The sequence below is a fragment of the Algoriphagus sp. AGSA1 genome, from assembly GCF_021390545.1.
In the GTDB taxonomy this organism is placed as follows: domain Bacteria; phylum Bacteroidota; class Bacteroidia; order Cytophagales; family Cyclobacteriaceae; genus Algoriphagus.
Genome location: NZ_JAJUWR010000025.1, coordinates 1 through 57,671, shown reverse-complemented (window position 1 = coordinate 57,671; position 57,671 = coordinate 1). Strand labels below are relative to the sequence as shown.

Genomic DNA, 57,671 nt, shown 5'->3' with positions numbered 1-57,671 from the left:
GTCCACCTTCAATTTTGCCATGTGGATGGCTTGGGCTCCTATGAATGCCTTATTCTTAGGGAAAATAGCAGTGGGCAGGACGGTAAGGGAATTTATGATCGTAAACTGGTTTTTTCCCGCACTGTTTTGTCTCTTGTGGATGGGGATTTTTGGGGGAACGACTTTGGATTTGGCCATGCTCAATCCTGGAAAATACAGTGGTCTATTTCTTAATTCAGGGCCAGAATCCATCATATATCAAGTGTTTGGAGACTTGGGGTATTTCAAGGTGTTTGGACAGTTTTATATTCTGGGAATATTTGTTTCTTATGTGACTGCGGCTGATTCGAGTACAGATGCCCTCGCAAGTATCAGCATGAAGAAACTGGATGTTGATCCCTTTCATACGGACAATAATCTCAAGGTTACCTGGGGTGTGCTTATTGGGTTTTTGTCCTGGATAATGATAACCTATTCTGGTGTAGATGGGGTACGGATATTGTCAGTGATCGGCGGGCTTCCTGCCTTGTTTTTCTTGCTTCTTGTATCTATTAGCCTTGTTATGATCTTTGTAGCGCCAAAAAGATATTTAAAAGCTTAATAGCCCCGATATTTCATTTTCCCTAAAACATACAGGTAAAGGACTTTGGAATACCGAAGCATTAGGGGCAACAAAATCACATTGGCAAGACCTACTGTAGTAAGGTACATCCACAATGCTGGCTTTTCCAGCAGCACATTCAAAGCAACCATACTGGTAATCACCAATGCAACTGAAAAGGCATAACTCACATACATTGCCCCATAGAAAAAGTCAGGCTCCGTATAAAAATTTGATCCGCATACGGAGCATAATTTATTGACATCTGTTAGTTTCCGGAAACTATAAACAGGTACAGGAAACAGGTTTCCTTCACGACAATGAGGGCATTTTGCACCTAGGACGGCTTGGAGCCCACTTTTCTTACTCATAGTAATCTCTATATAAAATACAGTCCGTCCGGTGAAGGGAACCTGAATGGATTATTCAAAAATCTCATCAATGTCATAGTCTTTACCTATTCCCCATTGAAGTAGTTCTTCTATAGTATAGAACTCTAGCGTATTCAGGTCTTTCACTTTAAAATTGGTTCCCCGTAATCGGGCGACAATTTCTACTTGTCTCACCTCGCCCATGTTGACCAATTTATACTTTCTCCCTACTCTCAGGTTATCCAATGCTATCGGCATGTTACGCTTTATCTTGGATCACCACGCCCACTGCTTCAAAAGTAATCTCCCGCTTGGGCTCAATGATTTTTTCCACCTCTTCTTTACTCTTGCCTTCGTCTTCGGCATAGTGACGTAATGTTTCTACGTCTGTTTCTGTCAATACAGCTATTCCTTCCAGAATTACCGGATATCCTTTTGAGGTAGTCGGTACAAAAAAGCCGTAATCCTTGAAGGTAACCCGCATGGTTTCTCCATTTGGAAGATCCATGGTGATCCAGCATCCCTTTTTGGTACACACTTCTTTGATTTCTCCTGTGATTTTGCCCTCAAAATCCCCTTCTTTTTCCACAACCATCAGCATCTCAGCAGGAGATACAATTCCAGTCTGCTCTAGACTAGCACCATAGTTTCCAGGGATGCTATCTGCAACAATTGGATCAGTCGTAATACTGTCCACTGATTGGGAGTTTTTCTGATTTTGGCAGGCCGAGCAAAGCACAATGCCCAACGCGAAAACTAGATGTATTGGTTTCATAGCGTGTAATGATTTATTCCCAAAAATACACCGAAGAATCGGAGAGAAAAAGCAATGTAGATATCTTTGGTATTCTGCTGTTAATTCGAAATACCTGTTTAATTCACTTGATTATTGCAAAAAAATCGATTGCGAAAAAGATTTGAAACAATTCTTTCAATAAAACTTCGATTTTTTTAACAATCCTGTAATTTTGCACTCAAATAAACCTATTGACCCTCTCCTATGCCTCATTCTACAAAGTTCATCATAGATTTTGACAGCACGTTTACACAGGTGGAAGCCTTGGATATCCTTGGCGAAATCAGTCTCCTCAATGACCCTGAAAAGGAAGTAAAACTAAAGGCTATCAAAGATATCACCGACAAAGGAATGGAAGGCAATGTTACTTTCCGTGACAGTTTGATCCAGCGAATTGATATCCTGAAGGCCAATAAATCCCAGATTGATGACTTGATCGCCGCATTGAAAAAGAAGGTCTCCAAATCCTTTGAGCGGAATAAGGAATTCCTTCAGGACAATGCGGCTAATATTTACATAGTATCCAATGGTTTCAAGGATTTCATCATTCCTATAGTAGCGGACTATGGGATTCTAGCGGCCAATGTTTTTGCCAACGAATTCGTCTATGATGATGCGGATAATATCATAGATTTCAACAGGGACAATCCGCTTTCGAAAAACAACGGAAAGGCTGAAACCATCAAGAAAATCAACTTAGAAGGTGAAATCTATGTGATCGGCGATGGTTATACAGATTATGAGATCAAGAAATCGGGTCTGGCCAATAAGTTTTATGCATTTACCGAAAATGTAAACCGTCCTAAAGTAACCAAAGAGGCAGATCATATAGCGCCTAGTTTGGATGAAATCCTATACGTCAACAACTTGAACACAAAATTCTCTTACCCAAAAAGCAGGATCAAAGTTTTGCTCCTTGAAAACGTCCACCAGATAGGTGTCGATTTGCTCAAAGAAGAAGGTTACGATGTAGAAGTCGTAGGCTCTGCCATGTCCGAAGAGGAACTCTGCGAAAGGATCAAGAACGTCTCCATCATTGGTATCCGTTCCAAAACCAACATTACTCGGAAAGTCTTGGAAAACGCAAACCGACTGATTGCCGTGGGGGCATTTTGCATCGGCACAAACCAGATTGATCTGGAGGCTTGCCAGGAGAAAGGAATTGCGGTGTTCAATGCACCATTCAGCAATACCCGTTCTGTAGTGGAGATGGCCATAGCTGAGATCATCTTTCTGATGAGGAACTTTGCCGGCAAGACATCCTCCATGCATGAAAGTAAATGGGATAAATCGGCCAGCGGAAGCTTCGAAATCAGGGGTAAAAAACTGGGGATTATCGGTTATGGAAATATAGGTGCCCAGCTCTCAGTGTTAGCTGAAAATATGGGAATGAATGTTTTCTACTATGATGTTATCGAGAAACTGGCATTGGGAAATGCAACCAAAGTAGATTCTCTGGACGAGCTACTGAGCACCTGTGATGTGATCACTCTACATGTGGACGGCAGAAAGGAAAACCATAACATTCTGAGCAGGGAAAAGATCGAATTGATGAAGCCAGGAGCCTACCTGCTCAATCTCAGCCGTGGACATGTGGTGGAAATCCCAGCATTGCGGGACGCAATTCTTTCTGGTCGAATCGCGGGCTGTGCGGTGGATGTATTTCCTGAAGAGCCAAAAAACAATACAGAGCCATTTGTCTCTGAATTGATCGGTTTGCCTAATACCATTTTGACCCCACATATCGGAGGCAGCACCCTGGAAGCGCAGGAGAACATTGCCCGATTTGTGCCTGGTAAAATCATGGAATACATCAACACGGGCAATACGTATAACTCGGTTAACTTCCCGAATATCCAGTTGCCATTCCTGCAAAATGCGCATAGGCTGATTCATATACACATGAATGAGCCTGGCGTACTGGCCAAAATCAATCAGATCCTGGCAAACTTCGAGATCAATATAGTAGGGCAGTACCTAAAGACCAATGAGAAAATCGGATATGTGATTACCGATATCGACAAGGCATACTCTAGCGAAGCCATCGATGCGTTGAAGCTTATTCCGGGGACTATCCGGTTTAGGGTTCTTTACTAGGATTTAAACATTTCTATAACAAAAAAAAGTCCCGTTGATGCGGGACTTTTTTGGTTTAAGGACGTGGTATAAATCTACTTCACTTGAATCTGAGCATCTACAAACCTGAGTTCGATTTGAAAACCGTCACTGAGAGGCTTAACATTTAAAAAATGCATAAATCGAGATGACAGAAATTGCTCTTAGAACCGTGATTGTGGTCACCTTGAGCACTTGAGAGACGAGAGTCTCGAAATCGAAAGGTCCTCGACTCCTGTCGCACTGAGGCTACACTTTCCTGTCCTGATCAATTTTTAAACAGTCCTTTATCATAAGTTAACAGTGAGTTTTGGGTGATAAAAACCTAAAGGAAAAATTTAAGAATATGGCTACTTCCTCTGTAGAAAAAACAATATTTCCCGCTTAGAGCAAGGAAAGGTGGTTTTCAAAAAAGAAAACTAAATTTCAATCAATAGGAATATTCCGATTAACCTTACTATGAACTAAGACTATCTAACAAAATTCTTATTTCACGCGATGCCGGTCTTGGGGCATTTTGGTGAATCAATTTGCCTTCTGGATCAAACAAAAGATAACGCGGAATCAAATCAATATTAAGTGTTTTGAGGTACTCTGACTCATCAATATTCATTACGATATAAGATCTTTCAGGAAACGATATTTCGTATTTCAGAATGACGTTTTCCCAGAATTTATGATTTTTATCGACAGAGAGATACACTACTTCAAATCCTTTGCTTTGATAATCCTCATTGAGCAATCTGGATTCCGGAAATGAACGGATACAAGGCAAACACCAAGCTGCCCACAAATCCACATAAAGGAATTTCCCTCTCTTTATTGCCAATAAGTCATCAAAAGTCAAATGTTTTTGACCAAGCCCTTGTATTTCAATATCTGGCTCCTGATTTAGCAACTTTTCAATCGAGGCACGCAATGTACTTTCCCATTCATTTGGCAACTTGGATCTGTTTTTTGTTAATAATTCATCAACTTCCGCAAAAGAAAGCTCTTGAACCTGTCTTTCTAAGTGCTTGTATAACATTAATTGCGAAAAATAGCTGTGTGTGGTTCCACCTATAATTTTGTCCATTTTATCAGGATGCTGAGCTATCAATTGGCCTAACAGGAAGTCAGAAAATTCATCTAGATAAATACGATCTTTTACCGCACTATTTTCACCTGAAAATGTCTGCATTGCGGCAATTGCATCAAACGTTCCTTTTTCAATTTCAAAAAGCTCGATTTTACTCCTCTCAAATCGATTTCTTTCAACCAACAATTCAGAATAAGAATTAGTAAGCAGCCCCTTTTCAACTAGAGAATCCAAGCAGGCTTTTTCTCTATCCAGGCCTTCTTTTGCTGATATTTTGGCCATTAGGAGTTCGCTTTCCATATTTACCGGAACCAAGGAATTATAAGAGGAATTCCAGAGAAAGTAAAAATCTTCTAGGCTTGTAGGCTTTCGTTTAATTAAATCCCGGTTCCGTATGGCTTCCCAGTTGATATCATATTCTTTTGAAGTTCGGTTGACCACCTCCATCCAAGGCTGTCTTTCTCTGATTCTTAGCAAGACACTATCTCCTTTTTGAAAAATATAGCTGTATATTGATTGATTGTTTTCTTTATATACCAACTCTGACCAATCATTATTAACTACCACCCTCAGTTGGGTGAACGCAGTATCTGAAAGAAATTCAATTTTCTCGGGTAGTGAGTTTTCCCCCAGGAAATGTAGAGATGCTTTCTTTTGACTTAGAAAATCGGAAACACTTGAGTCTTCCAATACTAGGACGACATGGTGTTGATCTTTAAGCTCAGGCTGACAGCGAAAGAAACTAATCACCAAAATCCCAAGGCAGATAATCCAACTTAGAGCATTTTTTGATACCGGATTATTTTTTACCATTGATCTTAAATTGTTCCTGTAAGCTTCTATACCGTTCCAAGCTTCGGATTATGGCAGAATCAAGGGGGTGTGTTTTTAGAAATTCACTATTGATCCAAATATCTTGATTGTATTCATATACTTTAGAACCTATATTTTCATCTGCTTTTTCTTCATCTTTAAACCGAATTTTTTTAAACTTTCCGGTTTTAACTTCATCAAACCAATAGGTATGGATATCCATAGCATGCCCTCCTATATCCCGGGAGATAAAACGCATTTTCTTCTGGACAAATTTCTCCGGATAGTATTTCCCTTCAACTTTTCCGTATTTCACGAACATTTCAATATAATCAGTTCGATCTGCATTGGTAAAAATTTTCTGTTGAAACTCCAAAATAGCAAAGTCTCTGCTGTTTACTTTCATATAGGAAGTACCTAGCGGGGGGTCTGTGCTTCCAAAAGCTATTTGATAAACTGTGTCATTCCCTACTAATTCAAACCCTACTACCTCATGGTAAACAGGCATTTCAGGAATTCCTATTAAGGTCATTCGCAAACCCTTTTCAGTAAAAAGGGCATCCTCATGATAAGCTCCACGTGCAGGATTTTGCCTGTATAAATCAACAAGATCATTTGAGATGGGCTTAATACCTGTTTCGTCAACTACTCTCGCTTTCACCTTCTCATAATAATCCAAATACACAGAATCCACTTCCGCCAATTCATCTCCTTTCCTAAAAGAGTTTATCTGGATTTTTGAATTTGAAATACTTTTTGAATACCCGACATCCTGTATTGTCACGGCAGCTTCGACAAGGCCTGTAAATTCGTTATAGTCAGTTGAAATTTTCCTATAAAGACCTGATAATTGATGGCTTTGATTAGGATAGTTTATTTCTATATTCTTTAAAATATCATGTATTAAATTTTCTAATTGAAGTGCTTCCGGCCTAACAACTATCTCATCCAAAGAGATCATCAATCTATCCAGTTCTATTTTCACACCGGGCGCATTAAATGAAAGTAAGGGGACTTCTTTACTTTTATATCCTAAAAAAGATACTACGAGCGTGTCACTTTTTATAGATTCTGGGAATCTTATAGAAAAAGCACCTTCATCACTAGAGATCCAGCTGAACTCGGGATAATTTTTAATAAATAAGTAAGAATTAACGAGTGGCACTTTACTCTCTTCATCTAAGACTGTCCCTGAAAGGGACTCTTTCGTTTGGCTATTTACTAGATACTTAAAATAAACAGGCCATAATTTGGATTTATGGCCTTTTTTTGAGATTATTATATCTAGTTAATGGACTAGATATGGGATATCCAACCAAAGTACAACTCATCAAAAGAGCAAAAAGCGAACAGTGGTATGTCAATTTTCCTGCTGCCGTTGCCCAGGCCATCGAATTTCATCAAGGAGAAGTAGTGGAGTGGATCATCGACGACCACCAGAGACTGGTTCTGCAGCGCAGTGACCAGTCCGTAGCGGACCTTAAAAAAAAACTCCCGGAGAAGATCTGAAGGGGGTACTGGAAGGGATTTTCTTGGAATGCCAATCCTGCTTCAAGCAGTTTCGCACCTGGCAAAGAGCCGCAAGGCTGGTCAACGGAGTGCTTTCCTGTATGGGGCGTTCCACCATTACAGGTTGGCTGACCGCAAGTGGTGATCAGTTTAAGGACTGGTCGGCCACCTATCGCCTTTTCAAAGGGGACAGGATGGATATTGCCGGGATTTTCGGTGTCATCCGAAGGAAAGTTGTCACATTGGCCGATCCGGTACAGCGGTATGTTTTTGCCCACATGGATGACACCTTGTTACGAAAAAAAGGAAGAAACGTGTTTGGTGCCCGTTGGCTCAGGGATGCGCTTGGCCCACCTTTCCAGACCAATCTGGTTTGGGGGCAGCGGTTCATCCAGCTTTCATTATCCTGTTTTTCAAAAATGGGCCCGGTACAGGCCCGGGCCATCCCCGTTGATCTACATCATTGCCCCAGTGTAAAAAAGCCCGGTAAAGCGGCAGGGGAACAGGATTGGCAACTGTTCCGTGAAACCCAGAAAAAAGCCAAGCTCAGCGTCATCGGTGCCCAACGGATCAGGCTCTTGCGTGAAAATCTCGATCAGGATGGCTTTACCGACAAGGAACTGGTGGTCAGCGTGGACGGAAGCTATACCAACGAAGCGGTTCTGAAAAAACTCCCCGCCAATACCACCCTGATCGGCAGAATCCGGAAAGACTGTAGCCTCTACCTGCCTCCAGAGCCCCCCACATCCGGTAAGGGACGAAAAAAAGTCTATGGGGAACGGCTCCCGACTCCCGAACAGATCCGGCAGTCCGATGACTATTCCTGGGTAAAGGCCCAGGCCTGGGCAGCTGGAAAAGTCCACGGGTTCCAGCTTAAAGTCATCCCGACGGTCCGCTGGAGAAAGGCCGGGAACAAAGATCTCAAACTGGTCATCATCCGTCCGGTCTCCTACCGCAAGACCCTCAAGTCACGCCTGCTCTACCGGGATCCGGCCTATCTGGTCTGTACCGAACCGGAGCTGGACCTGGGCACACTGCTGCAAGCCTATCTCTGGAGATGGGGCATAGAGGTCAACTTCAAAGACGAGAAAACTATTTTGGGATGCGGGGAAGCCCAGGTCAGAACCGAGCAGGCCTGTGAAAAAGTCCCCGCATTCCTCACCGCCGTCTATTCCATGCTTCTTCTGGCCTCAGAAACTGCAAAAACGCAAGTCCTCCCCCGTCCAAAGTGGTATAAATCAGAAAAATCGATCCGTACAACAACAGGTGACATCCTCAACCAATTCAGGGCAATAAACTGGGCACACACTTCAAAAATCAATTTCTCCGACTTCGTAAACATCCAGAAAAAAATGCAAACCCTCAAAAAATCAGATAATCCTATCCTCTCCGCATTGTTTCATGCTAGAAATTAGCCAAACTTGAGTCCTTGCCAAAGGCAAGGCCTGTAAATGCCCATAATGCAATTCTGGATTAATGAAGCTGATATGTCCTCAGAGTGCCAACGGCACGATCAGTAATGTAAAGACATTTGTGATCAGCCCAGTAAAATGTGTCGGCCATAAAGCGTGTAGGACCAGTGTCCAAGGAGCAGAATCACATCTTAATGGATCCAGTTCGAATATAGTATTTCTTAAATCTGAGCTCTGAGCAATTCCAAAAACTTCCTGTCCAATTTCTCTCCATACCAGTCTTCGTACTCCACGTCTTTTCTCCCTGAATTCAATACTCCAAAACTCCCTGAAAATTCCCAGATTCCAAAGCCGATTCCATTTTCTTTCAACACTGCCAGCACATCTCCAAACCAGCTGAGAAAAACATCGTGTGGGGTTTCGTTGTAACCACCGCATTCTCCGCAATGTACGCCTACTCCCTGATCTACCAGTGCTTTCCATGGTCCATAATATTCACGGATATCGTCTATATCCAATACCTTTTCTCCCTGAGCCAAAGGCCAGGTAACGGGTGGGACGGTAGAAGGATCCTTATATACCCATCCCGCTTTATAATGGGAAATCGGAAAAGGGTGATATCCACGGCAACTCTGCGCCAGATCCAGATCAGCCAGCTCCGGCATTGCGGTTCCTCCTCCCCCATTTCCGTCTGCAATCACCAACCGGGATTTCTTCACCGATTTGATGGTATCTAAAGCAGCTTTGCCCACACGCCGATAATCCTGCATATCCACTGGGCCACCAGGACTATGCTGATCATTGGGATCGGCACGCTGATAGGGCTCGTTGACCAGGTCAAAGCTCAATTTCTTCTTAGAAATCCCTTTGTACCGATTTGCCCACATCTCCCAGTGGGCGCAGAATGCTTCTTGCGCTTCCTGATCTTTCCAGAGGTTATATGGCTCTACAAATCCTGCATTGATGCAAAATCCAGGCGCACGATGTAAATTCAAACTCACATGGAGCCCATGGGCGATGCAGCGTTCGACAAGCTCATCGATTTTCTCCAAGCGGCTTTCGTCAAAGTTCAACACTTCATCTGGGCGAATCGGTCTGCTTCGGTCTATTTCCAGATAGCTGGGATAAGAAATAGGAATCCTTGCAAAATCAAATCCCCAGTCTGCGATCCATTGGATATATTCCGGTTTTGTAGGTCTTCCGGCATTGGGATCATGGGAGAAAAAATCCAAGAGGTTGAAGCCCTTCCAATCGGGCAACTTATTTTTGGATTTGACTGTCCCAGCAAAAGCCTGAAGTGAAGTACTGGCTGCGAGGCTAAGTCCTGTGCCGATTAAGGCCGATTTCTTAAGAAAATCCCTTCGGGAATCTGAGGTATTCATAGGTTAATTTTAGGTTTGAGTGGTTAAGATACTAAAGCCAGACCAATGGGCAGGCAAATCAAGGATTTTACTTATACACTCATATCAAGAAATCAGCTAAACAAATGGGTATAGGTCTCCCGTATGTTATACAAATTCCCAAGCATGCGAAAACCTATTTTACTCATTCTTTTGTTTATTTCATCTACTCCTCTTTTCGCACAGTTTTTTATTGCAGGCGGGCATATCAATGGTGGACTCCCCGTATTAAGGCTTGAAAAGGAAGTTGGCAAACTATTTTTCCCTACTTTATCAGGAATAGCTCTATACGAATTCCAAGCCCAACCCATACAGATTGGTCTTGAGTTGAGCTATGGAGTCTATGGCACCAAATTAGAGGTGCGGGACGATCTTTACCCTGGATTCTCAGAAAATTATAGGATCAGGCGCAACAATAATTATACTTCTGGAATGGCAGTCTTCCGGTACTTACCATCCATGAGCAGCAAGGTTACTCCTTTTATTGAAATTCAGGCGGGAGCCAACTACTTATATTCAAGATTCAAAATACGCCCTTCCTTTTTTGAGGAAGCAGTAGAAGCTGGTATTGATATGGGGGATTGGGCATTTGGCTACAAACTCGGCGGAGGGATCCAACTTCCATTACCTTTCATAGATGGAGGAAAACTGGAACTCAGACTTAACTATCAGGATGGAGGCTCCATTCGTTTCCTCACCAAAGGGGACACCCACTTTTTACCGGACAAGGGTGATGGAGAGTTTGAGTATAATCCTCGTCAAAGCCCGCTTCAGTTGATTACCGCGTCGATGGGGATAGTGGTTTATGATGCGTTTAGGTAATAATTAAAGTATCGGCTGTCTTATAAGGAACAAAAACCTAGTAAGTCAACTAAGAGCACCAAGATCCGTTATCCTAAAACAACACTACTCGGCCCCCATTATCCTCATCCTATAAAAGAAAAAAAATCCTCGTCGGGTTGATTTTTTGCTTTTCAGCAAGCACTATAAAATCATCACTTTACAACCTTACCACTTTCACACTTTTCAACTCACTCCTCCACCAACCTCACCTTATAAAACAGATTGTAATCCCGCTCCACTTCTCCATCTGCAGCTTTGACGATCAGGGTTCCGTCCGAAAGTCCCAAATTCACATTGCCTTCTACCGGAAGCTTGTTTAAGATCCCGATTTGCTGATCTCCTTTGACGATAATGTAGCGCGGTTTTCTATGCTTTGCCTGAGCTTTTCTCCACTCGGGATCTTGGTGGTAATTCTCTCCCTTAGACCTGAATTCAGCGAAAATATCTTCGGGAATTGCTGTATAGAATATTGCCAACTGATATTCCCCAAAATTCTTCACATCACTAAATGATGGGTAAAGAAGGTTTTCGCGTGAGACATCGGGGATCTCCTCATTTCGATCTGGGTGAGTCAGTGTAATAGCTTTTTCATTGATCAATGAATTCCCATCCCAATCATACAAGAAAAGCTGATTCCCTATGGGTGGAAGCACAGCAGCCTTTTTTCGCCGATTATCAAATGCCAGATACGGAAAACTCTGCCCTATCCAACGGTTAGCTCTTCGGGGTTCCCAAGATGTTGGATACAAGCTTAGTCGTGTGACCGAATCCTGAGTGGTATCATAAAAAAATCCAGTATTCACCCGACTATAAAAATCCGCTCCAATTTTATCAGGATCCACCTCCCCAGGATTATATGAATTCACCTCTTCCCCGAGAATAAAAAGTTTGCCATCTTCACTCCAAGAAGTAAAGGTTTGTCTGAAAAACGAAATAAAAATAGCGTTTAACCCTACAGCAGAACCATTTATCATTTCTGTTTTGCGAAAGTCCGAATCAAAAACATGGTAATCCATACTTGTGGACATTTCTTTAAAAATAAAACGATCTTTGTCCAAAAACCTTCCCTCCAGCGCAAACTGAATTTGATTTGGCCCTTCACCAATCAACTCTACTTCTCTGATCAATTTCCCTTGTCCATCTACCAGCAAGACATTATTTCCTCTTCGTTCTTTTAAGAGGTATTGATCCAGTTCATCCTGATAATCCAATAGCACAACTTCTTCCAGCACCTCCACCATAAGAGAATCATATACTTCAAACTGAAGTTCTTGAAGCGGGCTAGATGGAGTTGAAGCGGATTCTTTTTCGGAGCAGGAAAAATTTAATGTGGCAAAAAGTGCGGTAAGTGCTAGCGAAGAGAATTTATTCATAGTATAAAGTTAAGGTTTTAACCATAGTCGGAAAAGCGGGGATTTATAGGACAACAAGTCCAAGAAAAACAGAATCATCCCTGCAAATCTAAAAATAAATTTTAGATTTGCAGGGATGATTAATAGAGCTATAGAAAAACCATTCTTAAAATCAATATCGCAATTCCCCGTGACTGGTATTGTTGGGCCTAGACAAGTAGGTAAGACTACCTTAGCAAAACAGCTATTGCTAGATACTAAGGTTATTTATCTCGATTTGGAAAAAAACTCGGATCTAAATAAACTGAATGATCCCGAATTATTCTTTTCCCAAAATCAAGACAAAACAATCATCCTTGATGAAATCCAACATCAGCCTGCAATTTTTCCTTTGGTGAGAGCTGTAATCGACGAAAACAGAAAACCAGGAAGATTTATAATCCTTGGTTCTGCCTCCCCTTCTTTGCTTCGGCAAAGTTCAGAAAGTTTGGCAGGAAGGATCAACTACCTGGAAATGACTCCGCTTTCTATTTTGGAAACTTCTGGAAAAATAACAAACCAAGATCTCTGGATTTATGGAGGTTTTCCTGAGCCTGCATTGTCACAGGATCCAAACTTTGTCCAAGATTGGTATCGAAGCTTCACCACGAGCTACATTCAGCGAGATCTACCTCAGTATGGACTACCCGCAGATCCTAGAGTGACCAGGCAATTCTTAATGATGATCGCATCTGTACATGGAGGAGTTCTCAGCTATGCGACTTTTGCCAAATCACTGGGATTGACCGCACCCACCATCAAAACGTATCTTAGTTTTCTCCTAGACGCATTTCTTTTGAGGGAATTACCCGCCTGGTCAGTCAATATAAAAAAACGGCTTGTCAAATCTCCTAAACTATATTTCCGCGATTCAGGCATGCTACATTACATGCTTGGAATAAAGAATATGGAAAGCATCTTTGGCAATATCGTTTTGGGAAGTTCATGGGAAGCCTTTGTCATCAACCAAACTGCGGCGGTAATAAAATCTGATGATGAAATGTATTTTTACCGCACACAAGATGGTTCAGAAATCGACCTCCTTATTCGACGCAATAATACATGGCTTGCAGCAGCAGAGATCAAATTCAGTCTCAGTCCTAAGCTCACCAAAGGCACCTATCTAGCAATGGAGGATTTGGGAATAGAAAAATTACACGTGGTAATTCCTCGGGAAGAAAATTATCCCATGGCAAAAAATATTCAGGTGGTGGGAATCAATCGATTTATTGAGGCTATTTCTGGTTAAACACCTTATTTCCTTTACAACATCACTGGAGACTTACCCCCAATTTCATTATTCGAAATTTATCATTCGACATTCACTATTTCAGAACTTTCAGCGAGTGAGCACACTCCCCTGGGTAGAATTTTAAATGATTTTTCCAAATTACAAACCGTATGAAATGGATTCAGGATTGCAAATCCTGAACAGCTAAAATTGAACAGGAATGTGGTTTTAACGCACTCCTTAATTCCACAGAGAATTGACTCCCTCAGTAGGGTTTATTACTTCCGCTTCTCAAAAATGATGAATTAGTTTTTCTTCAGGTGTCTCCAATTCCTTAGGATTTGTTAAATACAATAAGGCACCTACACCTAGAAGCAGAATAATGATAATACTACCCCGGTATTTTCGCATAAAGAATAACAGGATTGGAATCCTCAGTCACTGTCGCCAGCGAAGCTTTTGCTTTATCGCTGAGGTTGAGTTTTTCACTATTTCTCACCAAATAAGGCGCATAGGCAATAAACACCAGTTGATCCCCTTCCAACCCAATAAGTGAATTGAAATATCCCAGCTCGCCGTCAATTTCCATTATAAATTCTTTATCCGTCTTTTTATTCCATACATACAGCGTTTTCTTAATGTCCCGTTCTTTCTGAAAATTAACATAGGCTACGAAATATTGTTCGTTCTCTTCCAAGAAAGCAATATTCGAAAACCCTTGCTTGTTGATCATTTCAAATCCCGCAAAGGCATCCATCTCCCAGAATTTTTCAGGTACCGCAGTTGGGCCAAAATCAAAGGTGTAAACTTCCTTTAAGGAATCTTCCTCACTCAGTTGATATACGTTGCCCTTAAATGACTCTCTAAATAGGACCGCTTCATTCCCCTCAAAGAAGGACTGCTCATCCATCGGCAGCATTTTCTCATTGAAATCATTTGACAAGAGTTCTTTCCTAATCGCCCCGGATCCGTCTGCAACAAACAACCGATGATCTCCCGCTACACTATTGTAGCTACTGTAATACCATACCTCATCCTGATTTAACGGGTAAAAGGCAAAGGCATTTATTGGATAGGGGGTGCTTTTCAGGAGTTTCCCCGATTTGGAGAATGTATGTAGCTCCAAGGAATTACCCATACCGGAATTCACCAGTACTTCCTCTTCGAGAACCCTGAAGTTGCGAATCTCCGGAACTTGTCCCGGTGCCTCTCCGATTTCAGCAATAATTCCCAAATGTTTGCCTTCATTGGAAAAATGATGTATTCCTTTACCACGAAAGTTGTTCATTGCATAGTAGCCATCTTTATCATACATGACCCAGAGGTATTCACCCAACAATTCAGTAGAATCAGATGCAAGAGGAATTGCTTTTTCGATCAATAAATCAGCCGAGACCTTTTCAAGAGCATCAAAATCAATAGTTTTAACAGATTCAACGCGACTCTCCCCACAGCCGATGACAGATAATAATGCGAATGCTATAATTTTTCTCATTGTGTTTCTTTTATAAATTAAACATCGGTTATGTTGAATTTTGATAAGTTACTCCGATTAGGAATTTCTCTTCATGGTTCAGAGAAAAAAGAAGAAGCTCAAAGGATATATTGAATTTTTCACATACAAAGAACCTTGAGAAGATTATTGCCCATTTCCTCCCTATTGCAACACCTCAGGCATTATTCAATTCTGTAGCACCACGTCGCTTCCAAAAGAACCATCTTCTTTTGCGCTTCACCACCTTTTCTGGAGTCTTCTTTTCCGTACGAGTTTTCTTCCAAAGCAGTACCGGCAATATCCAAAACACACCAAACATACTGAATATCAACCCTCCAATGGTGCCTATCGCCAGCGAGAACCAGAAAACCTCATTCTGACCCTCAATGATAAATGGGATCAAACCAAAGCAGGTGGACATAATGGTAAGTAAAATAGGAACGGCCTTGCCTGCGACTGACTTGAGTACATTACGGTTATAAAGCCCCTGTGCTCGATTGTTAAGATCATTTACAATAAAGATCCCGGCATTCACAGCTAATCCTCCAAGCATCACAAAGGCCGCATATCCACCCTGATCGAAATAAAAATCAAAGAGAGAGAAGATCAAAAACAGACCTATAAAACTGATTGGGATGATAGCGATAATATATACGGGTTGTTTTAGGTTCTCGAACAACACTGAGCAGATCATAAACACTCCAATAATCAATAATCCTAACAGGGAATACTGACGTTTTTGCTGCCCATAATTCCAATAATAAGAATCCCTGTTTGCCTCATACCCGATAGGCATTATTTGCTTCATTTCTTCTAGCACCTCCTCCAGGTACTCTGAACCAAACTTCGCCGACCCCATGTATTCAAAAGCCACTATCCTGATGTATTGTCTGTCTTCTTTATTCAGGGAATTGGTAGTTGTCTCTTTGATCAATGTACCGTAATCTGAGACTTTGAACACCTTGTTTTCACCACCTATCAGTCCTTTCTGCTCCAGGTCAAACTTGCTGAAACCACCGGATTCACGCTCTCGAATCACCATACCATAATTCTGGTTTTCCAGCGTAAGCATCGTAGAAGGATTGGTAGGCTTGGACATATCCTGCAAAGCGGTGATCACCTCCAACTGATTTGTTTGTCCCAGTGCCAATTTGTTCTGATCCAGACGAAGCACATATTCCTCTGTCTTCTGCTCTCCCCAGTTTCTTTCGTTGGTATTTACCTCCTGAATACGCTTATGTGCCAAAAGCTTCTCTGCCAACACATCCGCCTGACGCTCTAGCTCATCAAAATTATAGCCCTTCATCTTAACTCGATAGCTAGGGATCTGATCACTGGACCCACCGGTATAAAACCCCTGCCCCACCCCCGACACAGTCCATTGCGCACCGCTCCAGTCGGTGGATTTCACAGAAAGTTTCCCCTTCAGCTGGTAAGGCAAAGCCCCTCTTTCGTACTCTTCTTTGAAAGTGATTTCAATTCTTGCACTTTGCCCATTATAAACCGATGTCACGAATTGATCTATTCCTTCTACATCCTTCAGATAGAGTTCAAACTCACGCATGATGAAGTCCATCTGCTCGAGGGTATTGCCAAACGGCAGCCTGCAGGTAACATAAAGCCTTGTTTTTGCCACTTCCCTATAGCCTCCTTTTTCATATACGCCACGGGCAAACATACGCATGGAACCTCCAAGAGCTTTATCCACGTAAGGCCGGATTTCCTCCTGATAAAAAGTATTTCCTATCGTCTTATTGTACCATTCATGATCTTCCCATTTGGCAGGGAGGTAAAATATAGGAAGTCCAAAAAGCAGGATTAAAAACGTGATAAATGTCTTACGGTACCTTGCTGTCCATGCGATCCCCCGTTCATAGCTTCGCAAAGCTTTTACCCGCGTACGCAACTTAGGCAGCGTCAACTTTCTTCCTTGCTTAATGGATTCTTTGAACATTACCTGGTAAAAAGCCGGGGTAAACACCAAAGCGATCAAAAGGGAAATCCCCAGCATAATCGATACTACCAGAGAAAATTCAGTCAGATTTTTACGTTCTTCTTCAGGCAATAGAAAAACGATCATCAATGCGGCAATGGTCGTCAGGGAGGCTGCCAAAAGAGCCAGGAATACACGGCGGTTTCTGTGCTTATGTAAGTGATCGATCATGATGATCGCATTGTCCACAATAAGCCCAAAACTAATCGTCAACCCTGCCAGGGAATACATGTGTATATCTACCTTGAGAAAATACAGCACAATGGCACATAGGCTTAGGTTAGCCAGGATCCCCAAGAAAAGTATGCTCAGGTACTTGATATTTCTATTGATCAAAAAGATAAAAACAACCAGAATCAAAATGGAAAGGCCTGATCTCTTGTATATTTTATCCAGCTCTTTTTCCAGAAACTCAGTATCATCTTTTTCCAGCCTGGCCTGAAAGCCTGCAGGAAGTAACTCTCCTGCCTCTTGGATTGCTTGCTTGAGCTTTTGCGCCAGCAGTACTTTATTGACCCCATCCCTATTGTACACCGCAAGTGTGACAGAGTTATTGCCATTGATCCTAAAGTAACTAATAGGCTCAGCTTCCTCCAAGGTCAGACTAGCCACATCCCTGAGACGGACTTCCTTTCCGCCCAACTCGCTTACCACCAGATTCTCAAGCTGCGCTTTATCTTTCAGTTTACGATCCACTTGCACAAAGAGTGTTTTTCCTTCTTTGTTCAATACCGCTCCTGGGAAACTCAATCCAAATGCACGTCCGATACTCCCTTCCAATTGGCTTCTGGTCACTCCAACAGCCTGCATCTTTTGAATATCATAGGTCACAAAGAGCTGCAGATCATTAGCTCCCTGCACCGTGACTTCCTCCACCTCCTCGTATCGGGTGAGCGCAGGTTTTAGTATATCCTCCGTGATTTTCTTGATCTCAAAAGAGGCAAATGGCCCATTTACACTGTAGATCAGAATAGGATCTTTCGCATCTTGGCGGGCTTCATTAGCCTGTGCTACGGTAGGATATCTCACCTTAGGATCCAACTGGGGATAAATCTGCCGGATAATAGAAGAAATCTCGAACTTCTTCATTTCCATATCCGCTTTTTTGTCAAAAGTAAGCCGGATTGACCCCTGATTGTAATTTGAGTTAGATGTGATCTGCTTCAGTTCAGATAGCCTGGAAAAAGCCCCCTCCAGGGGAGAGGTGGCAAGCTTTTCTACTATTTCCGGGGATGCATTATTGATACCAAACCCTACGGAAAGGATCGGGGATTTTTCCTTCGGGTTCAGATCCAGAGAGAGCAAAGGGATGGCTGCCAATCCAAGGATTGAAACGACGACGAATACTATCAGAATTCTGAAAGGAGTCATATCAGGTCGTCTTCAGTGATTTCTTTGAAACCGTAAACCAATACGCCAATGGCACGAAATATAATGAAGTGACTGTACCTATCGTCAGTCCACCAATCACCGCAAACACCAACGGACGCTGTAGATCTGCCCCCAACCCGCTGCTAAATACAATCGGAATCAATGCCAAAATCGTCGTAATAGATGTCATCAAGATTGGCTTGAGACGTATCTGCCCTGCTCTATGCAGCGCCATTTCGAGTGCTTCGGCAGCAGAAGTAGAATCAGACTCCACATAGCTTGATCGCAGGCGGTTAATCGTATCTATTTTCAAAATCGCATCATTCACCATGATTCCCAGCATCACTACAAGACCAATGGCAGACATCACGTTCAAAGTAGCTCCGCATAGTAACAGCACTAAAAATGCCCCTCCGATTCCTAAAGGAAGCGTAAACACTACTATTAAAGGCTGGATAAAACTCTCAAATTGCGCAGCCAGGATAAAGTAAAGAAGCAACACCGAGATCAACAGTATCCCGATCAATTGACGGACATTTTCCCGATCTTTAAAATACTGTCCTACGGCCGTCACTCCTAGATTCTTGTCCTGCCCCCACCGCACATAATCCCGTAATCCCTCATCAGGATTATCGGCGGTGACGAATAGAGACTGATAAATCCCGCCCTTATCGGCTGTCACATATTTGTAATGATCTTCGTATTGATAGTCTATAAATTCTCCCAAAATGTAAGAAGTAGTATCAGAAGCAAATAACCTTGTATTGCGCAGTAAACTTTCAAACCGAGCATTAGTCTCCTTCAGCCGGATGGGAGTAATCACACCAAACCTCCTGATATCTGTGATAGTATAGCTTCCGAAGAGTTTGGAAATCTGCGTCTGTACAGCATCCACGGGGATCTGATAGGTAGCCATTTTGTCCGCCCGAAGCGTGAATACCACGGAGGCCTCTTTCTGCAATCCCGGACCCCGCTCCCACTCTCTGGTTGGGAATTGACTGAGCCATGGATCCATTTTTTCTTCCGGTATCGGTTCTTTTGCTTCCAGATCCTTCCATCTCACTTCATAATAGGGCATACTGGAATTGAACAACTGATCAAATGCATTAGGCGCATCGCCCAAGATGAATGATGCTTCAGGGTAATTCTTTTTCAAATAATCCTGCAACTGGTTGATTGCGGCCTGCTTTTCTTCCACAGATGGAAAAAGAAAATAAAGCAAGGATTGTTGGATGGAATTTTCACCGTCAAAAAGCAAAAACTGCTTTACTCCCACATCTGCTTCAGCTTGTGTATAATTCCCATCCAAAGTTTTCAGAAGAGCCAACACCCTATGCTTGTTTTCTGTAGCCGAAATGGGCTCACTCCAATCCACATCCAGTGTCGCGTCCAGTTTTTCGATTTCGGGCAAGCCGGTAGTATCGAGGATCAAGCTGATGCCAAGACCTAGCGGGATCAACAACAAAAAACCCAGCATAGCCAATTTCCTATTGCTGATCACCTTGTGATACAGATAATCATAACCAGCCAGTACTTTACTGAAAAACAATCCCTCACCTTCATCATAAGGTTTTTTGCTCCGGGAGAACATAATCAAATAGAGCATGGGCAGAAGAATAAATGCCACAGCCAAGGAAACTGACAAAATAGCGGTCACCGCTACTGCCTGATCAAAAAACAAAGCTCCTGAAATCCCGCTCAGAAAAACCAAAGGTACAAATACCGCCAGGGTAGTAAGCACTGAACTGATCAATGCTCCCATCACTTCGTTCACACCTTCTACACAAGCTTCGAAAAGAGGCAAACCACTCTCACGTTTTCTGGTAATATTATCCAAAACAATGATGGCGTTATCGATCAGCATCCCGATCCCCAGTGCCAGACCTGACAGGGAAATGATGTTGATGGACAAATCGAAAAAGTAAAAAACAAGGAAACTGATCAATAAGGAAGAAGGCAAACTTACGCCGATTATCAGTGGAAGTCTGTAATCTTTCATAAAAAGGAAAAGCACCGCAAAGGCAAACACACCTCCAAATAGCAGGGAAGTCTCCAGGTTAGAAATAGCCGCATTGAGAAGATTGGACTGATCTTGGGTCAACTCGAATTCTACCTGAGGATAATCTTCTTTAAAATATCCCAGCGACTTTTTCAGCTCAGGGATCAGTTCATTCATTTTGGCCGAGGCCTGCTTGTGAACTGTAATGACCAAGCCTTCATCTGTTCCGAAAAGATGATATCCCAACGTCTCCTGTGTCTCATAGCTGACTTCGGCCAGTTTGCCCAACGGGATAATCACTCCTGAGGAAGCTGCCACAGGCAGACTCTCAATATCCTTGGGCGTATCCACCCGGGTAGCCAGACGTAAATAATAACGGAACTGACCATCTTTGACAGAGATCCCCGGAAGATCCTGATTCCCTGATTTTATGGCAGAGATCACGTTTTCCTGCGTCATTCCTAGTGCGGACAGTGCCTCTTCCCTTGGTTTTACGGTGATTATCCTATCTTTTTTACCATTGATATCCACCAGTGAGACCCCAGGTAATTGCTCTATCCTTTTTTTAAGGACATTCTCTGCCAACAAGCTGACCTCTATTTCATCTATTCCTTCCTTGGGCACCACTTGAACTCGGACCACGGGTATATCGGAGGTATTGATCCGGATCACCTCTGGACGTGACAGATCCTCCGGAAGCGAATTGGTCAGCCTGTCTATTTTTTCGTTGACATCTATATAGGCAAGCTCCATCTTGGTACTATAATCGAATGTGAGCCAAATTGTCCCTACTTCCGACCCTGCCTTGGAATCCATCTCTTCCAAGCCATTCAAGGTAATCAACCCCTCTCTGATCCGGCTCAACACATTTTGTTCGATAGCTTCAGGAGAGGCGTTGGGATAATTGACCTTCACCACAATCTGCGGCACGTCGATGGGAGGCAAAAGAGAAATAGGGAGTGTTCGCAGTACGATGAAGGAAAATACCATCAACGCCATAAAAGTCATAAAAACTGCAATCGGCCGGGCCAGTAAAAATCTAACCATGGCTTATTCTTTTATGATTTGAACTGGTGCCTGGTGTGCAAGCTGGAGGTTGTTCGAGGTGATGACCGTGCTATTTTCCTCAATACCATCAAGAATCTCAACTTCCTTCCCATTATCCTTGCCCACTTCTACGTAGTTCCATTTAGACTCCTTGTTTTCTATGGTGAACACCACAGCTCTGCCCGACCTATACACGAGCGCATCTTTAGGTACCACCAAGGAGTTGTTTTGTGGAGAGCGAATGATAGCCCTGGCATTCATCCCAGGGAGCAAATCCTTATTGGCAGCCAGTGTAATGGACACCTGCACCAGACCACTTTCATCTACTTTAGGATTGATGCCCGTTACTTTGCCAGTAAGAGCGGTTTGTGTATTTGATATGGGATAAACCTCTGCTTTTTGATTGATGGAAATAAGGTTGATGTCCGACTCCAAGACTTTCACCTTAAGTATGAACTCATTTGTAGAGAGTATCTCACATAATTCTGTATTAGCGCCTACCAAAGCCCCCGCTCTATGTTTAAGATCTGCTACTTTCCCGGATATCGGAGCCTTGACCACCGTCCGTTCAAAAGCCAACTGAGCTTCTTTGAGTTCCACTTCACTCATAAAAACCCCATTCTTAGCTTTAAGCTGTTCTTCTACGATGCCTTGCTGTTCCACACTATCCGAGGCAAATAATTCCGGAAAGCCAAACTTGGCGGACTCATAAAGCGCATTTGCGTTTCTCAGCGAAATCTTGGCCTTTTCCAGTCTCAGTTCAGGCTCTGCAGGATCCAGGACTGCTATCACATCTCCTTTTTGCACATATTGACCTTCCTGGACATTTACTTCTTGAAGATAACCTGCCTGTTCTATTACAGTCATCACTTCCGCACCTGCCTCGAGTTTACCGGTGGCATCGATCAGATAATCAAAGCTTTTTCGCTCTGCCTTTGCCGTATTCACCTCAGTGGCGGCAACTTCATTTCGAAATGATTCTTTGGGAGCTTCTTCGACCTTTTCCTTATCTTCCTGGCAGGAGGAAAATAGAGCAATCAAAAAACCGAAAAGTAAGAGAGTAGAGTTTTTCATTGAAATAGTAGTTTCAAGTCTTAAGAAACTAACTAATTATTCAATGTCAAAATATTTAGTATGTAAACGATGTTAATGATTCTAAAAAAATGAGATTGACGTGTCAATTCTCGGTGTTGGCGGGCTAATGGCCTCTTCCACTGGCCTTAACCTCAGGGATGCAGGCGGGTCTTCCCCGAAATACTCAATTAGGCGGTTAATCTCTGAGGGAGTTTCTACCTCTATACTCACGATGGTTATCCCATCGTGAAGAATCCCCAGCTGAGTTCCTGCTTTGCGGGAAAGATCTATAATCCTTTTGGAATTTCTCGGGAGCCTATCGTTGATCCGTACCCACACCGATTCTCCGGTATCAATACGAGTCACCTTTACCTTGGTATTAAATGGCAGTGTCTTGTGCGCAGCAGTTAAACTATCCATATGGAAAATCTCACCGTTGGAAGTTCGCTTCAGATGGAATCTCCTGCCATAAAAGCTAGCCGTTCCTTCCTGTATCAACAATGCATCAGGTGGCAGGGGTGGCCGCTCAGCGTCAGCGGACATCGCTGCTATCAATATCAGAAACCAATTCCACATAAAATCTCACGGATTATTGTCTGGCTTTTCAATAAAGATGCCAATTAATGTCATTTATAGGAAATGACTTACGGTTAGGCTATAAGGCAGATTACTTGATTTGAAAAAATCATTAAAATTAAATCAGTAACTGATTGCTTTTTTGAAAATTATTGAATATTCAAAATCAAAAATCGGAATGCAAAGAATATTTAACAACTGTAGAGTTTTCGTATAATAAAAATAAACTTCCTCCAAAGACTGTTATTTCATTTGATCCCTGACCATCTTCCAAGTTGGGGACTAAAAAAGAATATTGGTATTTCCCATTACTTGCCGAATATACATCTATTGGCCTTTCTCCGCCATAAGAAGGCTCTAAAACATTGGAAAGAACGTAAACTTTCCCATTACTAATTGCTCTACTAAAATTACCTCTCAAATCAGGACTAACTTCATGAACCAAATAACCAGGACTAATTTCCTTCTTAACAAAACTCGGTATAGGAAGTTTATCTATGGTTTGAAACGCATTTACAAACCCTCCAGTCTTGTCAAAAACAAATGCATAACCCGCCTTATTGCACGTATATACCACATAATTTCCGGAACCTGCTGAAAAATACCCCTCAAAAATCAAGTTCTTGTCGTATGGTATAGATTGCAATTCTCGATCAGAAAGGAAAGAGTCCAAAAGATCTACTATTTGGTATTCTCTAATTACAGAGTCCCGAACAAAATTTTTGACTAAAAACCTATATTGATCATCGGACGCCTCAGCAAATAAATAGGTATCGACAGTAAGCTGAACCATATCATTCACCCAATTATCTCCATCAAATTTATTGAATAACAAAAGTGAATCAGAAGAATCAAATTTTCTGAATAGCTGCTGAGAGAAGTCAAAAGTAGAATATTCATTGTTTGACTCAAAAAACACTCTTTTCAATCCAACATGTTCATTTGGACCTTCTCCTTTATTTATGAAATCATTAAGGAATGATAAAGTGGAATCAAGAACTATTACCTTGTTTAGGTAATTATCGACCAACCATATAGAATCCTTACTTGCAGATATCAAAAATGCTTTACCATCATAAGCAAAATCTCCAATCCGTGTGATTATATTTTCGTGAAAAACCCTATTTTTAATTTCCTCTCCTAAATTTTGTATAATCCGATCTGTTTCATTCCTTTTATCTCCACTGCAAGAGAAAAGCAAACTGACAAAAAAGGCAATTATATGTACATTAATTTTGTTCATCTCAAAACAAAGACCATCAAATCAAAATGGATTTGATGGTCAGGTTAAAATTATAATGAAATAACAATAGCAGAGCTATCTTTTCCTTTGACAAAAGAAACTGGGATTCCGTTTACCCAAACTCTACATCGTTCACCTCTGCCTTCACATAGAACGTAATCTTCTGTGGCAACTGACTTAGATGGCGCAAGTACTGAGATACCTAAAATAAATGAGACAATCACAATTTTACTCCCAGTACTCCAATAATATTTTAGACTTTTCATATATCTAATCTTATGGAGCTATTACAACAATAGTTCCACTACCTTTTGTTTTGAATGAAGAAACTTTCACATCCTTACCTTCAAATGTGATAGTCGCTTCGCATGACTCTCCACTACCTGGGCATACATGAAGTTCTTCTCCAGCATACGTCGAACTTGTAAAATTAATCCCAATCAGCATCAGCCCAACCGCACTAATTCGCAAAAACATCTTTTTCATTTTTTTGTCGTTTGTGCCCCAAGCAAAAAACAAAGAGCAAGTTAAAATTAATTGATTTTGAAAAATTCAAGAACTTGGCACCAATCTTAATCTTTCGTTTTAAATTTTAAAAAAAACATAAGGAAAAAAATGATTGGTTTGAAAATTTACAAATAAAATGCAGCCATTTGATTATCAATATGTAAAATTTTTACCGTTTATTGAAGTAAAAAACTTAAATCACTCAAGTTTCACCATGTAGTAATCTACACTTCGCACCACTAACCCCAAACCAGCCTACATCAGGTAAGAGGAAGTGACTATTCATTGATTCACATCTGAAACTGTGTCCCCATCTCACCATCAAAATGTAAATAACGACTATTCTTGTTCTCATTAGTATTCCCATGAGCACCTCCTTTTGGTACTGCTAAAGTTGGAATACATCATCATAAAAATTGGCTCTCCCCTCTTGGGTAAGTCAGACATCCGGAGGCAATTCAGGCTGAGCCTACTCCGACATCAGCGACGCGACTAAAAGTAAGAAACCAATTCCACATAAAATCTCACGGATTATTGTCTGGCTTTTCAATAAAGATGCCAATTAATGTCATTTGCGTCAAATGACTTGCAGCAAGTCATTCGTTAGAGTAATTTAGTTTTTCATACGTTTTTAGACCACACATGATCAAAATTCTCCATACAGCAGATTGGCATCTGGGAAAAAGACTTCAGGAATATTCCAGACTGCAAGAGCAAAAGCTGGTTTTGGAAGAAATCAGAGAAATAGCCGACCGGGAAGAGGTCGATCTGATTATCTTGGCTGGTGATATTTTTGACACCTTCAATCCAAGCCATGAAGCTGTAGAGTTGCTCTATAAGTCGCTTCGCAGGCTCACCAACGGAGGTAAGCGGCCGATTGTAGCGATATCAGGAAATCATGACAGTACACAATTTGTAGAAGCTCCGGATCCCCTGGCCAGGGAAATGGGCATATTTTTCTATGGGAAATACGATACTGTCATCCCAGTAGGAAAGCTGGATAACGGAATAGAAATCACACAGGCTACTACAGGCTTTGTGGAGATGAAACTACCTCACATTGGTTTTCCAATCCGGATTATTTTGGCTCCATACGCCAATGAAGTTTCTATGAAAACCTACTTAGGCGAAGGGGATCGGGAACAGGAATTCCGCACGCTGATGGAAGATAACTGGAGGAAAATCGCGGATCAGTATTGTGATGTGCAGGGAGTAAATCTCTTTGCAGGACACTTTTTCTTTATGAAGGAAGGGGAAAAACCTGAGGCGGAACCAGAATCCGAGCGACCTATTCTGCATGTAGGTGGAACCCAGGCGCTTTTCACAAGAAATATCCCTTCCCAGGTTCAATATGCGGCTCTGGGTCACCTACATCGTTACCATTCGGTAGGACATGAGCATTGTCCTGTTGTCTATTCCAGTTCACCACTAGCCTACTCTTTCAGTGAAGCGGATCAGGAAAAGCGAATAGTCATCATCGAAGCAGAGCCAGGGAAAGCTGTGAATTATAATCCAATCGGACTGAAAGAAGGCAGACCGCTTAACCGCAAGACCTTTGACAATCTCCCAGACACCCTAGCTTGGCTTGAAGAGAATCGGTATTGCTTTGTAGAGCTGACTTATATCACCGAAACCTCTATTGAGGCAGCAACCCGAAAAGCCATCATGAAAGCTCACGATGGCATAGTCAATTTGATCCCTCAGATCAAAAACCCTATAGGGCGTGAAAATCAAAGTTTACAGGTAGAAGACCTGGGCAAGGACATGGAAAGTCTCTTCAAGCTGTTCTATAAAAGTGACAAAGGCCAAGAACCAAATGAGGAATTACTCACGGTTTTCAAAGAAGTCATCAGCCAAAACGACGAAACATGATTCCTATCAAACTTGGCATTCAGGGATTGTACTCCTACAAAGAAAAGCAGACAATAGAATTTGATAAGCTCACAGCAGCGGGACTGTTCGGGATTTTTGGAGCTGTGGGAAGCGGAAAGTCATCGATTTTGGAAGGGATTCTCCTGGCGCTCTATGGAAGTACCGAGCGGCTTTCAGATCGAGGGGAAAAGAACAGTATGCTGAATCTCCAAAGTGATCAGTTGCTGTTGAACTTCGAATTCAGCTCTGGAAAGAATAATGCAAAGTCATATCTGGCCCGGTATTGTGCCAAAAGAAACACCAAGAATTTTGACGACATCAGACCTGCGGAGCATACTTTCTATGAAAAAATGGATGGTAAATGGGAACCTATAAAGGCTCGTGCTGAAGAGATCGTGGGCATGCGAAAGGAGCACTTCAAGCAAACCGTGATTATCCCACAAGGTAAATTCCGGGAGTTTATTGATCAAAAACCGCTTGATCAGGCCAAAATGATGAAGGAGTTATTTGGTTTGGAACGATTTGATCTTTCCTTCAAGACAGGTACTTTGCTCAAAGCAGTGAAGGAGCATAAAATCCGTCTGGAAACTCAGTTGCAGGGCTTGGAAGAATACTCGGAAGAAATTTTGAAAGAAAAGCAGAACCAATTTTCCGGGATAAAATCCCAGGCAACAGAAGCCTCCCTCAAGCTTAAAAAAGCAGAAATAGAACTTAAAGAACAGGAGAATATCCGCGAGAAAAACCAGCAACTACAGAAATTCAAAGTCGAGCGTGGAAACCTGAATATGCAGCGTCCTGAGGTAGAAAAGCAGCGGCAGCTACATGCAGAATTTATCACAGCCAAGAGCTATCTCCGCCCTATATGGGAACAAATCCGGGACACAAAAGCGGATGCTGAAAAATATAAAATAAGTGTGATTGATTGTGAGCGTTTCAAAATTGAGTTTGCCAAAGAGATCGCTGACCTGGAAAAAGAAGAAGAAGATCTTAAAAAGAAAAACCAAGAAAGACCACAGCGGGAAGCGAAAATCCGGGATTTAAAGAAAGTGATAGAAATCCAAAAACTTGAGTTCCAGAGAGCAGAGGCGACTTCAATTTTAAACAGTTATCAACCGTCTATTCTAGCTAAAAAACAATCACAGAAGGAGCTGGAAGAAAAAATCACTGAACTGGAAAACAAAGCTGAGAAGATCAGTGCTACCGATAGCTCACACCTAGCTAATCTCCTGAGTTGGGCCAAAGAATGGAAGCAGCTGGAAAACCAACTGAGCAAAACTCTATTGGAAGAAAAGGAAATAGCACAGGTAATAAAACATGTAAAAGAGCAAATTCAGGAGCTGACGAAAAGCATTCCAGCGAATACAAACTCATTTGAATCCTGGATAGAGTCCCAGAAAGAAACTGTCCTTGAATTAGAGCAACAGCGCGATGCTTTGATGCAGAAGCAGGGACTATCGGCTCATGCACACTTGCTTCTTCATGGCGAACCCTGCCCGCTCTGTGGATCCATGGAGCATCCAATTCCGCTGGTAAGCGATGGTGGGGGCGAATTGGAGGAAAAAACCAGCCAATTACGGAAAGCCAAACTACTTCTAGAGCAAATTCAAGCCTCTAAATCAACTCAGAATGAACTGGCTTTTCAATTGGATAATCATGAAAAAAACCTTCATGCAATTACCCTTGAAATTCGGGATAACAAACAAAATACTGCGGCTATACAAGCCGGTCTAGAGCAGTATGAAATCGTTTCTAAGGAAGATTTATTTTCCAAAATCCAGCAATTAGAACATAGCAGCCAGATCAAAGAAAAACTCCTTCAAGAAATAAAGTCTCTTCGCAAAAGCTGGGAAGCAAACCGAATAGATATCGAACAAGTGGAAAAAGAGCTACAGCAGGCCCAATTGAAGCTTCAGTCTGTACAGTCCACTATTTCCTCCAAAAAGGAGGAAATCCGGGATATGGTTTTCTGTAAGCAATTTTTCTCCAAAGAATCAGAGTTTATCCAGTCTGCCATCGACAAGGTGGAACGTAATATAGAAGAAGCGCTTCAACTGCTAGAAGGGAAGCAAAAACATCTACGTGAAAAACGCAGCTTGGCAGACAAGAATTCAGCTGATCTGATCAACTTCATTCAGCTTCGGGACCAAAGTTCAGAGAAACTCCAGAAGTTAAATACAGAATTTGAATCGTTGAAAAGTCAGTATGGATTTATGGATGAGGAGCGGCTGCTTCATTTATTCCAGCATTCGATTGATGCGGAAAAAGTAGCCCGGGAAATAGCCCAATTTGATCAGAAACTTGCTATTGCTGAAAACCGGATTGAGGAGTTAGAAAAAGAAACAGGAGTTATTGAATTTCAAGAGCAAGCATTTCAAGAGCTTGCCTCCATAGTTGCAGAGTTGAAAATCAACGCTGAGTCTTTTCAAAACCAGCTAGTGTTGCTTGACAAGGAAATACTGGAGACCACTACCAGAATTGCAGAAAAGAAGAAACTACAGACTGAATTCAACAAGCTGGAAATCCGGGAAAGCTATCTGAAAGAACTTGACAATATGTTTAGGGGCAGTGGTTTTGTGAAATTTGTAAGTTCAATATATCTCAAAGAACTCTGCAATACTGCAAATCTGCGCTTTATGAAGCTGTGCAAAAACCAGCTCAGCCTTGACATTGACGACAATAATACATTCTGGGTAATTGATTATCTGAATGGTGGCAAAAAGAGACTTTTGAAAACCCTTTCAGGAGGCCAGACTTTTCAGGCATCACTATGCCTTGCACTTGCTCTGGCAGAAAAGGTGAAAGCCCTAAATCAAGCAGATCAGAGCTTTTTCTTTATGGATGAAGGCTTTGGTGCTCTGGACAAAAATGCGCTTCGGGTTGTCTTTGAAACACTTAAGTCACTCCGTCATGAGAACAGGATTGTCGGGATTATCAGCCATGTAGAGGATCTGCAGCAGGAAATAGGTGTCTTTGCGAATGTAGAGCTTGATCCTGAACTCGGCTCTCAGGTGAGCTATTCATTTTAATAAAAACCCTAATTACTGTATAAAAAACTTCGGCTTCACCCAACCAGAGGATAAAATCAAACAAAAAAATCCTCTGGCAAATACCAGAGGATTTTTTGAATTAAGAAAACCTATTTATACTATATTCCCATTCACCCAGTCAATTTCTTCCTTGCGGATAGTGTGATTGGAATCCTTGAAAATCAACAATTTCACTTTTGCACCCATCCTGCTCAGTAGGGTTTCTGAATCTTTTATTCTGGATAGTGGTACATGCATATCTTTTTCACTGCTTCCTATGAAGATTGGGCTACCGGCAAAATCCCCGGAATATTTACTTTGTTGAATCTCTTCACCGATCAATCCACCGGTAAAAGCAATCACCCCTCTTAGTTTACGGGCATTTTGCGCGGCAAACTCAAGGCTCAAACAAGCTCCTTGGGAAAAGCCGACGAGCAATACATTCTCTGAAGAAATTCCCGCTTCGGAAATCTGATCCCAAGTCGCCTTTATAGCCGCTAAGGATGAGGTCAATGCGGATTGGTTGGCTTCGTCAGATGCCATAAAACTATACGGATACCAAGTACCTCCGGCTGCTTCTGGTGCCAATAAGGCATAGTCATCCAAGTTGAGATGTTGTGCAAGGGAAAGGATACTAGCCGCACTTGCCCCTCTTCCATGAATGAGTATTGCTGCTTTTTTTGCTTTGGACAAAGGAAGACCAGCTGTTTTTAGCTTAAGCATAAGACTCTATATTTAGTTTCACAGGTATCAAACTCTCCACCAGCTTTTCACGGTTAGGTTCAGCCCATTCCGGTAATTTGATCAACTCTCCCAAATGAGCTTCATCCTCGTCAATTGCAAACCCCGGCTCATCAGTTGCCACCTCAAACAACACTCCCCCTGGTTCGCGGAAATAGATAGAGGTAAAGTAATTCCGGTCTTTTACCTCAGTCACCTGATAGCCATTTCTCATTAATATCTCTTGGACTTCAAGCTGGGAAGCCGCATTTTCTGTACGGAAGGCGATGTGATGGACTGTCCCGGCGCTTTGCATGCCTCGACTACCCGCTTCGTCAATAACAATATCTACGATATCACCTGGCTTTCCTGCTGTCCCATATCTAAACCTTCCTTTTTCCTTTCCTATGAAATGATAATCCATGTGCTGGGTCAGTAGTTTTTCAGTCAAATCTTTTTCTCTTAGATTTAACGTCGCCCCATAGAATCCTTTGATGGAATGCTCAATGGGGACTTGACCATACGACCAACCGATTCTATCATCCTGATCATTTGCAATGAGTTCTATTCCCATGCTGTCATGATCTTCAAAACGGATCAGTCGATCACCAAATCGGGTCAGGATATCTGAAACGGCTATTCCATATTTTTTCAATCGCTCTATCCAGTAATCCAATGAGTCCTTAGCCACTGAAAATGCTGTGTAGGTAACTTCTCCAGCTCCTTTAGTCCCCTTTCGCGCCCCTGTAAAAGGGAACGTGGTAAACACCGTCCCTGGTCTGCCCAGTTCATCTCCAAAATAGAAATGATAAACACCAGGAGCATCAAAGTTTATGGTCTTCTTCACCAGTCTCAAGCCTAGGATTCCTGTGTAGAAATCGATATTTGCCTGAGGATTGCCTGCTATCGCAGTGATATGGTGGATTCCTGTGATCAATGGTTTCATAATCGGTGTGGAAAAGGGTGGAATAGAATGTATTCTATATGAGATCTAAATCTATAAACTAATCTGATCAGATAAACCATTGAGGCCTTTCAGACCTCAATGGTCGTGGGATTTAAGCTTGTTTTACAAGTTGTACGCTCAAGATCAAGCGTACCTGATCGCTCACCACTACGCTACCTGCCTCTGTCACAGCAGACCAAGAAAGACCGAAATCTTTTCTGTTGATCTTACCTTCGATTTCAAAACCAGCTTTAGTCTGCCCATAAGGGTCTGCTGCCACACCGCCAAAATCGACGCTCAGTTCGGTTTTTTTGGTGGTATCTCTCAAGGTCAAGTCACCGATTAATTTATAATCTCCTCCCTCATTGACGATTTTCCCATCAAAAGACAATTTAGGATGGTTCGCTGCATCGAAGAAATCCGCAGACTTCAAGTGGGTATCCCTATCAGATTGGTTGGTATCTATGCTGTCAATATCAGCAGTAAATGAAACACTGGCTCCGTCAAAATCATCGGAATCACTTTCAGCACTGCCTTCAAATTTCCTGAAATAACCAGTTACCGTAGAAATCACCAAGTGTTTTACTTTGAATGATACTTCAGAATGCGTAGGGTCGATAATCCATTTTGTAGTACTCATAATTGTTGTTTTTATTGGTTGAAATTGAATTGTATCACTATTTAATGTATAGACATTTATTTGTTTAAATTTTTTTATCCCCTTAGTTTATCTAGCAACTCGTTCATTCTATCCACTTCCTGCTCATTGAGGTTGAGTAATTGCTTGTTCGCCATTTCTATCCTTACCTGCAAATCTTCCAATAGATCAAGACCCTTGTCTGTGATTAATATATCGACTTGACGGCGATCGCTGGAACATTCTCTCCTTTCCACTAGCAGTTTGGCTTTTAACTTATCGACCAACCTACTCGCATTGGACATTTTATTCAGCATCCGATCCTGGATAGAAGAAACGGTAGTGGGTATGCCATTTTGCCCCCTCAATATCCTGAGCACATTATACTGCTCTGGAGAAAGATCAAAAGGCTTTAACAAACTATTCTGGGCTGAAACCAGATAGCTGTGGGTGTAAAGAAGATTTACGACCAGCTTATTATAAGGATCTTTAAACTCTTTTTGTTTGATAGCTTCTTCTAGGCTTCCCATATCTCTGCTTTCGTATTTAATGTATATACATGTAAATGTATCAAAAAGTTTCATTTTTGAGAAAATACTTTTAAAAAGAGGTTTTCTTTAAAAATCCTCCTCTAAAAAATCAACTCTTCTCAATCAACCAATCTCCTAAAAGACGGTTTATTTCCTTGGGCTTTTCTATGCAGCTACTATGTCCGGCTCCAGGAATCAGATGTAATTTTGATCTGGGGATACCCATTTGGATGAATTTCGCCTTAACCGGAGTTGTGGCAATATCCTCATCTCCTACTACAATCATGGTAGGACAAGTTATCCTCCCTATTTCATTTTCTATACCCTTCCTATAAATGACCCCCTCCACTGCCTTGGATATGCTTTTTTTGTTTGCTTTTAATTCCGCTTTCCAAAATTCTATTTTCTCAGCGTTGAGAGGATCGTTAAGCCAACTTTCGGCAAACATGATTTTCATTACTTTCCCTACCACTGGCGGCACTATACCGAACCACCTTACTATACCATTGAGTGTTTTATATTTTGGGAGGTTTTCTACGGGCTCAGCGTTTGCCGAAGTCTCTAACAACACAAGACTTTTAATCTTCTCAGGAAATCTAGAAGCCAATCTCATCCCAATAAACCCACCCATAGAAAGACCTGCAAAATGAACAGGGCCATCACACAATTGACTGATTAATTCCATTGCATCGTCTGTCAGCGTGTCCATGTCAAAAGGGTCTGCCACTTCGCTTTGCCCCTGCCCTCTGTGGTCATAGGCAATTACCCGAAAACGGGATTGAAGAAATTCGATCTGATCCCCAAACATTTTATGACTCCATAGCAGGCCATGGGAAAAGACAATAGTTTCCTCACCCTTTCCTTGATCTATGTAGAAAATATCAACTCCATTTACAGTGATTCGGGGCATAGTTTACATGCTAATGAGCAGTTCGCCTATAAAGTGAGGGAGAATATGCTCCAGTTTAAATCCAATTTATTTAGATAAGGTTAATAAGAAATGAAAATCCTGGTACAGATTCACTTTAGACCTAACATTTCTGTATATGTCCTATGGGGAAATACCTCATAAACCATACCTGCTTTGGAACCTGCACCTGATTATTTCAATTATCCTCAGACAATAAATCATCAAGGCCCAAAAAGTAACTATTCGGAGCTCGTTGAAAAAGTCCCAGGCATTCCAGACCCCAAGACCGACAGGTGAAGATGTCTGTGTATATCTCAAATAAGGCCAGCGTAGAAGACAGTAAGATTGAGGCTAGCCTGAAAATCCCGGTTTCGGAATTTTCTGACGTATGGATTAAGACCTGTTGTGGCAAATAAGCTTGCACTTGCTGAAAAACCACTCGCATGAAAAATAGACTAATCATCCAAAATGACAGCTTTTGGTCTATTATTGGCGTTTTTCAAGACGCCCTAATTTAGACAGAGGAGTTATATGCAAAAAAAACCCTGGTTTTCTCCCAGGGCTATATTTTCAAATCATGGCAATTATAGATCCTTGAACTTCTCCATGATATCTTCTGAAATCCCAGTGAAAGAATAACCTCCATCATGGAATAAATTCTGCATGGTGACTAGTCTGGTATAGTCTGAAAACATAGTCACAATATACTCAGCACAAGCTTCCGCAGAAGCATTGCCCAGTGGGGAAAGAGCCTCGGCAAAATTGTAAAATGAATCAAACCCTCCGATTCCTGTCCCCGCGGTGGTTTTGGTAGGTGATTGGGAAATTGTATTTACCCTTACTTTTTTGAGTTTGCCAAATCTATATCCATAGCCGCGCGCTATGCTCTCAAGCAGCGCTTTGGCATCGGCCATATCCGTATAAAAAGGAAACACTTTTTGCGCAGCAATATAAGAAAGTCCTACAATCGACCCCCACTCATTCATGACATCCTGCTTCTCGGCCACTTGCATCATTTTGTGGAAAGAGATGGCAGAGACATCATAGGATTTCATGGCCCAATCATAGTTTAGATCCCCATACGATCTACCTTTTCTGATGTTCGGAGACATGCCGATAGAGTGTAGAAGAAAATCAAAGTTCCCTCCCAAATACTCTTTAGCTTCTGTATAAAGTTTTTCTATATCTTCTGTATTGGTGGCATCCGCAGGAATCACAATGGTATCACATGCTTTTGCAAGCTCATTGATAGCACCCATCCTCATCGCAATAGGCGCATTGGTCAATACAAACCTCGCTCCTTGTTCTTTCGCCTTAAGCGCTGTTTTCCAAGCAATTGAATTCTCATCTAATGCACCGGTAATGATTCCCAGTTTTCCTTTAAGCAAATTTTCTGGCATATAGCTAGGGGGTTATTTTCAAAAATTATTGTTCAAAAATAGAAAAAAAATAATCATTCACCCCCCTAAATTACTGTATTGCAATATTAGAGCCTTAGCAACTCCCTCGCACTTTCTATGGCAGAAGCCGAAGGAGTTGCTCCTGAGATCATTTTAGCCAGTTCGAGCACCCGCTCCTCCTGATCTAGCAATCTGATTTTACTCACAGTTTTCTCGGAGGAATTATCCTTGTAAACATAATAGTGTAGATCTCCCTGACCTGCCACCTGTGGCAAATGTGTGATACATATCACCTGATGCTTCTTTGAAATATCCTTCATCATGGCGACCATCTTCAAAGCCACCTCTCCGGAAACTCCGGTATCAATCTCATCAAAAATCAAGGTAGGCATTGCCATTTTATCAGCCATTAAATATTTGATGGCAAATAGTAACCTAGAGAATTCCCCTCCTGAAGCAACCCGTTTTAAAGGCTGCGGAGACGAACCTTTGTTTGCAGAAAACATCAATTCTATTTCGTCTATTCCGTTTATTGATAATTCGACAGAATTATGCTCCAGTACAACCTTAGAATTCTCTATACCCAACCCTGCCAATAGCCCCTCCAACGACTTCTGAAAGTCAGTAAAACTAGCCAATCTTTTGCTTCTAAGAGCTTTTGCTGAATCATATGCTTTGGATCTACTATTTTCTAAGTCATTTTTTGCTTTTGCTAGAATTTCATCGAGGTTTTGAACTTGGAATACCTTGTCTGCCAATTCCTTTTCCAGAACCATCAATTCCTCCACCGAGGACGCCCCATGCTTCTTTTGAAGCTGGTATATTTTACTCAACCTATCCCTGATCTCTTCCAGTCTCCCAAAATCCACTTCCACTTTACCCTCCTCATCAGCAAGTGTCTCCTCTATATCTTTCAGTTCTATGTTTACCACTTGAAAACGCTCCTTTAAGGAAGAATACACGTGAGCGAATCGCTCGAGGGACTGCATACCCTGCTGAACTTGTGACATTCCCTGACTGATCCCAAACTGCTCGTTCTGAAAAAGATTCAGCATCTCATTGATCTTCATCTTTATCTCCTCAGCATTTTGCAAAATTTCCTGGGTGGATTCCAGTTCAGCCTGCTCCCCTTCTCTCAATCCCAACACGCTCAATTCTTCCAATTGAAACTGGTTGAAATCTGCTTCCTTTTGGAGCTCTAGAGCTTTTTTACTTAACGAATTGAAGTCCTTCTGGGCATTTTGAAAAGTCTTGAAATCAGCCTTATACTGTATAAGTTCTTCCTGAGTCTGGGCAAAAGCATCGATCAATTTTAATTGAAAACTTCCCTCTGCGAGCTGAAGTGTATCATGCTGGGAATGTACATCCATAAGAAAACTCCCCAGAGTCTTCAAGGCGTCCAAAAGCACAGGAGTGTCATTTACGAATGACCTGGATTTTCCCGCAGTGCTGATTTCTCTCCGAATAATACAGGTAGGTTCATAATCCAGTTCTTCCTGGTCAAAAAACTCTCTGAGACCGTAAGTACCGATATCAAAAACGCCTTCGATCACGCATTTTCTATCAGTATGTAGCAAAACCTTCGTGTCGGATCTGTTTCCCAGAAGTAAACCCACTGCCCCTAGCATAATAGATTTTCCGGCTCCGGTTTCGCCGGTAATCATACTAAGCGCTGGGCTAGGCTGCATGTGTAGCTGGTCTATCAGGGCATAGTTAGAAATACTTAATGATTTGAGCATGGATCAACAAGTTCGTTTTGGCAAAACTAAAAAATCGAGCTTAGCTTTTCAGCAGCTCATTGTACTTTCTCGCATTATTGGGATCCACTTCCAGGAGCAATTCGACAATTTCCGTCCGGATCTCTATGGGGGCATTTTTCATTATGGCGGTGATTTCATCACTTTTCGCATCCATAAATGAAATGACTAATATCCCATTAGGTTGGGTTTTATTGGCCTCCGCCAAAATCCTAACAGCTTCCAGCATGTTAGCATACGCCTCATCCGGATTCACCTGAAGAATATCCAGCCCTTGACGGTGATATAAATAATAAGCATCCCGAATCACTGAAAACACAGAGGATATATAGATATCATTGTTCAAGGCATACCTGTTTCTTCGATCAGAATTGTTTTGTCCCCAGCCTGCACGTCCAGATTGCTGGGCATTGTTTACAATATCGTTTGCCGCGGCAAAGAATTCTTCTCCACCCCGGTTTGCGAATGAGTCATAATCCAGACCTAGAGCTATCTGGGCATAAAATGCCAGCAAAGAACTAATATTGTTCAAATAGGTAAACCGGTTAAACTCCAATGGCTGGGACTCTATGTAATCAAAGTTCCAGTTTCTGTCCGCAAAGTTGAAGATCAGACTTTCATAATTAGTACCATATACTGGCCTTACGGTTTGAATCTGTACCGTAGCATTGAACGTACCCACTTGAGGCACATCATTTATAGTGATCAGCAAATTTCCCTTAATTCTCTCCTCTGGGCGAAATTCATCGGTAGTCCAGGACCGACCATTCAGAAACTGCTCGAACGCCGATTTCATCTGGGCAAAAATGTCAGTATTCTGAATTCTCGCACGATCACTATTGATGATCACTGTAAAGTTCAACTCTTGAGGAAATCCATAGAGCGATTGGCAGATAAGAATAAGTAGAAAGATCCCTTTTTTCATAATCCTAAAAATAAGGAAATATCTACGCTCAAACCCACACGGGAATATTTTTGATTTGGTCTAAAATAAGATTGGCAATTTGATTTTTGGGAGCGACCTTTGACTCGACCATTAATCCTGAAGCATGGAAAACCCGCACTTTGTTGGTATCTAGCTGAAACCCTGCCCCAGACTCCTTCATGGAATTCAGGACAATTATATCAAAATTCTTTTTGGCAAGTTTTTTCTTAGCGTTATCCACCTCATTCTCTGTTTCCAAGGCAAATCCCACGTGAATTTGATCTGCTCTTTTTTTCTCTCCCAGACTAGCGGCAATATCCACATTCTTCACCAAGTTGATCACTAATGAAGTTTCATTTTTTTTGATTTTCTCGGGAGCAACCTCCGCTGGCCCATAGTCTGCTACGGCTGCGGCAAAAACACATATATCCATTTCCCGATGGATAGAAAGTGATTTTTCATACATTTCCTTGGCTGACTTCACATCTTGCCAGTGAAAATCACACCTGTTTACCGTAAGGGATATAGGTCCGGAGACAATGTACACCTCTGCGCCCCGACCTTTAAAAGCATGAGCCAAAGCCAGTCCCATTTTACCACTGGAATGGTTGCTGATATACCTTACAGGATCCAAGGCTTCTTGGGTTGGCCCCATGGTAATCAAGACTTTTTTGCCCTGAAAATCACTCTTGCCCGAGAAAAATTCCTGAATTCTAGCTAAAATATTCTCCGGTTCCATCATACGTCCCTGACCTGAAAGTCCACTGGCAAGTTCACCGGATTCCGCATCCAAAAGGATGTTACCGAAGGATTCTAGCTTGTGTATATTGGCTAATACCGAAGGGTGCTGGTACATATCCAGATCCATAGCAGGAGCTATCATCACCGGACATCTAGCAGACAGGTAAGTAGCTGTGAGTAAATTATCGCAAAGTCCATTTGCAAACTTTGCCAGCGTATTGGCACTGATAGGCGCCACTAAAAACAAATCAGCCCACAAGCCGAGCTCCACGTGATTGTTCCACACACCTGTGTCGTCCTTTTGAAACTGGCTTAGCACAGGTCTTTTGGAAAGGGTGGCCAGCGTAAGCGGGGTAATAAAATCAAAAGCAGAAGCGCTCATGATGATTTGCACTTCTGCCCCTGCTTTTACTAATATCCGGGTAAGTAAGGCTGACTTGTAAGCAGCTATGCTTCCAGTCACTCCCAAAATGATTTTCTTACCCTTTAGGCTCATAGAATTATTCCCCTACAGCTTCGTCCGGAAGTCTGCTATATACTTTACCCTCCAGAAATTCCTCCATTGCCATGGTGCTCGGCTTTGGCATTCTTTCATAAAACTTGGAAATTTCAATTTGCTCCTTGTTTTCAAAAACCTCTTCCAAATTATCAACTGTAGATGCAAACTCTGAAAGCTTAGTGTTCAACTCTTCTTTCAAGGTGTTGGAGATCTGCTTTGCTCTCTGCCCTACTACATGAAGAGACTCATAGATATTACCTGTCTTGTCAGCGATTTTATCAAGATCTCTTGTGATGATGGATGGATTAACTGCCATATATGTATTGATTATTGTTCTAATTGATTTCTACTTTTTCCAAAGGCTTATTTTCCTCTGCATTCGCTTTTTGTTCTGCTAAGCGTTCTGTGTATTCTTTTTGAAGTTTGGCATGGGACTCCAACTCCTTTTTAGCTTTAGCTTCATAAGTATTGACCTTACCGGTATAGGCACTATTTGGGTATTTACGGTAAAAGGCGGATGCAAATCCTATAGCATCTTTTAATCGTTCTTCCTTCTTGAAGAAGGTACTGTTCTCTGCATATCCTGTACTTACTTCTACCAACTTATAGGCAAGTTCTTCATTATGTTTACTTTCCGGATAATCCTTAGCGAAGTTCTGGAAGTTGATGATGCAGGCACGGTAAAAGTCTCCTGGATATAGCCCGTCTTTCAACCTGTAGTACATGGAAGATTCCATGTAGGCTTTTTGCTCAAACCTACCCTGTAGATCAACTAACATCTCCATCGCCCGCTCATAACTGGCTGAAGAGGGAAATTTGGTGACAAACTGCTGAATGGCGGCTACCGCTTCTTGGGAACTCTGTTGGTCTAGATTGGCGTCAGGTGCATCCAGGTACAAAGAGTAGGCGTTCATAAACAACGCTTCTTCTGCCAAAGGACTCCTGTTGTAGGTTCTATAGAAATTGCTGAAATAACCCGCAGCTTCTATATATCTCTTGGTCTTAAAATGACAATTGGCATAATTGTAATCTGCCAATTCAGCTTTTTCGCTGCCGCGGATCACAGGAAGCACCTTATCAAATAGGATAATTGCCTTATTGTATTCCCCTTCCTGATAATATTTGTTGGCCCCCGCATATAGCTCCTCCCAGTTCGTGCTCTTCTCAAGCTTGCTGAATGGGCCACATGCCCCTGTCGATAGGATAATAACCAGTAATAAAATGGATTGTATGCGCATTTTCATTTTCAAGACCACAAATATACGGGATAAATATTCGAATTCAAATGGATGGTTGTTGCGAAGTCAAGTCTTACTTCTTGACAACGAGCTTCTTGGTCACAATATTCTTATTGTCCAAGAAAAGTGTGTAGAAATATATACCAGGATTCAAATCTGACACATTTATCGGCAATGTATTTCTTCCTGGGTCGAGTTCATAATTCGCCACTGGGTTGCCGATAAAACTATTAATAGAAATTCTAGCCTTCACTGACTGGTTTTTGATTGTATAGTCAAATTGTGCGGTACGTACACTGGGGTTGGGATAGACATCACTAAGTACAATGTCATCGTAGTCAAACTTATCCACTTTTATGGATGGGTCTTCCACCTCGTACCTAGCTTCAACGACGAACACATCCCTCAGATTGTTTTCATTCACAAAAGACAAGTCGAAAGAACCCCTGGTCGCTGCTATCCCCATTTCAAAGTTCAGATATAAATCCGTCAACAGTTCACCGGGAGCCAAGGTCAGTTTAATTTTGGCGAGTTCTTTTTTAGGATCGAAACATTGTTCGCCAATGCAGATTTTCACCTTCTGGGAGGAACCTATGTTTCCCCTAAGGCTTTTGAGCAGGTAAGTCTTCGTCTGGGAGGTTTCATTCTGAATGAAAACAGTCTTACGCTGCACAGAACCCAAATCACCACGGAACTCTACCCCGTCACTCAACACACGAACCTGCTGTGCCCGTACCACTAGAGGTGCCAATAGCCATAGCCATGTAAAAAAAATGAGTAATCGTTTCATGTAGAGTTTTAATCGATACGCCTTTTGTATTGTAATTCTATTCAATATACGCACAAAACTACGTCGATGGCTATGTATTATCAGAAAAAAGCGGTTAAAAACTGTTAACCTTTACAAAATTTTTCGCTCTTAATTGCGTTGCCTTATCCACCAAGAGGTCAAAAAACTCATGGAATCTCTTTTTCTGGGCTCCAGCCACGCTTTTGTAGGGATTTCAAGATTTCGTCTTCCGTAGGCATAACCAGTTCCACCTCTGGCAAATTGAACAAATTCTCTGCGTCAGGATCGATTTCTTCTATTGCTCTCCAAGCATGGATATCCTCTATGGTCGGGCGTTCTTCAAACCTCCAATTAAACCCTTCCAACCTGGAATTCTGTTCATCTACAAGTTGAAACGGGGTAAATTTCCCATCAGGTTTCACCCCGTAAGTCACACGCTGGATCACCCCTTCTTTGAATCTGAGTTTGATACTGGCACTGAGTGTTTTATTGATCCCCTGAGAAACCGTATCTGCCTGTAAGGCAAAATACAATGACTCTCCGTTACCGTCAATATCAATCCTGTCCATCTGCCCCTCCTCGAAATAACCTACCATAGTCCTCCCCTTCATTTGGTTGAAGTTTTTGATGGTGTCTTGGGTGATCACAAACACCTTGTCTTTCATAAACACGCGGTCCAGCTCTTCATTCGCAATATAAAACACCATGCTGTCAGCGGTGATTTGGCTCTTTTGATTCCACATAACCGGATCCTTGAACAGTTGGATAGATGAATCAGAATAATTATACACCAAGGAATCCGCCACGCCTGACATAGCAGATTTCACCAATCGCACCTTTCTGAATGCCAAAAGATATTTTAAGGAATCCGCTTCTCCATCCTGCGAGATCAATGAATCAGAGGCCATGTATAGTGTGTCACTTTCAAAATATCTCCTGACCAGGGCATTTCCATGAACCAAACTATACTTTCGCTCATCCCAATACTCACCCTTGTCCCCAAACACCTCCACTTGCCTCTCCTTGTTGAGGACACGGACATTTTCTTTTCCTTCATAGTAGGCATCCAGTTCGCTGTAGTAGAGTTCTTTTGCTTTTATCCTACTCGTTTCGGTCTCTACCACTCCATCGTAAAATCTGAATTTCTTTGCTTGGGTATCATAAAAACTCCCATCCTGGGCATCAAGCGTATTTCCGTCTTTTGAAATCAGGTTAGTCAATCCTTGCGTCTCGGCGGTTTTGGGAATGGTCAGATAGATCAAATCATTTGTTTTCATAGTGTAATCAGGATTGACCAACACTACATTATTCTGAAATGTGATTTTTTCAATGGAAACTTCATACCTCCCTTTTTCACTCGTCAGTACATTGACCGAGTCAACTACTTTCCCCTTATTATAATAATAGGCGATATTACCTGCACGGTCATAATCCAAGTATTCGGTAGTGAGCGTGGTTTTTTGATTGGTGAAAACCACGTTATTCCTGAGTTTAGCCAACTTGGTGTTTCCATCGTATTCAGCATATCTACTAGTGGTCTGCACAGGGTCTTCCGTATCCACTATTCTCACATTCCCAAAAAGGCGCGCTTTGTTTTCTTGTCGAAAAAAATGGGCTGAATCACAATAAATCAAAGATTTCTGATGCTTCATCTCAACATCCCCTATAAGCCGTTCATAGTTCTGTACTTTTCTCAACTCTTCTGCTCTGGTAATCTCCAGATAGGACTTTTCCTGTGCCTGGGATGAAAATGATATGACCCAAAAAGCCAGTAGAAAGAAAGAAATACGAAATAAGGATGAAGTCATAGCTGTAGGAATGTGGGCAAAATTAGTAGAAATTGGTATTTTTGATCAATGGTTGACACTTTTATCCGGCATGTCCGGAACAAATCACTACTGGATCCTGGCAAAACTTACCTACTGGCAAGCAGTGGCGGCATAGACAGCATGTGCCTGGACAGCCTCCTTACTACAGCAGGGATCAACTTTGAAATCGCCCATGTAAATTTCCGGCTAAGGGGTGAAGACAGTGAACAAGACGAGGAGTTTCTGAGAAAATGGGCAGGGGATTCAAATAAAACCTTTCACGTCCATCATGCCGAAACCCACACCTATGCGTCGGAACGAAATATCTCTACGCAAATGGCAGCCCGGGAGATACGTTACACATGGTTTGAAAAGATAAGATCAGAGCAAAATCTGGCGGGGATAATCTTAGCCCATCATGAGGATGACCAGATCGAAACTGTTTTCCTGAACCTACTCAGAGGGACGGGTATAGAAGGCATATATGGTATGGCTGAGCAACGAGGCTGGCTGATCCGCCCCCTGCTCCCCTTTAGCCGCAAAATGATCCGTGACTATGTGCTTGAGCATCATATCCCCTGGAGGGAAGACAGCTCCAACGAAAAAACCGACTACAAAAGAAATAAACTCCGCCACGTCAGCTTGCCTGCTCTGTATTCTGTAGCTGATGATGCCAGGCTCAATCTTCTTAGCAGCTTTGCTAGGCTGAAGGACACGGGAAAAGCGTTCTCGGCGCTCTTCGAAACCTGGAAGAAAGATAAAATCAAAGAGCACGACGGCTTATATACTTTATCCTTAGCTGATATTGTAAAGACCAGCGGAGCGTCTAGCTTGCTATACTTTTGGCTTCGCCCATTCGGTTTCAATTCCGATCAGGCACAGGACATCCTGGAAAGTTGTCACTCTGGAGAATCTGGAAAAGTTTTTCAAAGCTCCTCCCATTTGCTCAACCTCGACAGAAACCAGCTTATTCTGGCGGCTATACCGGAAATATTCGATCCCATCACCTTATCGGAAAACGATATTGAATGTATATTGCCCGAGGGAAGGTACGATATCATCAAATTAGATGGAAATGAAAATCTGGACAAAACCCATCAAAATGCCATGATGGATTTGGAAAGGCTCACCTTTCCTCTCGAGGTTCGCTCTTGGAAAGAAGGCGATCGCTTTATACCGCTAGGGATGCAAAACACCAAAAAAATTTCGGACTTTTTGATAGATTTGAAAGTGCCCTTGGTTAAAAAACATGAGGTAAAAGTAGTAGTTTCGGACGGAGAGATAGCCTGGGTAATAGGCTACAGGATTGCCGACTGGGCAAAAACCACAGCAGCCACCAGGAAATTGCTTTATTTCAAAAAACGATGAGTCATGAGAAATCCGTTTTCTAAAACCTACACCGAAACTGAAAGCCAGATGTTCCGATTTCTTGGTCAGATCAAGTTTTTTGAGAACCTCAAAGACAAAGAAATGACCCGGTTCATTCCGGCCATGCATCACCGCAAATATGTAAAAGACGAAGTGGTCTTTTTCAGCAAAGACCCCAGCCAAGCACTGTATTTAGTGAAAAGTGGCCATATTACCTTGACCATAGATATCAAAGATGATTTTGAAACCATCCTTGAAGTCCACAGAGGAGAGGCTTTCGGTGAAAACTCTTTGCTCGAAAACGCCAAAAGAACCTACACTGCCCTTATCGTTTCTGACGAGGCAGAATTGATCGTGATCCCACATTTTGCCATACATGAGATATTTGACAGCAACCCGAAAATCAAGGCAAAAATGATGACTTCTTTAGCTGAATATTACAACCAAAACAACCAACGCTTATTTCGGTCATACAGAGAATCATTTGGTTTCTTCAGTCTAAGACAAATGTTCGAATAAATAATTAGCACATGTTGAAAAACGCCTATAGTAAATAAAAAGCTATAACCTTGAGGGTATAAACACACATCTTCACCCGGCCGCCTTGATACTGGCATAACTGGATTTTTTTCAGCAATCCCTTAGTAAACCACCACTATGGGCTTTTATAAAAAACCTTAATTGCCTACAAAGTATTCCATTCTCTATTTCGAATCCTAGGCATTGTTTAATAACTTAGCGCCGCTTTTTAACACAACAAAATCAATATTAAATCTATAAATCTAATGAGCAAAGTAACCGTAGTAGGAGCAGGTAATGTGGGCGCGACTTGCGCTGACGTATTGGCTTATCGCGAGATCGCAGAAGAAATCGTATTAGTTGACATTAAAGAGGGAGTAGCTGAAGGCAAAGCGCTTGACATTTTCCAAAAGGCACCTATCAACCAATACGATAGCCGTACCACAGGCAGCACCAACGATTATAGCAAGACTGCAAATTCAGACGTGGTGGTGATCACCTCAGGTCTTCCGCGCAAGCCCGGTATGACCCGTGACGACCTGATAGAAACCAATGCAGGTATCGTGAAGTCTGTGACTGAAAATGTGATCAAGCACTCTCCTGATGCGATTATCATTGTGGTCTCCAATCCACTTGATGTGATGACCTATCAGGCACACATCACAGCGGGTACTTCAAGAAACAAAGTGATCGGCATGGCGGGTATTTTGGATACAGCCCGCTACAGAGCATTCCTTGCCGAAGAGCTGAATGTGTCTCCAAAAGAAATCCAGGCTATCCTAATGGGAGGCCATGGTGACACGATGGTTCCCCTTCCTCGCTATACTACTGTAGCAGGTATCCCGGTCACTGAGCTAGTAGCTAAAGAAAAACTGGATGCCATCATCGAAAGGACCAAATTCGGTGGAGGAGAGCTAGTGAAACTAATGGGTACTTCTGCCTGGTATGCACCGGGATCCGCAGCTGCCCAGATGGTAGAAGCGATCTTGAAAAACCAACGTAGGGTTTTCCCTGTTTGTATCAAGCTGGAAGGTGAATACGGAATCGATGATTGCTACCTCGGCGTGCCTGTCATCCTTGGCAAAAACGGTGTGGAGAAAGTACTTGAGCTTGATCTTAACACTGAAGAAAAAGCACTTCTAGAGACCTCTAGAGGTCATGTGAAAGAAGTAATGGAAGTTTTGAATAAACTGGGTAAGTAATCCTGGCAGAATTATCTTTAGACCTGAGACTCTCTTTCTATCAACGGGAGTTCTTAGGTCTGATTTTTGTATTTTGCCATCTGAATCATCCTTGTGCCTGTGAAGATCTGGAAAAGCCTACTTATACTTTTTATCTCCATATCCCTCATCGGAGGTGGTTTTTGGGTTTACAAGTCCTACTTTTCTTCCCGAAAGGTCAATAATTTAGAGGTCATCAGCCAAAATGCTGTTTTTGTCTTTGAAACGTACCAAGGAGCGACACAATGGAACACCCTGGTCAATGACCCCGTTTGGCAGATTTTGAAAAACTTTCCTGCCTTCCAGCGACTCTCCGACCAACTCATCACGTTGGACAGTTTAAACGGAGGCACAGGGGAAATAGCCAGATTACTGGATGGCCATCAAGTTACAGTAAGTCTCCATTCTACCGGATCAGAAACTTTCGAGCTGCTTTTCACAATTGATCTCAGCTCATCCAAGGCGACGGGCTTCATGGAAGAAATCGAAACACGTCTTCCTACCGGGGCCCGTTTTCAGTCGAGGAAATATTCTGATAAGGATGTATTGGAATATTATGACTCGGAAAACAAAAGATTATGGAGCATCTCCTTGCTTGGGGATCTTGCTGTTGTCTCTTCTTCCTCCTTTCTGGTAGAGGAGGCGATACGGTTCTTTGCCAATGAAGATCAGCAAAACTTTTTTTCCCTGGTCAAGTCCATTCCCTACAACTCAGATTCGCAGGGAAGGCTTTTGCTCTCTGGCAAAGGCTTGGCCAGTTTGCTCAAAGGGGTCAATGGACAAAGACAAAACAACAGTATTGCAGCCTTAGAAATCATCCCTGGTGTAGCTGCATTGGATTTGGTCTTGGAAGAAAACCTCTTGCTTTTCAAGGGGCCTCTATTGTATGAGGAGGATGTGGTCTTTACACCTTCCATCCAAGCTAATCTGGCTGAAATAGAAGAAATAATTTCCAACCGCACCCTTTCCATCACCCAGATTAACCTGGAAAGTATCTATCAGACCCAAAATATTGAAAACAGGGCTTTCACTGCAAGGGCCACCTACAGTGGTGACATCCAGCAACATCTCCTGGAAAAAGGATTCCTCGACAGTTTTACAGGGGAACTGTACTTGCTAAACCTGGAGTCTTCAGGTGGTGTAGATGACAATCTCGCCCTTTTGGCAAGGACAAATGATGTTGATTTGGCGATTCAACAACTAAAGGACTTCCAAGCAAGTGACGGGGATGAAGGCTCGGATTACTACTTAGACCACGAAATCCTCTATATCTCAGAGGAGAATTTTCCCGCACATCTATTCGAGGGAAAATTCCCAGGCTTTGGCCAAACATTCATCACTGCGGAAAACGGGACATTGATCTTCACCAATACACAACAAGGAATGAAGATGGTGCTGGAGGATATCCGAAGTGGAAGCACATGGGGCAAATCCTCCCGGGCACCTGAAGCTAAAAAAGACCTCATCCCTACCTCGGGCTTCAGTCAGATGTATCTCATAGATCAGATCTGGGGTTCTTGGACAAAAAAAGTCAATCCCTCATGGAGCTCATTTTTACAAAAATATGCTGAGGCTTTCCAGTCTTTCACATGGCTCTCATTTAGAATCAACCAACTTCAAGGAAAACCTGAGGCCACCTTGATGTTGCCATATAAAGGAGGGGCAAAACCCGTGATCGAAACCAAGGATGCCATTCTTTTACAACCAAGTAACAGGATCAGCTTTGACCGACAAATAGTCTATGGGCCAAAGTCAATCATCAATTATCAAGACAACACTGAAGATATAGTAATCCAGGACGAAAACAATGTACTCCATCTGATCAACTCCGCCGGCCAAGAAGTGTATTCCTTACCACTCTCTGGCCCTATCGTCTCCGAGACTTTCCAGATAGACTATTATAAGAACGCAAAACTTCAGATCATTGTGGCAACCGCTGACCAAGTATATGGGATCGACAGGCTTGGAAACTCTCTTCCTGGATATCCATTTGGTGTGAACAGCGAACAGATCCTCGAACTAAACTTGGTGGACTACAGCAACACAAAAGAATATCGCTACTTCATAAGCACCGCAGAAGGAAATTTATACCTCATGGACAAAACCGGTCAAAAGCTCGAAGGCTGGAACCCTAAAAAAACTGGGGCTAAAACAATCGGTGCCCCGGCCCATTACCGTGTTCCGGGCAAAGGTGATTTTATGGTAGCCTTAGCTGCCGACGGCAGGTTACTGCTATTCAATAGGAGAGGTGAATCCCAGACAAGTTCTTCAATAAAACTGGGAGAATCATTTAATTCAGGTCTGATAGCCTGGAGGGATCCAAAATCCAGATCTACACAACTTGTAGGTATCACAAAAAACGGTGAGGTGATCCACTCCAATTTCAATGGTGAAATCACCTACAGAAACCAGCTGATCAAAAATGACCGGGACAGTGAATTCCTACTCATACCTGATCAGAAGCAAAATGATTTTGTTTTTATATCAAGACAGTTCAATGAAATATCCGTTCTGAACCGAAATGAACAAATTTTGTTCAGTACCCGGGTATCAGCTGAAAACCTGCTCTACCAATATTTTGATTTTGGATCCACTAGGCAGTTATTTGCTATCACAGATCTTAATCAGGAATTTTGCTATCTCTATGACCTGAATGGCAATCTCCAGACTACTATGCCACTGGAAAGTACAGGACCAATACAAATCACTTATCAATCCTCCTTAGGCCAATATCTGATAAGAACCAGAAGTGGCCAAACACTTACTGAATTTCAACTGGCAGATTAGCCTCTCCCTTGTTTTCTTTGGCTTAGCCTGATGAATGGCTACCTTGCAAAAAATCCCCCAGAATATATATAAATGCTGAAAAAGTACATCCTCCTATTCTCATTGCTGCTTTGGATGAGCCCTCCTGTTTCCGCCCAATTAATAACCGATTCAAAACAGGTGCATGAAGTAGGCAACTCCTTGAACCTGACCTCTCCCTATCATACCACGCTTACCTTTTTTTACAACCTGGAAGAAGGGAATTATAAACCTGAAAATGCGTCCAAGGCTTTGGATCTCTCTGATGTCCAGTCAATGGATGGGCAGAAATTAGCGGTAAAACTAAAGCAGATCTTTGAAGGAAAGGGAATAGTAGTGCGGGTTAATGAAATCCCCAATGAGCAAAACTACCAGGACAGTGTCTCCGGAGCCAGTGAAAACATCTATTATTTCGACAAAAAAAAGCTACCCGGAGTATTTCTTCAAAAAAAGGGGAATAATTGGAAATTTTCCGCCTTCAGTGTCAGTCAGATAGAAGATCTCCACTCCGAAACATACCCCTACGGCACTGCCAAGCTATTGAATATTCTACCAAAAATCGGTAATGAGGAATATTTAGGCCTTCATTTATGGCAATTGGTGGGTTTATTTATTCTTCTGTTATTGATTTTTTTCTCGCATTGGCTTTTCACTTTGGTGGTGGATAAACTGATGCTTTATCTCTTTAAGAGGTATGGCTATGGCAAAGTAGGCGAAGATTATATCCTGCCCGTGGCAAGAGTGATCAGCATCTACCTGATCGTAGTTTTACTCTCCCTATTCATCCGGGTCTTACAGCTACCTATAGAGATATGGTCGTGGATCCTAGTGGTGCTGCGTACACTCAAGCCATTCCTGATCACTGTCATTTTCTACAAGCTGTCCGATGTGGTAGCTGCCTATTTCGCCAAATTGGCAACCAAAACCGAATCCACCTTAGATGATCAATTGGTACCATTGATGCGCAAGACACTAAAAGCATTTGTGATCATCGTTGGCACCATGTTCATCCTTAGAGACGGGCTCAATCTTGACATTATCCCATTTCTCACAGGGCTATCCATAGGCGGTGTAGCCATCGCTCTGGCAGCTCAGGATACCATCAAAAACTTCTTTGGATCCGTTATGATTTTCATAGATAAGCCATTTCAGGTGGGTGACTGGATTACTTCAGGAGATATTGATGGGACAGTGGAAGAAGTAGGGTTCAGATCTACCAGGGTACGTACATTTCGAAACTCACTAATGTACGTTCCAAACGGAAAAATCGCCGATGCTATCTTGGACAATCACGGGCTACGTCAATACAGAAGGTTCTACACTACACTTACCATTACCTACGATACGCCACCTGCGCTGATTGAGGAATTTGTAAAAGGATTACGGGAGATCGTCTTAGCACATCCCCGTACAAGAAAAGATGCCTACCATGTTTATTTCAACAACCTGTCTTCATTTAGTCAGGATATTATGTTCTATATTTTCTTTGAAGTCCCTACCTGGGGCGAAGAGCTCACCTGTAGGCATGAAATTTTAATCCAGATTGTCAAATTGGCCAATTCGATAGGGGTACGGTTTGCCTTCCCTACCCAAACCTTGCACATGGAATCTTTTCCTGAAAAAAAGACCATGATTCCTGAGTACAAAGGTGGCTATGAAGCAAAAGTCCATGATTTCGTCCAACAGGAACTTAAACCTAAAAAAGGCTAAATCAGACTTTTAGTTTACCTCGAATACCTGGTAATATACATTGATATCTCCTGTAGGGGTGACTGTTTTCACTTTTACATGAAATTTCCCGATTAGATCAGGAGCCTTAATTTCCAACGGACCAGCCTTAACGGGAGCAGCTTTGGTTTCAGACCAATAGAGCACTGTCCTCCAGTCCATTATTTTCTGAGCCGCCTTTGGGGCGTCAAACAAATATTCTGCTGATGCTATCCTAGGTTGGATCCCTTGATAATCCAAGTATATTGCATTCGAAGGGATTGGAAACCCTCCAAAATCATTGTTATACGAACTAAAAGCAATTACACCCGGGAACTTCTCCTCATTTAAGAAAAAGGTGCGCATAAGTATTTCCAGTTTCTCGAAACCAGCTGGATCAAATGCCGCCAACATATCAGAATCAAATACAGGTAAGGCATCAATCAACATCAAAGGATTGGAGTCAAATCCAGCGTCCAATACCTCATCCAACACACGGAATTCCTTCCTTTTCTTGACAGTCCTTTGTCTTACCTCCGGCACGTACTCCTTGATCACCGTGGATACACTTTCAAAACGGGTATAATCATCCAACAGGTAAGTGCGATCTACGGTAAAACCTGTGACAACGGGAAACAAACTGGCATCAAATTCATTCACAAAATATCCTTCCACCTGCCCGCCCTTCAGCAGGCTCTCCAGCAGTTCTTGGTCAGCAGGCATAATTTCCAACTCTGGGAACACAAAACTTTTCTTGAAGTGGGTGACCGGAGCAGGAGAAACTATCTGAAAATCCAACAAGCTCTTGTTGCTATTAGCCTGGGCAACAAGGAATTCCCAATGCTTCATCCCTCCTGCGTCAAAATACATAGAACCCTCAGCATCCGGCCGGTCGGTAAAAAGTGCCGACTTGTCCCCGTGCAGAGAGAGATAATATAATTGAGAAGTATCTACCGATGCACGTTCCACCTTTGCCTCGACTATATGTCCAAAAAGTTCAGGGACTAGTTTATGTTGATCTATGGACTCATAGGCAGCTGAAGAGGAAATCATTCCCTGAACCATGAGGAATGGATTACCTGTAGCAACACTAACCTCCACGACTTCCTCTCCCGAGGGCAGGTCAATAGTAAGATTTTCCCCAGACCTCACCGCCTCCCGAGATAATAATGCATTGCTGTTCGCTGCGGGAGCCGTAGCAGACTTTCGCTCTGGAACCACTGCCGGAGGCACAGTCCTATTGAATACGGTAACAAATTGCTGAACCAACCCCTCTTCCAAATCCTGATAGGGGCTTACCCTAGTGAATACCCTGAGCAAATAATGATCAGAGGGCAGATTTGCAGGCAACTGAAGAAAGTTAAGACTCCGGCCATTTTCCAAGGGCATTTTTGCCACCGCCACGGACTCATTGTACCGGTTTAAAAGCTCGGCATAGATGATTTTGGACTCCGTGGGGCCATCATCGCGCATAGCTTGACTGGAAATCCATATACGCTCTCCGCCAAAATAAATCGTTTTGGGAATTGTAAACCCTATTTTTTCATTTCCAACCAATTGACCGCAGACATCCTGATATACCAAGAAACCCACGATGAAAACTGCTAGAAATTTGTGTAATAGTCTCATATTAATCTTCCCAGAAATCAGGTTTAACATTAGTACCTCTCAGCGTACAATCCGTACATCTCCTGATCGCTCCTTGATATCCTATAGGAGCAAATCCGTTTTCAGGGTAAATAGGAACTACAGGCACAAAGCTCCCTCCCCCAAAGGAAAGTCCATAATCAGCGGCCAAGACTGTATCTGGCTCCACAAAACAATTATAGTAATCCGGCACATCTGCTATCCAGGGTGCCACATCTCTTACATCGACAAATAACCTTTTCTGTTTCACTGTGCCTAGGCTTACATATCCCACCACCGGTACGGAAGGGTCTTGATCATTCTTGATATTTCCACTTATGTTGGATGGCAATGGGCTGAAAATAGAGCCGATATCATCGGTATTCCTTCTGAGGATTTCCCAAAACTCCGAGGCTTTACTATCCAAAGCCTTTTGAGAAATCAAAATACTATATCGCACAGAAAGCCGCTCATCGCCTTGTTTAATATGGGCAATGGATTGTCTAAAAACAAACTGGTTCTCAAAACGTGAGGATGTTTCCAATATCAGGTCCGAACTCACAGAGCCCCTATAACACATGTTCGTACGTTCATCTTGGTTTCGGGTGACTACATCATTCAATTCAGGATCGTATTTAAAAGAGGAGGAGATTTTAGGTCGAAACGCATAAGTCTCTTCATAAGTCCATAGAAAATCGTCGGCATTCTCATCCCCTCTGGTTGTCAAGTAGATCTCTGCTCCCTGTTCATTCCTTTCAAACCCAACGTCAATTATATCAGGGGTAAGGATTGGTTTTAGCAAATCCGAAGTATAGCTTTTGCCATCATTGGTGGAAATATAAAGCCTGTATGATTCATCTTCAGGAATATCATGCGCAAACTCAAATTCCCCAAACCCCAAATCAGTGAGTGGATAGACCACACCCGATTCCGACCTAAGAGAAACTATTGCCCCGGGATAGTCAGGTGTGAAATCATCTTCTGTCTTAATATTCCTGGAATAACTCAATTTTAAGGTACTAGGCAATCCTTCCGTATCCAAATAGCCTTCTACGATTAGCACTGTGAGATCAGTTGGTTTTAAGTCCGGATCAAAAGGCTCTCTACAGGCACTAATCCATAGCAAACAGAAAAATATAACTGGAATCAATCTCTTCATCAGAAGCGGAAATTATAGGTAAGGTATGGAATGGGCCTTGCGAATATCGATAGCTGATATCCCCTCAATTGACCTTCTACAGGAGTATAATACACTGAATAGGGATTACTTCTTCCAAGCATGTTATATACACCAAGAGACCAGGATGAATGGGCAAGCTTTTTGACCTTGTGGCTTCCTTCAAGGTTAACGGAAAAATCCATTCTGAAATAATCAGGGATTCGATAGGCATTTCTCTCAGAAAAATAAACACGCTCAGAACCTGCATAATCAAACTTTGAGATGGGCAAAGTAATCGGCCTGCCTGTACTATAGTTCAAATTCAAGGATGTGTTCACCCGCTTACTTACCTCATAGTTGGCAGTTAGAACCACATGATGCGGCTGGTCAAAATTGCTCGAATAATAGTCCCCCTCATTTATTTTCTCCACACTGGGTTCGTCTGATGTCCTGATCAGCGAGCGGGAATAGGTATAGGCCAATGACCCTTGCAGCAAACCTGTGCTTTTTCTGAGCAGAAACTCCACACCATATGCTTTACCATCTGAATTTAAGACATCCTGCTCTACATTGTCGTTGAGGACAATATTGGCTCCTGAACGGTAATCAAGCAGATTTGCCATATAGCGATAATAAACCTCCGTAGAAAACTCCAGTTTATTTTTGGCAAGGTTGCGATAGTATCCTACGGAAGCCTGTCCGCCAGTCTGAGGTTTGATATATGTATCGCTCAATTTCCAGGAATCAGTGGGGGCAATTGCAGCGGTATTAGACAATAAATGGATATTCTGCCTCATGGTGTTGAACCCTGCTTTGACCGAGGATTTGTTGTCCAAGGTATAACGTGCGGAAACCCGGAATTCTGGGCCATGGTAAGTTTTTACGGTCTCGCTGGAGGCGTAAGTTTCCTCTCCGATCACATTACTCTCCGTAAAGGGCGCACCATCCACGTAAAGGTTTACCGTGCTTGGTCCCAGTAATTGATATAACATATACCTACCTCCATAGCTCAATGACAATCGCTCAGAAACTGTAAATTCATCCCCAAAATACACCGACATTTCCCGTGCGTTTTCTTCCTCCAGGTTCTTTTCTATCACAATCGATTCTGGCCCATAAGGCATATTTTGTCCAGGGTTCAATTTATACTGTATGCCATGAACACCAAAAGTCATAATATGTCTTTCGCTTTTCCTGTATTCAAAATCGGCTTTAAGAAATAGCTGCTGCACATCAAAACTGAAATTAAATGAGTTGAGAGGATTGTCTTGCCCGATTATCCCAAACTCATAATTGTCACTGCCTGCTGTGAATCTCCCTTCCAGATTATCATTGAAAAAATGCTTCCACCCTAGAGCCACATTGATGTTCTGATAAGAATAGGTGGTATCCGGGTCAAACCTAAAATCATCCTGGCTTAAATAAGCGGTTAACTCCAGCGTATTCTTATCATTTATGATATGCTGAATATTCGCATTAATGTCATAAAAAGTAATTCTACTGTCATTTAGATCTGCTTCCTCGTCAAGCAAGTCCAGAGCCCAATTTGAGTAGGTGGTTCGCCCACCAAGCATAAATCTGGTTTTCTCTCCGATAGGACCATCCAAACTCAATCTACTGGTCAATATTCCAATTCCTCCAGATCCTCCTATTTTTTCGGATTTCCCGAAATTAGGATCCACCTGTAACACCGAGGAAAGCCTGCCTCCATAATTTACAGGAATAGATCCTTTATAAAGTTCTGCCCCGCTTACCATATCCGCATTGAAGGCTGAGAAAAACCCAAATGCATGGGTAGGATTAAAAATCGTGGAATTGCCATAGAGAATCAGATTTTGGTCTGCGGCACCTCCACGCACATTAAAGCCGGAAGTGGCTTCCCCCACAGTATTCACACCCGGCATAATCAAAATCCCCTTCAACACATCTACTTCACCCATCACGGCAGGAAGCCTCTTCACCTCAGCAATGCTGATGGATTGTACTCCCATGTCCAATTTCTTCACGTTCGAAAGCGCTCCGGAACTCACTATCACTTCATCCAGCGAAAGGATAGTCTCTTCTATGCTCATGTTCAGCACTCCGTCTCCTTTCAGGTCAATCTGACGCTGTTCCTGAAAACCTCCGATATTCTGTACCCATAGGGTATGTCTGCCCTTAGGCAGGGTCAGATGATAGGTTCCGTCCTGACCAGTGACCGCCTGACTATAATTGATTTTTTCCAAGACGACCGCACCATTCATAGGCTTCCCGGATTCTATACTTGTCACCACACCACTGAGTACTGCGGTTTTGGATTGCGGATTGTCTGAAGCCCTACCTATGGTAAAAAGTTTATTTTTATCAAAAGCGCTTAAGGAATCACCGGGATTGGCAAGTTTATCCTGTCTTTCCTGAACCTGAAAATAACCAGCCGGAAATTCAATCTGGATTTTTTTGTCCCTACTTACCCAAATTCTATTAGAGGAATCTATGATGTAACTTAATCCAGCCCCCTCAAATATCTCATCCAAAATCAATTTTATATCCGAGTTGTCAGCCCGTAGATTGACTTGTATGGTTTCTACATCCTCAGCTTTGTAGTAAAAAGTAAAATCAGTTTCCGATTCTATTCTTTGAACAAAACGTTCAAAGGACAATCCCAAGAACATCCCCGTCACCTTGGAGTTCGTTGTCTGGGCATTTAGACCACCAAAAAAAGAGCTAAACAGCACTAATAGTAAAAGTTTTTTCATTTCGCAAATCCTTTAAAAGTGTCAGCCTTGCTTTCCCTGAAGGAAGCCAATTCTACTATATACTTTTCCTTATCCATGGAAAAATAGAGTGATTTTTCCCTAAAATGCTTTTTCACATCCCGCTTTTTGAACCCTAGGCTTTGAATTGCCTGTTTTTTCTTGCGTATCAAGATAAACTCACCTTTGTACCAGTAAAAATAATCGGAGCTTTCAACGTACCGATGGGTATATTTCCCCACCTCTTTCACAGATTCCAAGTATTTATAATGCTTCTTCAACACCTTTAGCTCCCCATCTTTCACCACACGATAAAACCCATTCTTGTGGTGGGCATAGCTGTCATTACCGCTAAAAGCCCTGAACAAATCACCATTTTCAAAATCAAATTCTTCGATTTTCTCAGGCTTGATCAGGATTTTCTGCCGATAAACAGGATGAAAAGTGACTACTACGTCTGCGTATTGATCATAGAGAAGAGGTACTTCGGTATAGGTGATCCTATTGATTGAAAGACTACCTTCTCCAAATTTCCTATCCAGATAATATGGGTCGCCCACATGGCTTAAAGAAGGCTCCTTAAACTGTCCACCAGTGATGAGCTCTTGAAAAAAGGGCAACTGATCTTTGTATAAAGACAAATAGGTTTCTGTCTGCCCAAACGACTGGGAAGCACTGACAAAAAACAGAAGAAAAGGTACAAAAAAGGTTATTTTTAGCATATGTTAAGTACTATACTAGATTAGTTTATGTTCTCTCTAGTCAAGAATAGTCTGAACGGTAAATACAGTATTTAAATGGACTAAAGTTCTCAAAATTTCAATTAACCTAAAATGAATAGAAGAAATTTATTAAAAACTATTGCTCTTGGAGCAGCCACTCTTCCATTGACACCGGCATTTGCCTCCTCTACGAAAAAGAAAGACGCAACGCTACTATTTTCTTTAAACACCAGTACTTTACGAGGTCAAAAACTGAATCTACCAAAGATCATAGAGGTAGCGGCCAAAGCTGGATACGATGGAATAGAGCTCTGGATCTCAGAACTTGAAGCTTATCTACAAACAGGGAAGTCTTTGGCTTCTCTCAAAAAACTTTTTAACGATGCGAAAATAATCCCGGTAAACGCAATAGGTTTTGCACCATGGATGGCTCAGGAAACCACCAAAAGCAAGGCGGGATTTGAGCAGATGGAAAAGGAAATGGGTATGCTTGCCGAGATCGGCTGTAAACGGGTGGCTGCTCCGGCAATCGGAGCCACAAACCCAATTGACCTGCTTGCTGCCGGTGAGCAATACGCAAGGTTGATCGCCCTGGGAAGAAAAACCGGGGTTATGCCCCAACTCGAGTTTTGGGGGGCTTATGAACCCTTTCATCAGTTAGGACAGGCATTGGCTACTGCGGCGGCGGCCAACGATCCTGATGCCAGGATTCTCCCAGACGTGTATCACTTGTTCCGGGGTGGATCAGGTTTTGAAGGATTGAAGCTTATCAGCGGAAATGCTATCGAGGTTTTCCATATGAATGATTTTACGGCTAAACCTAGACTTGAACAAAAGGATAGTGACCGGGTTTATCCCGGGGATGGCATAGCCCCCATGCAGGAAATAGCTGCTACGCTAAAAGCTATGGGAGGCAACAAAATCTTATCTCTGGAGCTTTTCAACGAAACCTATTGGGGCCAAGATGCCCAAAAAGTAGCTAATACAGGACTTGAAAAAATGAAGCAATTCTTTTGACTGGAATTTTAGAAACCAGATAAAACAAGAGGCTGTCTCATATTGATGTTTGATAATTGAAGACAGCCTTTTTTATTCAATAGAGGCCGGTTTCCTGATTTCGGCCTCTATTTTTTTGAATACCGTTTAATTTTATAGGAATCGGGATTCTCC

Annotated in this window: 45 protein-coding genes (1 of these 45 running past the window's edge); 14 read left to right on the top strand and 31 right to left on the bottom strand. The window is 42.2% G+C overall.

Translation table 11 applies throughout. The features are described 5' to 3' along the window. Nucleotides 1–580, top strand: the final stretch of a protein-coding gene (locus LZF95_RS18670) for a BCCT family transporter (RefSeq protein ID WP_233756548.1). It extends 956 nt beyond the left edge of the window; only the last 580 of its 1,536 coding nucleotides appear in the window; its start codon lies off the left edge, out of view; its stop codon occupies nucleotides 578–580. Here LZF95_RS18670 and LZF95_RS18665 read toward each other — a convergent pair. From LZF95_RS18665 to LZF95_RS18655, 3 genes are read right to left on the bottom strand one after another with little or no spacing between them, the layout of a single operon-like run. After that, nucleotides 577–951 (bottom strand): DUF983 domain-containing protein, encoded by a 375-nt coding sequence (locus LZF95_RS18665; RefSeq protein ID WP_233756547.1) that lies wholly within the window; start codon nucleotides 949–951, stop codon nucleotides 577–579. The two genes, LZF95_RS18670 and LZF95_RS18665, sit on opposite strands and share 4 nt — an antisense overlap. A 51-nt stretch (nucleotides 952–1,002) precedes the next feature. After that, nucleotides 1,003–1,209: a hypothetical protein gene (locus LZF95_RS18660; RefSeq protein ID WP_233756546.1), complete on the bottom strand. Its 207-nt coding sequence runs from the start codon at nucleotides 1,207–1,209 to the stop codon at nucleotides 1,003–1,005. A gap of 1 nt (nucleotide 1,210) precedes the next feature. After that, nucleotides 1,211–1,726, bottom strand: a complete 516-nt coding sequence (locus LZF95_RS18655) for a DUF4920 domain-containing protein (RefSeq protein WP_233756545.1) — start codon at nucleotides 1,724–1,726, stop codon at nucleotides 1,211–1,213. A 225-nt stretch (nucleotides 1,727–1,951) separates the two neighbouring features. Between LZF95_RS18655 and serA the strand changes: the two genes are divergently transcribed. Continuing rightward, nucleotides 1,952–3,844: a phosphoglycerate dehydrogenase gene (gene serA, locus LZF95_RS18650; protein WP_233756544.1), complete on the top strand. Its 1,893-nt coding sequence runs from the start codon at nucleotides 1,952–1,954 to the stop codon at nucleotides 3,842–3,844. A gap of 475 nt (nucleotides 3,845–4,319) precedes the next feature. On the opposite strand, the gene LZF95_RS18645 is transcribed toward serA, so the two are convergent. After that, the gene (locus tag LZF95_RS18645) at nucleotides 4,320–5,753 is read right to left on the bottom strand and encodes a TlpA disulfide reductase family protein (RefSeq protein WP_233756543.1); all 1,434 of its coding nucleotides are present in this window, start codon (nucleotides 5,751–5,753) and stop codon (nucleotides 4,320–4,322) included. Then, nucleotides 5,740–7,029, bottom strand: a complete 1,290-nt coding sequence (locus tag LZF95_RS18640; protein ID WP_368670790.1) for a carboxypeptidase-like regulatory domain-containing protein — start codon at nucleotides 7,027–7,029, stop codon at nucleotides 5,740–5,742. Before LZF95_RS18640 ends, LZF95_RS18645 begins: the two co-directional genes overlap by 14 nt. Before the next feature lie 26 nt (nucleotides 7,030–7,055). Between LZF95_RS18640 and LZF95_RS18635 the strand changes: the two genes are divergently transcribed. Beyond that, nucleotides 7,056–7,262: a hypothetical protein gene (locus tag LZF95_RS18635; protein WP_192085555.1), complete on the top strand. Its 207-nt coding sequence runs from the start codon at nucleotides 7,056–7,058 to the stop codon at nucleotides 7,260–7,262. A 23-nt stretch (nucleotides 7,263–7,285) separates the two neighbouring features. Next, nucleotides 7,286–8,677 carry a transposase gene (locus tag LZF95_RS18630; RefSeq protein WP_245405155.1) on the top strand — a complete coding sequence of 464 codons (1,392 nt, stop codon included), beginning with the start codon at nucleotides 7,286–7,288 and terminating at the stop codon, nucleotides 8,675–8,677. A 218-nt stretch (nucleotides 8,678–8,895) separates the two neighbouring features. On the opposite strand, the gene LZF95_RS18625 is transcribed toward LZF95_RS18630, so the two are convergent. After that, nucleotides 8,896–10,056: a cellulase family glycosylhydrolase gene (locus LZF95_RS18625; protein ID WP_233756541.1), complete on the bottom strand. Its 1,161-nt coding sequence runs from the start codon at nucleotides 10,054–10,056 to the stop codon at nucleotides 8,896–8,898. A 144-nt stretch (nucleotides 10,057–10,200) separates the two neighbouring features. On the opposite strand from LZF95_RS18625, the gene LZF95_RS18620 reads away from it, so the two are divergent. Further along, complete coding sequence (locus LZF95_RS18620) at nucleotides 10,201–10,896, top strand: hypothetical protein (RefSeq protein WP_233756540.1); 696 nt, start codon at nucleotides 10,201–10,203, stop codon at nucleotides 10,894–10,896. A 209-nt stretch (nucleotides 10,897–11,105) separates the two neighbouring features. Here the strand turns inward: LZF95_RS18620 and LZF95_RS18615 are convergent, their stop codons facing one another. Further along, a complete protein-coding gene (locus tag LZF95_RS18615; protein WP_233756539.1) occupies nucleotides 11,106–12,290 on the bottom strand; it encodes a hypothetical protein in 1,185 nt (394 codons plus the stop codon). Nucleotides 12,291–12,405: 115 nt separating this feature from the next. Here LZF95_RS18615 and LZF95_RS18610 point away from each other — a divergent pair, with 115 nt between their 5' ends. Further along, on the top strand, nucleotides 12,406–13,557 hold the full coding sequence (locus LZF95_RS18610) for an ATP-binding protein (RefSeq protein ID WP_233756538.1): 1,152 nt from the start codon (nucleotides 12,406–12,408) through the stop codon (nucleotides 13,555–13,557). Between the two features lie 373 nt (nucleotides 13,558–13,930). Here LZF95_RS18610 and LZF95_RS18605 read toward each other — a convergent pair whose 3' ends face one another. The 7 genes from LZF95_RS18605 to LZF95_RS18575 all read right to left on the bottom strand — a co-directional run bounded on the left by LZF95_RS18605 (nucleotide 13,931) and on the right by LZF95_RS18575 (nucleotide 24,823). Then, on the bottom strand, nucleotides 13,931–15,034 hold the full coding sequence (locus LZF95_RS18605; RefSeq protein WP_233756537.1) for a 6-bladed beta-propeller: 1,104 nt from the start codon (nucleotides 15,032–15,034) through the stop codon (nucleotides 13,931–13,933). 175 nt (nucleotides 15,035–15,209) lie between these two features. Further along, the gene (locus LZF95_RS18600; protein WP_233756536.1) at nucleotides 15,210–18,398 is read right to left on the bottom strand and encodes an efflux RND transporter permease subunit; all 3,189 of its coding nucleotides are present in this window, start codon (nucleotides 18,396–18,398) and stop codon (nucleotides 15,210–15,212) included. A gap of 1 nt (nucleotide 18,399) precedes the next feature. Continuing rightward, nucleotides 18,400–21,444: an efflux RND transporter permease subunit gene (locus LZF95_RS18595; RefSeq protein WP_233756535.1), complete on the bottom strand. Its 3,045-nt coding sequence runs from the start codon at nucleotides 21,442–21,444 to the stop codon at nucleotides 18,400–18,402. 3 nt (nucleotides 21,445–21,447) lie between these two features. Further along, a complete protein-coding gene (locus LZF95_RS18590) occupies nucleotides 21,448–22,518 on the bottom strand; it encodes an efflux RND transporter periplasmic adaptor subunit (protein ID WP_233756534.1) in 1,071 nt (356 codons plus the stop codon). Between the two features lie 81 nt (nucleotides 22,519–22,599). Continuing rightward, the gene (locus LZF95_RS18585) at nucleotides 22,600–23,094 is read right to left on the bottom strand and encodes a septal ring lytic transglycosylase RlpA family protein (protein ID WP_233756533.1); all 495 of its coding nucleotides are present in this window, start codon (nucleotides 23,092–23,094) and stop codon (nucleotides 22,600–22,602) included. Nucleotides 23,095–23,260: 166 nt separating this feature from the next. Then, nucleotides 23,261–24,337 (bottom strand): hypothetical protein, encoded by a 1,077-nt coding sequence (locus tag LZF95_RS18580; protein ID WP_233756532.1) that lies wholly within the window; start codon nucleotides 24,335–24,337, stop codon nucleotides 23,261–23,263. 276 nt (nucleotides 24,338–24,613) lie between these two features. Next, nucleotides 24,614–24,823 carry a hypothetical protein gene (locus LZF95_RS18575; RefSeq protein ID WP_233756531.1) on the bottom strand — a complete coding sequence of 70 codons (210 nt, stop codon included), beginning with the start codon at nucleotides 24,821–24,823 and terminating at the stop codon, nucleotides 24,614–24,616. A 663-nt stretch (nucleotides 24,824–25,486) separates the two neighbouring features. Between LZF95_RS18575 and LZF95_RS18570 the strand changes: the two genes are divergently transcribed. Both LZF95_RS18570 and LZF95_RS18565 read left to right on the top strand, forming a co-directional pair. Continuing rightward, a complete protein-coding gene (locus LZF95_RS18570) occupies nucleotides 25,487–26,716 on the top strand; it encodes an exonuclease subunit SbcD (protein ID WP_233756530.1) in 1,230 nt (409 codons plus the stop codon). Further along, the gene (locus LZF95_RS18565; protein WP_233756529.1) at nucleotides 26,713–29,742 is read left to right on the top strand and encodes an AAA family ATPase; all 3,030 of its coding nucleotides are present in this window, start codon (nucleotides 26,713–26,715) and stop codon (nucleotides 29,740–29,742) included. Before LZF95_RS18570 ends, LZF95_RS18565 begins: the two co-directional genes overlap by 4 nt. 114 nt (nucleotides 29,743–29,856) lie before the next feature. Here the strand turns inward: LZF95_RS18565 and LZF95_RS18560 are convergent, their stop codons facing one another. The 13 genes from LZF95_RS18560 to LZF95_RS18500 form a co-directional block, all read right to left on the bottom strand. Continuing rightward, entirely contained in the window at nucleotides 29,857–30,465 is a 609-nt protein-coding gene (locus LZF95_RS18560) for an alpha/beta hydrolase (protein ID WP_233756528.1), read from the bottom strand. Then, nucleotides 30,458–31,408, bottom strand: a complete 951-nt coding sequence (locus LZF95_RS18555; RefSeq protein ID WP_233756527.1) for a ring-cleaving dioxygenase — start codon at nucleotides 31,406–31,408, stop codon at nucleotides 30,458–30,460. Before LZF95_RS18555 ends, LZF95_RS18560 begins: the two co-directional genes overlap by 8 nt. A gap of 112 nt (nucleotides 31,409–31,520) precedes the next feature. After that, the gene (locus LZF95_RS18550; RefSeq protein ID WP_233756526.1) at nucleotides 31,521–32,048 is read right to left on the bottom strand and encodes a YceI family protein; all 528 of its coding nucleotides are present in this window, start codon (nucleotides 32,046–32,048) and stop codon (nucleotides 31,521–31,523) included. 74 nt (nucleotides 32,049–32,122) lie between these two features. Continuing rightward, complete coding sequence (locus tag LZF95_RS18545) at nucleotides 32,123–32,575, bottom strand: MarR family winged helix-turn-helix transcriptional regulator (RefSeq protein ID WP_233756583.1); 453 nt, start codon at nucleotides 32,573–32,575, stop codon at nucleotides 32,123–32,125. A gap of 109 nt (nucleotides 32,576–32,684) precedes the next feature. Beyond that, a complete protein-coding gene (locus LZF95_RS18540; protein ID WP_233756525.1) occupies nucleotides 32,685–33,485 on the bottom strand; it encodes an alpha/beta fold hydrolase in 801 nt (266 codons plus the stop codon). 584 nt (nucleotides 33,486–34,069) lie between these two features. Then, the gene (locus LZF95_RS18535) at nucleotides 34,070–34,885 is read right to left on the bottom strand and encodes an enoyl-ACP reductase (RefSeq protein WP_233756524.1); all 816 of its coding nucleotides are present in this window, start codon (nucleotides 34,883–34,885) and stop codon (nucleotides 34,070–34,072) included. An 86-nt stretch (nucleotides 34,886–34,971) separates the two neighbouring features. Further along, nucleotides 34,972–36,624 carry a DNA repair protein RecN gene (gene recN / locus LZF95_RS18530; protein ID WP_233756523.1) on the bottom strand — a complete coding sequence of 551 codons (1,653 nt, stop codon included), beginning with the start codon at nucleotides 36,622–36,624 and terminating at the stop codon, nucleotides 34,972–34,974. Between the two features lie 40 nt (nucleotides 36,625–36,664). After that, complete coding sequence (locus LZF95_RS18525) at nucleotides 36,665–37,567, bottom strand: DUF4835 family protein (protein WP_233756522.1); 903 nt, start codon at nucleotides 37,565–37,567, stop codon at nucleotides 36,665–36,667. A gap of 28 nt (nucleotides 37,568–37,595) precedes the next feature. Next, nucleotides 37,596–38,804, bottom strand: coding sequence for a bifunctional phosphopantothenoylcysteine decarboxylase/phosphopantothenate--cysteine ligase CoaBC (coaBC, locus tag LZF95_RS18520; RefSeq protein WP_233756521.1), 1,209 nt, complete (start codon nucleotides 38,802–38,804; stop codon nucleotides 37,596–37,598). Between the two features lie 4 nt (nucleotides 38,805–38,808). Beyond that, complete coding sequence (locus tag LZF95_RS18515) at nucleotides 38,809–39,123, bottom strand: DNA-directed RNA polymerase subunit omega (RefSeq protein WP_233756520.1); 315 nt, start codon at nucleotides 39,121–39,123, stop codon at nucleotides 38,809–38,811. A 19-nt stretch (nucleotides 39,124–39,142) separates the two neighbouring features. Then, entirely contained in the window at nucleotides 39,143–40,051 is a 909-nt protein-coding gene (locus tag LZF95_RS18510; RefSeq protein WP_233756519.1) for an outer membrane protein assembly factor BamD, read from the bottom strand. Between the two features lie 67 nt (nucleotides 40,052–40,118). Beyond that, nucleotides 40,119–40,835: a T9SS type A sorting domain-containing protein gene (locus LZF95_RS18505; protein ID WP_233756518.1), complete on the bottom strand. Its 717-nt coding sequence runs from the start codon at nucleotides 40,833–40,835 to the stop codon at nucleotides 40,119–40,121. 167 nt (nucleotides 40,836–41,002) lie between these two features. Beyond that, complete coding sequence (locus tag LZF95_RS18500; protein ID WP_233756517.1) at nucleotides 41,003–42,643, bottom strand: OstA-like protein; 1,641 nt, start codon at nucleotides 42,641–42,643, stop codon at nucleotides 41,003–41,005. A gap of 48 nt (nucleotides 42,644–42,691) precedes the next feature. Between LZF95_RS18500 and tilS the strand changes: the two genes are divergently transcribed. From tilS to LZF95_RS18475, 5 genes are all read left to right on the top strand, one after another. After that, on the top strand, nucleotides 42,692–44,011 hold the full coding sequence (gene tilS, locus LZF95_RS18495; protein ID WP_233756516.1) for a tRNA lysidine(34) synthetase TilS: 1,320 nt from the start codon (nucleotides 42,692–42,694) through the stop codon (nucleotides 44,009–44,011). A gap of 3 nt (nucleotides 44,012–44,014) precedes the next feature. Continuing rightward, entirely contained in the window at nucleotides 44,015–44,530 is a 516-nt protein-coding gene (locus LZF95_RS18490) for a Crp/Fnr family transcriptional regulator (RefSeq protein ID WP_233756515.1), read from the top strand. Between the two features lie 266 nt (nucleotides 44,531–44,796). After that, nucleotides 44,797–45,732, top strand: coding sequence for a malate dehydrogenase (mdh, locus tag LZF95_RS18485; RefSeq protein WP_233756514.1), 936 nt, complete (start codon nucleotides 44,797–44,799; stop codon nucleotides 45,730–45,732). 99 nt (nucleotides 45,733–45,831) lie between these two features. Then, nucleotides 45,832–48,537: a hypothetical protein gene (locus tag LZF95_RS18480; protein ID WP_233756513.1), complete on the top strand. Its 2,706-nt coding sequence runs from the start codon at nucleotides 45,832–45,834 to the stop codon at nucleotides 48,535–48,537. Nucleotides 48,538–48,609: 72 nt separating this feature from the next. After that, nucleotides 48,610–50,265, top strand: a complete 1,656-nt coding sequence (locus LZF95_RS18475; RefSeq protein WP_233756512.1) for a mechanosensitive ion channel family protein — start codon at nucleotides 48,610–48,612, stop codon at nucleotides 50,263–50,265. Nucleotides 50,266–50,274: 9 nt separating this feature from the next. Here the strand turns inward: LZF95_RS18475 and LZF95_RS18470 are convergent, their stop codons facing one another. The 4 genes from LZF95_RS18470 to LZF95_RS18455 are packed head-to-tail and all read right to left on the bottom strand — an operon-like array spanning nucleotide 50,275 to nucleotide 56,501. After that, nucleotides 50,275–51,891, bottom strand: coding sequence for a hypothetical protein (locus LZF95_RS18470; protein ID WP_233756511.1), 1,617 nt, complete (start codon nucleotides 51,889–51,891; stop codon nucleotides 50,275–50,277). A gap of 1 nt (nucleotide 51,892) precedes the next feature. Beyond that, nucleotides 51,893–53,047 carry a DUF4249 domain-containing protein gene (locus LZF95_RS18465; RefSeq protein ID WP_245405154.1) on the bottom strand — a complete coding sequence of 385 codons (1,155 nt, stop codon included), beginning with the start codon at nucleotides 53,045–53,047 and terminating at the stop codon, nucleotides 51,893–51,895. Then, a complete protein-coding gene (locus LZF95_RS18460; RefSeq protein WP_233756509.1) occupies nucleotides 53,047–55,782 on the bottom strand; it encodes a TonB-dependent receptor in 2,736 nt (911 codons plus the stop codon). The genes LZF95_RS18465 and LZF95_RS18460 overlap by 1 nt, the downstream gene beginning before the upstream one ends. Beyond that, nucleotides 55,779–56,501, bottom strand: coding sequence for a hypothetical protein (locus tag LZF95_RS18455; RefSeq protein WP_233756508.1), 723 nt, complete (start codon nucleotides 56,499–56,501; stop codon nucleotides 55,779–55,781). Before LZF95_RS18455 ends, LZF95_RS18460 begins: the two co-directional genes overlap by 4 nt. Nucleotides 56,502–56,612: 111 nt before the next feature. Between LZF95_RS18455 and LZF95_RS18450 the strand changes: the two genes are divergently transcribed. Continuing rightward, nucleotides 56,613–57,518, top strand: a complete 906-nt coding sequence (locus LZF95_RS18450) for a sugar phosphate isomerase/epimerase (protein WP_233756507.1) — start codon at nucleotides 56,613–56,615, stop codon at nucleotides 57,516–57,518. Nucleotides 57,519–57,671 lie beyond the last annotated feature (153 nt).

Excerpts from the sequence above, each read along its gene's own strand:
- mdh (WP_233756514.1), top strand. The coding sequence starts at position 44,797 with ATGAGCAAAGTAACCGTAGTAGGAGCAGGTAATGTGGGCGCGACTTGC.
- LZF95_RS18460 (WP_233756509.1), bottom strand. The coding sequence starts at position 55,782 with ATGAAAAAACTTTTACTATTAGTGCTGTTTAGCTCTTTTTTTGGTGGT.
- LZF95_RS18540 (WP_233756525.1), bottom strand. The coding sequence starts at position 33,485 with ATGCCCCGAATCACTGTAAATGGAGTTGATATTTTCTACATAGATCAA.
- LZF95_RS18500 (WP_233756517.1), bottom strand. The coding sequence starts at position 42,643 with ATGACTTCATCCTTATTTCGTATTTCTTTCTTTCTACTGGCTTTTTGG.
- LZF95_RS18550 (WP_233756526.1), bottom strand. The coding sequence starts at position 32,048 with ATGAGTACTACAAAATGGATTATCGACCCTACGCATTCTGAAGTATCA.
- LZF95_RS18525 (WP_233756522.1), bottom strand. The coding sequence starts at position 37,567 with ATGAAAAAAGGGATCTTTCTACTTATTCTTATCTGCCAATCGCTCTAT.
- LZF95_RS18605 (WP_233756537.1), bottom strand. The coding sequence starts at position 15,034 with ATGAGAAAAATTATAGCATTCGCATTATTATCTGTCATCGGCTGTGGG.
- LZF95_RS18545 (WP_233756583.1), bottom strand. The coding sequence starts at position 32,575 with ATGGGAAGCCTAGAAGAAGCTATCAAACAAAAAGAGTTTAAAGATCCT.
- LZF95_RS18535 (WP_233756524.1), bottom strand. The coding sequence starts at position 34,885 with ATGCCAGAAAATTTGCTTAAAGGAAAACTGGGAATCATTACCGGTGCA.
- LZF95_RS18635 (WP_192085555.1), top strand. The coding sequence starts at position 7,056 with ATGGGATATCCAACCAAAGTACAACTCATCAAAAGAGCAAAAAGCGAA.
- LZF95_RS18665 (WP_233756547.1), bottom strand. The coding sequence starts at position 951 with ATGAGTAAGAAAAGTGGGCTCCAAGCCGTCCTAGGTGCAAAATGCCCT.
- LZF95_RS18600 (WP_233756536.1), bottom strand. The coding sequence starts at position 18,398 with ATGACTCCTTTCAGAATTCTGATAGTATTCGTCGTCGTTTCAATCCTT.
- LZF95_RS18515 (WP_233756520.1), bottom strand. The coding sequence starts at position 39,123 with ATGGCAGTTAATCCATCCATCATCACAAGAGATCTTGATAAAATCGCT.
- LZF95_RS18610 (WP_233756538.1), top strand. The coding sequence starts at position 12,406 with ATGATTAATAGAGCTATAGAAAAACCATTCTTAAAATCAATATCGCAA.
- LZF95_RS18620 (WP_233756540.1), top strand. The coding sequence starts at position 10,201 with ATGCGAAAACCTATTTTACTCATTCTTTTGTTTATTTCATCTACTCCT.
- LZF95_RS18595 (WP_233756535.1), bottom strand. The coding sequence starts at position 21,444 with ATGGTTAGATTTTTACTGGCCCGGCCGATTGCAGTTTTTATGACTTTT.
- LZF95_RS18510 (WP_233756519.1), bottom strand. The coding sequence starts at position 40,051 with ATGAAAATGCGCATACAATCCATTTTATTACTGGTTATTATCCTATCG.
- LZF95_RS18490 (WP_233756515.1), top strand. The coding sequence starts at position 44,015 with ATGAGAAATCCGTTTTCTAAAACCTACACCGAAACTGAAAGCCAGATG.
- LZF95_RS18475 (WP_233756512.1), top strand. The coding sequence starts at position 48,610 with ATGCTGAAAAAGTACATCCTCCTATTCTCATTGCTGCTTTGGATGAGC.
- LZF95_RS18575 (WP_233756531.1), bottom strand. The coding sequence starts at position 24,823 with ATGAAAAAGATGTTTTTGCGAATTAGTGCGGTTGGGCTGATGCTGATT.
- serA (WP_233756544.1), top strand. The coding sequence starts at position 1,952 with ATGCCTCATTCTACAAAGTTCATCATAGATTTTGACAGCACGTTTACA.
- recN (WP_233756523.1), bottom strand. The coding sequence starts at position 36,624 with ATGCTCAAATCATTAAGTATTTCTAACTATGCCCTGATAGACCAGCTA.
- LZF95_RS18565 (WP_233756529.1), top strand. The coding sequence starts at position 26,713 with ATGATTCCTATCAAACTTGGCATTCAGGGATTGTACTCCTACAAAGAA.
- LZF95_RS18505 (WP_233756518.1), bottom strand. The coding sequence starts at position 40,835 with ATGAAACGATTACTCATTTTTTTTACATGGCTATGGCTATTGGCACCT.
- LZF95_RS18585 (WP_233756533.1), bottom strand. The coding sequence starts at position 23,094 with ATGTGGAATTGGTTTCTGATATTGATAGCAGCGATGTCCGCTGACGCT.
- LZF95_RS18470 (WP_233756511.1), bottom strand. The coding sequence starts at position 51,891 with ATGAGACTATTACACAAATTTCTAGCAGTTTTCATCGTGGGTTTCTTG.
- LZF95_RS18615 (WP_233756539.1), bottom strand. The coding sequence starts at position 12,290 with ATGAATAAATTCTCTTCGCTAGCACTTACCGCACTTTTTGCCACATTA.
- LZF95_RS18660 (WP_233756546.1), bottom strand. The coding sequence starts at position 1,209 with ATGCCGATAGCATTGGATAACCTGAGAGTAGGGAGAAAGTATAAATTG.
- LZF95_RS18560 (WP_233756528.1), bottom strand. The coding sequence starts at position 30,465 with ATGCTTAAGCTAAAAACAGCTGGTCTTCCTTTGTCCAAAGCAAAAAAA.
- LZF95_RS18555 (WP_233756527.1), bottom strand. The coding sequence starts at position 31,408 with ATGAAACCATTGATCACAGGAATCCACCATATCACTGCGATAGCAGGC.
- coaBC (WP_233756521.1), bottom strand. The coding sequence starts at position 38,804 with ATGAGCCTAAAGGGTAAGAAAATCATTTTGGGAGTGACTGGAAGCATA.
- LZF95_RS18455 (WP_233756508.1), bottom strand. The coding sequence starts at position 56,501 with ATGCTAAAAATAACCTTTTTTGTACCTTTTCTTCTGTTTTTTGTCAGT.
- tilS (WP_233756516.1), top strand. The coding sequence starts at position 42,692 with ATGGTTGACACTTTTATCCGGCATGTCCGGAACAAATCACTACTGGAT.
- LZF95_RS18625 (WP_233756541.1), bottom strand. The coding sequence starts at position 10,056 with ATGAATACCTCAGATTCCCGAAGGGATTTTCTTAAGAAATCGGCCTTA.
- LZF95_RS18450 (WP_233756507.1), top strand. The coding sequence starts at position 56,613 with ATGAATAGAAGAAATTTATTAAAAACTATTGCTCTTGGAGCAGCCACT.
- LZF95_RS18655 (WP_233756545.1), bottom strand. The coding sequence starts at position 1,726 with ATGAAACCAATACATCTAGTTTTCGCGTTGGGCATTGTGCTTTGCTCG.
- LZF95_RS18465 (WP_245405154.1), bottom strand. The coding sequence starts at position 53,047 with ATGAAGAGATTGATTCCAGTTATATTTTTCTGTTTGCTATGGATTAGT.
- LZF95_RS18580 (WP_233756532.1), bottom strand. The coding sequence starts at position 24,337 with ATGAACAAAATTAATGTACATATAATTGCCTTTTTTGTCAGTTTGCTT.
- LZF95_RS18570 (WP_233756530.1), top strand. The coding sequence starts at position 25,487 with ATGATCAAAATTCTCCATACAGCAGATTGGCATCTGGGAAAAAGACTT.
- LZF95_RS18590 (WP_233756534.1), bottom strand. The coding sequence starts at position 22,518 with ATGAAAAACTCTACTCTCTTACTTTTCGGTTTTTTGATTGCTCTATTT.
- LZF95_RS18645 (WP_233756543.1), bottom strand. The coding sequence starts at position 5,753 with ATGGTAAAAAATAATCCGGTATCAAAAAATGCTCTAAGTTGGATTATC.